Source organism: Pararhizobium sp. (assembly GCF_965279435.1).
In the GTDB taxonomy this organism is placed as follows: domain Bacteria; phylum Pseudomonadota; class Alphaproteobacteria; order Rhizobiales; family Rhizobiaceae; genus Pararhizobium.
In genome coordinates this window covers 4120345-4178015 of the sequence record NZ_CBDIHY010000003.1, presented here as the reverse complement: position 1 = coordinate 4178015, position 57671 = coordinate 4120345, and the positions used below count along the sequence as shown (strand labels likewise).

At 60.5% G+C, this 57671-nt stretch carries 49 protein-coding genes and 1 riboswitch (2 of these 50 only partly in view); of the genes, 18 read left to right on the top strand and 31 right to left on the bottom strand.

Annotated features, from left to right (window positions below; all coding sequences use genetic code 11):
- The 10 genes from ACQY8Q_RS25980 to lepB all read right to left on the bottom strand — a co-directional run.
- A protein-coding gene (locus ACQY8Q_RS25980) for an ABC transporter substrate-binding protein (protein WP_428429390.1) crosses the window boundary here: on the bottom strand, nt 1-942 show its 5' portion. 165 nt of this gene lie to the left of the window's left edge; 942 of the gene's 1107 nt are visible here — the first part of the coding sequence; its start codon is at nt 940-942; its stop codon lies off the left edge, out of view.
- Nucleotides 939-1613: a siderophore-iron reductase FhuF gene (gene fhuF, locus ACQY8Q_RS25975; protein ID WP_428429389.1), complete on the bottom strand. Its 675-nt coding sequence runs from the start codon at nt 1611-1613 to the stop codon at nt 939-941. Before fhuF ends, ACQY8Q_RS25980 begins: the two co-directional genes overlap by 4 nt.
- A 100-nt stretch (nt 1614-1713) precedes the next feature.
- Nucleotides 1714-3900: a TonB-dependent siderophore receptor gene (locus ACQY8Q_RS25970; RefSeq protein WP_428429387.1), complete on the bottom strand. Its 2187-nt coding sequence runs from the start codon at nt 3898-3900 to the stop codon at nt 1714-1716.
- 228 nt (nt 3901-4128) lie between these two features.
- A complete protein-coding gene (locus tag ACQY8Q_RS25965) occupies nt 4129-5556 on the bottom strand; it encodes a gamma-aminobutyraldehyde dehydrogenase (protein ID WP_428429386.1) in 1428 nt (475 codons plus the stop codon).
- A gap of 75 nt (nt 5557-5631) precedes the next feature.
- Nucleotides 5632-6447 (bottom strand): ABC transporter permease, encoded by an 816-nt coding sequence (locus ACQY8Q_RS25960; RefSeq protein WP_113313210.1) that lies wholly within the window; start codon nt 6445-6447, stop codon nt 5632-5634.
- The gene (locus ACQY8Q_RS25955; protein WP_428429385.1) at nt 6437-7390 is read right to left on the bottom strand and encodes an ABC transporter permease; all 954 of its coding nucleotides are present in this window, start codon (nt 7388-7390) and stop codon (nt 6437-6439) included. Before ACQY8Q_RS25955 ends, ACQY8Q_RS25960 begins: the two co-directional genes overlap by 11 nt.
- Entirely contained in the window at nt 7387-8385 is a 999-nt protein-coding gene (locus tag ACQY8Q_RS25950; RefSeq protein ID WP_428429384.1) for an ABC transporter ATP-binding protein, read from the bottom strand. The genes ACQY8Q_RS25955 and ACQY8Q_RS25950 overlap by 4 nt, the downstream gene beginning before the upstream one ends.
- 193 nt (nt 8386-8578) lie before the next feature.
- Nucleotides 8579-9739, bottom strand: a complete 1161-nt coding sequence (locus ACQY8Q_RS25945; protein WP_428429382.1) for an ABC transporter substrate-binding protein — start codon at nt 9737-9739, stop codon at nt 8579-8581.
- Between the two features lie 129 nt (nt 9740-9868).
- The gene (locus ACQY8Q_RS25940; RefSeq protein ID WP_428429381.1) at nt 9869-10780 is read right to left on the bottom strand and encodes a LysR family transcriptional regulator; all 912 of its coding nucleotides are present in this window, start codon (nt 10778-10780) and stop codon (nt 9869-9871) included.
- Between the two features lie 59 nt (nt 10781-10839).
- Nucleotides 10840-11538 carry a signal peptidase I gene (gene lepB, locus ACQY8Q_RS25935; protein ID WP_428429881.1) on the bottom strand — a complete coding sequence of 233 codons (699 nt, stop codon included), beginning with the start codon at nt 11536-11538 and terminating at the stop codon, nt 10840-10842.
- An 84-nt stretch (nt 11539-11622) separates the two neighbouring features.
- Here lepB and ACQY8Q_RS25930 point away from each other — a divergent pair, with 84 nt between their 5' ends.
- A complete protein-coding gene (locus ACQY8Q_RS25930) occupies nt 11623-12534 on the top strand; it encodes an alpha/beta hydrolase (RefSeq protein ID WP_428429380.1) in 912 nt (303 codons plus the stop codon).
- Here ACQY8Q_RS25930 and msrA read toward each other — a convergent pair whose 3' ends face one another.
- Entirely contained in the window at nt 12535-13179 is a 645-nt protein-coding gene (gene msrA, locus ACQY8Q_RS25925) for a peptide-methionine (S)-S-oxide reductase MsrA (protein ID WP_428429880.1), read from the bottom strand.
- A gap of 296 nt (nt 13180-13475) precedes the next feature.
- Here msrA and ACQY8Q_RS25920 point away from each other — a divergent pair, with 296 nt between their 5' ends.
- On the top strand, nt 13476-13880 hold the full coding sequence (locus ACQY8Q_RS25920; protein ID WP_428429379.1) for an ACT domain-containing protein: 405 nt from the start codon (nt 13476-13478) through the stop codon (nt 13878-13880).
- Here the strand turns inward: ACQY8Q_RS25920 and ACQY8Q_RS25915 are convergent.
- Nucleotides 13873-15876, bottom strand: a complete 2004-nt coding sequence (locus tag ACQY8Q_RS25915) for a CocE/NonD family hydrolase (RefSeq protein ID WP_428429879.1) — start codon at nt 15874-15876, stop codon at nt 13873-13875. The genes ACQY8Q_RS25920 and ACQY8Q_RS25915 overlap by 8 nt on opposite strands.
- 23 nt (nt 15877-15899) lie before the next feature.
- Nucleotides 15900-17489, bottom strand: coding sequence for an ABC transporter substrate-binding protein (locus tag ACQY8Q_RS25910; protein ID WP_428429378.1), 1590 nt, complete (start codon nt 17487-17489; stop codon nt 15900-15902).
- A 125-nt stretch (nt 17490-17614) separates the two neighbouring features.
- Here ACQY8Q_RS25910 and ACQY8Q_RS25905 point away from each other — a divergent pair, with 125 nt between their 5' ends.
- Nucleotides 17615-18409, top strand: a complete 795-nt coding sequence (locus tag ACQY8Q_RS25905; RefSeq protein ID WP_428429377.1) for a helix-turn-helix domain-containing protein — start codon at nt 17615-17617, stop codon at nt 18407-18409.
- A gap of 66 nt (nt 18410-18475) precedes the next feature.
- Nucleotides 18476-18817 (top strand): hypothetical protein, encoded by a 342-nt coding sequence (locus tag ACQY8Q_RS25900; protein ID WP_428429376.1) that lies wholly within the window; start codon nt 18476-18478, stop codon nt 18815-18817.
- 60 nt (nt 18818-18877) lie between these two features.
- Here the strand turns inward: ACQY8Q_RS25900 and ACQY8Q_RS25895 are convergent, their stop codons facing one another.
- The 9 genes from ACQY8Q_RS25895 to ACQY8Q_RS25855 all read right to left on the bottom strand — a co-directional run bounded on the left by ACQY8Q_RS25895 (nt 18878) and on the right by ACQY8Q_RS25855 (nt 31100).
- A complete protein-coding gene (locus ACQY8Q_RS25895; protein ID WP_428429375.1) occupies nt 18878-20527 on the bottom strand; it encodes an ABC transporter ATP-binding protein in 1650 nt (549 codons plus the stop codon).
- Nucleotides 20520-21347 carry an ABC transporter permease gene (locus ACQY8Q_RS25890; protein WP_113549704.1) on the bottom strand — a complete coding sequence of 276 codons (828 nt, stop codon included), beginning with the start codon at nt 21345-21347 and terminating at the stop codon, nt 20520-20522. Before ACQY8Q_RS25890 ends, ACQY8Q_RS25895 begins: the two co-directional genes overlap by 8 nt.
- Nucleotides 21344-22357 carry an ABC transporter permease gene (locus tag ACQY8Q_RS25885; RefSeq protein ID WP_428429878.1) on the bottom strand — a complete coding sequence of 338 codons (1014 nt, stop codon included), beginning with the start codon at nt 22355-22357 and terminating at the stop codon, nt 21344-21346. Before ACQY8Q_RS25885 ends, ACQY8Q_RS25890 begins: the two co-directional genes overlap by 4 nt.
- A gap of 92 nt (nt 22358-22449) precedes the next feature.
- Nucleotides 22450-24039 carry an ABC transporter substrate-binding protein gene (locus ACQY8Q_RS25880; protein WP_428429374.1) on the bottom strand — a complete coding sequence of 530 codons (1590 nt, stop codon included), beginning with the start codon at nt 24037-24039 and terminating at the stop codon, nt 22450-22452.
- Between the two features lie 306 nt (nt 24040-24345).
- Entirely contained in the window at nt 24346-25128 is a 783-nt protein-coding gene (locus ACQY8Q_RS25875; RefSeq protein WP_428429373.1) for a carnitinyl-CoA dehydratase, read from the bottom strand.
- 4 nt (nt 25129-25132) lie between these two features.
- Nucleotides 25133-27187: an acetate--CoA ligase family protein gene (locus ACQY8Q_RS25870; protein ID WP_428429372.1), complete on the bottom strand. Its 2055-nt coding sequence runs from the start codon at nt 27185-27187 to the stop codon at nt 25133-25135.
- A 2-nt stretch (nt 27188-27189) separates the two neighbouring features.
- Nucleotides 27190-28350, bottom strand: a complete 1161-nt coding sequence (locus ACQY8Q_RS25865; RefSeq protein WP_428429371.1) for an acyl-CoA dehydrogenase family protein — start codon at nt 28348-28350, stop codon at nt 27190-27192.
- 150 nt (nt 28351-28500) lie between these two features.
- Nucleotides 28501-29991 carry a carnitine 3-dehydrogenase gene (locus ACQY8Q_RS25860; RefSeq protein WP_428429369.1) on the bottom strand — a complete coding sequence of 497 codons (1491 nt, stop codon included), beginning with the start codon at nt 29989-29991 and terminating at the stop codon, nt 28501-28503.
- 206 nt (nt 29992-30197) lie between these two features.
- Entirely contained in the window at nt 30198-31100 is a 903-nt protein-coding gene (locus ACQY8Q_RS25855) for a 3-keto-5-aminohexanoate cleavage protein (RefSeq protein ID WP_428429368.1), read from the bottom strand.
- A 112-nt stretch (nt 31101-31212) separates the two neighbouring features.
- On the opposite strand from ACQY8Q_RS25855, the gene ACQY8Q_RS25850 reads away from it, so the two are divergent.
- Nucleotides 31213-32184 carry a GlxA family transcriptional regulator gene (locus ACQY8Q_RS25850; protein ID WP_428429367.1) on the top strand — a complete coding sequence of 324 codons (972 nt, stop codon included), beginning with the start codon at nt 31213-31215 and terminating at the stop codon, nt 32182-32184.
- Nucleotides 32185-32268: 84 nt separating this feature from the next.
- Here ACQY8Q_RS25850 and ACQY8Q_RS25845 read toward each other — a convergent pair whose 3' ends face one another.
- Nucleotides 32269-33654 (bottom strand): LysR family transcriptional regulator, encoded by a 1386-nt coding sequence (locus tag ACQY8Q_RS25845; RefSeq protein WP_428429366.1) that lies wholly within the window; start codon nt 33652-33654, stop codon nt 32269-32271.
- Between the two features lie 149 nt (nt 33655-33803).
- Between ACQY8Q_RS25845 and ACQY8Q_RS25840 the strand changes: the two genes are divergently transcribed.
- The 7 genes from ACQY8Q_RS25840 to ACQY8Q_RS25810 all read left to right on the top strand — a co-directional run bounded on the left by ACQY8Q_RS25840 (nt 33804) and on the right by ACQY8Q_RS25810 (nt 41708).
- Nucleotides 33804-35342: an aromatic amino acid lyase gene (locus tag ACQY8Q_RS25840; RefSeq protein ID WP_428429365.1), complete on the top strand. Its 1539-nt coding sequence runs from the start codon at nt 33804-33806 to the stop codon at nt 35340-35342.
- An 11-nt stretch (nt 35343-35353) separates the two neighbouring features.
- Nucleotides 35354-36718, top strand: a complete 1365-nt coding sequence (locus ACQY8Q_RS25835) for a dihydroorotase (RefSeq protein ID WP_428429363.1) — start codon at nt 35354-35356, stop codon at nt 36716-36718.
- An 8-nt stretch (nt 36719-36726) separates the two neighbouring features.
- Nucleotides 36727-37986: a Zn-dependent hydrolase gene (locus tag ACQY8Q_RS25830; RefSeq protein ID WP_428429877.1), complete on the top strand. Its 1260-nt coding sequence runs from the start codon at nt 36727-36729 to the stop codon at nt 37984-37986.
- On the top strand, nt 37986-39083 hold the full coding sequence (locus ACQY8Q_RS25825) for a DUF917 domain-containing protein (RefSeq protein WP_428429362.1): 1098 nt from the start codon (nt 37986-37988) through the stop codon (nt 39081-39083). The genes ACQY8Q_RS25830 and ACQY8Q_RS25825 overlap by 1 nt, the downstream gene beginning before the upstream one ends.
- A gap of 12 nt (nt 39084-39095) precedes the next feature.
- The gene (locus ACQY8Q_RS25820) at nt 39096-39425 is read left to right on the top strand and encodes a TfoX/Sxy family protein (protein WP_428429360.1); all 330 of its coding nucleotides are present in this window, start codon (nt 39096-39098) and stop codon (nt 39423-39425) included.
- A 101-nt stretch (nt 39426-39526) separates the two neighbouring features.
- Nucleotides 39527-41188, top strand: coding sequence for a urocanate hydratase (locus tag ACQY8Q_RS25815; RefSeq protein ID WP_428429359.1), 1662 nt, complete (start codon nt 39527-39529; stop codon nt 41186-41188).
- Nucleotides 41189-41324: 136 nt separating this feature from the next.
- Nucleotides 41325-41708, top strand: a complete 384-nt coding sequence (locus ACQY8Q_RS25810; protein WP_428429358.1) for a hypothetical protein — start codon at nt 41325-41327, stop codon at nt 41706-41708.
- A 41-nt stretch (nt 41709-41749) separates the two neighbouring features.
- Here the strand turns inward: ACQY8Q_RS25810 and ACQY8Q_RS25805 are convergent, their stop codons facing one another.
- The 6 genes from ACQY8Q_RS25805 to ACQY8Q_RS25780 all read right to left on the bottom strand — a co-directional run bounded on the left by ACQY8Q_RS25805 (nt 41750) and on the right by ACQY8Q_RS25780 (nt 47601).
- On the bottom strand, nt 41750-42223 hold the full coding sequence (locus ACQY8Q_RS25805; RefSeq protein WP_428429876.1) for a 6,7-dimethyl-8-ribityllumazine synthase: 474 nt from the start codon (nt 42221-42223) through the stop codon (nt 41750-41752).
- A gap of 95 nt (nt 42224-42318) precedes the next feature.
- Nucleotides 42319-42483: riboswitch (FMN riboswitch) on the bottom strand.
- Nucleotides 42484-42605: 122 nt separating this feature from the next.
- Complete coding sequence (locus ACQY8Q_RS25800) at nt 42606-43670, bottom strand: ABC transporter ATP-binding protein (protein ID WP_428429356.1); 1065 nt, start codon at nt 43668-43670, stop codon at nt 42606-42608.
- A 14-nt stretch (nt 43671-43684) separates the two neighbouring features.
- A complete protein-coding gene (locus ACQY8Q_RS25795) occupies nt 43685-44473 on the bottom strand; it encodes an ABC transporter permease (protein ID WP_428429355.1) in 789 nt (262 codons plus the stop codon).
- A complete protein-coding gene (locus ACQY8Q_RS25790; RefSeq protein ID WP_428429354.1) occupies nt 44470-45342 on the bottom strand; it encodes an ABC transporter permease in 873 nt (290 codons plus the stop codon). The genes ACQY8Q_RS25795 and ACQY8Q_RS25790 overlap by 4 nt, the downstream gene beginning before the upstream one ends.
- Before the next feature lie 72 nt (nt 45343-45414).
- Entirely contained in the window at nt 45415-46518 is a 1104-nt protein-coding gene (locus tag ACQY8Q_RS25785; protein ID WP_428429353.1) for an ABC transporter substrate-binding protein, read from the bottom strand.
- 225 nt (nt 46519-46743) lie between these two features.
- Nucleotides 46744-47601, bottom strand: coding sequence for a MurR/RpiR family transcriptional regulator (locus ACQY8Q_RS25780; protein WP_428429875.1), 858 nt, complete (start codon nt 47599-47601; stop codon nt 46744-46746).
- Between the two features lie 290 nt (nt 47602-47891).
- On the opposite strand from ACQY8Q_RS25780, the gene ACQY8Q_RS25775 reads away from it, so the two are divergent.
- From ACQY8Q_RS25775 to ACQY8Q_RS25750, 6 genes are all read left to right on the top strand, one after another.
- Nucleotides 47892-48659 (top strand): N-formylglutamate amidohydrolase, encoded by a 768-nt coding sequence (locus ACQY8Q_RS25775; RefSeq protein ID WP_428429352.1) that lies wholly within the window; start codon nt 47892-47894, stop codon nt 48657-48659.
- 113 nt (nt 48660-48772) lie between these two features.
- On the top strand, nt 48773-50320 hold the full coding sequence (locus ACQY8Q_RS25770) for an amino acid permease (RefSeq protein ID WP_428429350.1): 1548 nt from the start codon (nt 48773-48775) through the stop codon (nt 50318-50320).
- A 104-nt stretch (nt 50321-50424) separates the two neighbouring features.
- On the top strand, nt 50425-51795 hold the full coding sequence (locus ACQY8Q_RS25765) for a glutamine synthetase family protein (protein WP_428429348.1): 1371 nt from the start codon (nt 50425-50427) through the stop codon (nt 51793-51795).
- A gap of 102 nt (nt 51796-51897) precedes the next feature.
- A complete protein-coding gene (locus ACQY8Q_RS25760; protein WP_428429346.1) occupies nt 51898-53277 on the top strand; it encodes an aldehyde dehydrogenase family protein in 1380 nt (459 codons plus the stop codon).
- A 3-nt stretch (nt 53278-53280) separates the two neighbouring features.
- Nucleotides 53281-54426 carry an iron-containing alcohol dehydrogenase gene (locus tag ACQY8Q_RS25755; RefSeq protein WP_428429344.1) on the top strand — a complete coding sequence of 382 codons (1146 nt, stop codon included), beginning with the start codon at nt 53281-53283 and terminating at the stop codon, nt 54424-54426.
- Nucleotides 54427-54652: 226 nt separating this feature from the next.
- A complete protein-coding gene (locus tag ACQY8Q_RS25750; RefSeq protein WP_428429342.1) occupies nt 54653-55345 on the top strand; it encodes an AAA family ATPase in 693 nt (230 codons plus the stop codon).
- A 66-nt stretch (nt 55346-55411) separates the two neighbouring features.
- Here ACQY8Q_RS25750 and ACQY8Q_RS25745 read toward each other — a convergent pair whose 3' ends face one another.
- Both ACQY8Q_RS25745 and ACQY8Q_RS25740 read right to left on the bottom strand, forming a co-directional pair.
- Nucleotides 55412-56701, bottom strand: a complete 1290-nt coding sequence (locus ACQY8Q_RS25745; protein ID WP_428429341.1) for an NAD(P)/FAD-dependent oxidoreductase — start codon at nt 56699-56701, stop codon at nt 55412-55414.
- A gap of 360 nt (nt 56702-57061) precedes the next feature.
- On the bottom strand, nt 57062-57671 hold the end of the coding sequence (locus ACQY8Q_RS25740) for a L,D-transpeptidase family protein (RefSeq protein WP_428429340.1). Its footprint extends 767 nt past the window's final position; only the last 610 of its 1377 coding nucleotides appear in the window; the start codon falls outside the window, past its right edge; it ends in the stop codon at nt 57062-57064.

Sequence of the window (57671 nt, the reverse complement as noted above, 5' to 3'; positions counted from 1 at the left end):
ATTCCACACTCCATGCACACGCCCGTTCTGGACGCCCGACAGGTTGGCCAGAACCGGATTTTTCACGGCTTCTCCAAGCGTCCTGCGGGCCTCGTCGGCGGAAACGCCGGGGCCGACGGAAAAGACGCTGTAGGTGCCGCCCGGCGAAGCGGTGGCGATATAGACCTCCGGGTCAGCCTCGATCAGATACTCGCTGCTGACGATGCCGCCCTGGCGCGGCAGGTTCTTGTTGGCAATGTTGCGGCTGCCGGTAATGCCGATGAATTCGCCGAGGCCACCAGTGCCATAGGCATAGCAGCATCGGTCCGGATTGGGGAAGGCGTCCATCAGCACGGTCGGGCCGGGTTCGGGATTGGCGACGACCCGGTCGGTGATGCGTTTCAGGTGTTCCTCATAGAAATCTGCAAAGGCGTTTGCCTGCTCTTCGCGCTCAAGAATCTTGCCGAGCAGGCGCATGTTGCCGGGCGTGTTCTTCAAAGGATCGCTGTTGAAATCGACGACGAAGACGGGAACACCGGTGCTTTCGAGATAGTCGATTGCCCGCTTGCCGAGGTCGGTATCGGCCTGCCAGTTGGCCATGATGGCAAGATCGGCTTTGAGCGACAGGATCGTCTCGAAAGACAGGCCGTCGCCGGTGCCATTGCCGATGATCGGAACATCCGCAAGCGCCGGAAATTTTTCAACGAAATCCTTGTAGATTTCCGGGTTGTCGCCCTTCAGGTCTCCCGACCATCCGGCCAGCAAGCTGACGGGATCGGGATGGATGAGCGATAGTGCCACCAGGTTGAAGCCGCTGCCAAGCAGGATGGCCTTGGGTTTTTCCTTGATCGTCACCTGCCGGCCTACCGCGTCGGTTAGCGTCATCGGCCAGCGTTCCTGAGCATGCGCCAAGGGCATGACGGCCAGAAACAGGCTCAGGGTGAAAAGGAGGATACGTGTCACATCGATCTCTTTCTTTGGGCGGGCAGGGCGCAGAGTTCGCCGCAGCTCGGAATGCCCGGCAAGAGATAACGCAGGCAACAGATCTTGCGGCGGCAGACGGTTTCTTCCCCATTGGCTTCATGGCGCAGGCAACCGAGAAACGGGTTGGCGCTGCCGTCCGGCAGGTGTGGTTGCGAAAACAGCGATCGTGAAGCCCAGGCATCGCCATCGGCCGGGCGCTCCCGCTCGGTGGCGTTGAAGGCATAGTCGATATAGACGGCCGCATTGTTCCAGGCGAGTTTTGGCGCGATGCCACCGAGTGCTTTCAGCTGCATGATGATCTCGGCCAGATGCTGGCTGACCAGAGGTATGACGAAGGATAAAAGATCGGCGTCTTTTCCTTCGTTCCAGTCCCCTTCGCGGGCGAGACCCAGTGCGCGTGGCAACCCGTCTTCGGCAAGCGCGATGGTCATCTCGCCGGGCATGACTGGCAAGACATGCTCGGCCCGGCGTGCAACGATATAGGGGATCGTCAGCATCGAGAAATAATAGAGCGACCACATCGAGGCGACCGCGCGCCGGTCGGTGCCGCCATGGGCGCCCGCATAGGTATCCAAGGCTGCGGAAAAACCACCGGCGCCGAAAAACTCGGAAAGCGGAATGCCACCCTCCAGCTCCGACGACAGCATCATCTTCTCACCGCACCAGGCGTGCTCCCCGGCAAACACCTCCTTCAGGCCGGAGGGCCTGAAGGAGGTGTTTGTGTCGTGAGTGGCGGAGAGGCTCAATGGATCACCAGCTGTATTTCAGGGAGCCGATGACGGCGCGGCCCTGATCACGGTAGCAGAATCCCGCCGAGCAAACCGTATCGCGCCGGTCGAAGACGTTGGTGGCGTTGACCTGCAGGCGCAGGCCTTCGTACTTCTTGTCGATGGCTGCGAAATCATAGTGGGCGGCGGCATCGAAGAGGACGCGGGCCGAATTGCGCGTCGTATTCTGGTCGTTGCCAAAGCTCGAGCCTAAGAAGCGGGCACCAGCGCCGAAGCCGAGGCCAGCCGCTGGGCCATCCTCCGGCATCGTATAGTCTGCCCAGAGCGACGCCATGTGGCGCGGTACGGAGGAGACATAGTTGCCGACCGTATCGGCCGGACCTTCGGTGATCTTGATGTCGGTATAGGTATAGGACGCGATCAGCGACAGGCCGTTATCGAGGCTGGTATTGGCTTCCAGTTCTAAGCCGCGCGAACGCACTTTGCCGCGCTGAACCTGAATGTTTTCCGGGCCTGTCGGCAGGTTCACGACCTCATAATAGAGGCTGTTCTTCTGATCGATGTTGAAGAGACCCGCCGTGATCATCGTATTGCTGTTGGGCAGCAGATACTTGACGCCGATTTCTTCCTGCTGGCTTTCGGTCGGCTTGAACGGCTGTTCCGTCTCCTTGTTCCAGCCGGCATTGGGCGAGAAGGCGGTGGAGTAGCTGATATAGGGCGCAAGGCCGAAATCGGTCTCGTAGGTCAGGCCGACCCGGCCGGAAAATGCCTTGTCCTTCTGCTGTACCTGGTCCGTCAAACCGCTGGTCAGATCGGTATTGTCCGTGTCGGTCGATACCCAGTCGTAGCGGGCGCCGGCTGTCAGCGTCCAGGCATTGTAGCGAATCTGGTCCTGAATATAGGTGCCGAGCTGCCACTGATCCTGGACGATGCGCTCACTGAAATCGATCGGGTCTGTCGGGCGGCCTTGGGTCGGGTTCTTGGTGTCGAGCGGCGGGGTGAAGCCGGTTCCGGCGAGGGACTTGAACCGCAATTTCGTGTAATCGACGCCTGCAAGCAATGTGTGATCGAGCGCGCCGGTATCGAACTTCGCCTCCATTTGATTGTCTATCACCAGGGAACTGAGGCGCTCGTCGAAGGTGCCGGCGCTGCTGTCCAGCAAAGTCGGGTCAATGGCATTGGGCGCGTAGGCAAAGGCCCAGTCGGCATCGACGTTCAGCGTCGAGACGCGCACGTTCTGGCGGAAGGTGAAGACGTCGTTCAGACGATGCTCGAATTCGTAGCCGAGGCGTGCCTGTGTCTGCACCGAATCGTTGAAGTCCGGATTGCCGGCGAAGATGTCGGTGACGTTGCCGAAGGGATCGTTGTAATAGGCCGCAGAACCGCCAGTCTTGGTGCGGGAATATTCGCCAAGGATGGTCAGCTTGGTGTCTTCGTCCGGCTTCCACGTAAAGGCGGGCGCGAAATAGGCACGGTCATCGGGAACGCTGACTTGCTCGGTATCGGCGCTGCGCAGCAGACCGGTCATGCGGTAGTAGAGCGGATCGGTGTCGTTGATCGGGCCGGAGAAATCGAACTGGCCCTGGTAGCGGTTGTTGGTGCCGTATTGCAGTTGCAGTTCGCGCAGCGGTTCCTCTGTGGGCCGTTTGGTGATCAGGTTGAACAGGCCACCGGCACCGGATGCGCCATAGAGCGCCGACGATGGGCCGCGCAGGATCGAGACGCCTTCAAGCCCATAAGGCTCATTCTTGAACAGCGACGAGCTGGCACCGGGCTGACGCAGGTTGTCGCGGAACATACCGGTATAGGTGACGTCGAAGCCGCGCACGGTGAACGAATCAAAGCGCGGATCAAAACCGTATCCGCCGACGCGCGAGCCCGGCGTATAGGCAAACGTATCGAGAAGCGTCTGCGGGTTGCGATCCTTCAACTGCTGCTCGGTTACGGACGAGATCGATTGTGGTATTTGCAGGAAGGGTGTGTCGACCTTGGCGCCGGTGGCGCTGCTGGTGCCGACATAGCCATCGGCGGTGATGACGCCGCCGCTGCCGCCGGTGACGGTCAACGTCTCAAGTTCGGTTGCTCCATCAGCGCCTGTCGTGGATTGCGCCGCGTCCTGTGCAAACGCTGTTAGCGAGAGGGCGAACAGCGAGGTACCGGCAAGAGCGAAACGGACAGTGGACCGGGAGGCACGGCGAAGTTGGGGCATGTCGGGCACTTTCTGGATAGGCGAGCGATAAGATGACTCGTTCTATCAAGATTATCCTCGCAGAAAAGCGGAATCTATGACTTAATTACTCATGTTTTAAATATTGTGGGATTTGTGCAACATTTTCAGGGGAGCGTTGAATGTTTTCCGTTGGTTAGCGCATAAATTGTAGAAGGCCGCGCTGGTTGCGCGGCCTGGGCTTATGGTCCGAATACGCGGGGTGAGTGCTTATCCGTGGTTGATCATCACATGCCTGACAGCGGTGTAGTCCTCCAGCGCATAGATCGACATGTCCTTGCCGTAGCCGGATTGCTTGACGCCGCCATGGGGCATTTCATTGGTCAGCATGAAGTGGGTGTTGATCCAGGTGCAGCCATATTGCAGGCGCGATGCCGCTTTCATCGCCTTGGAGATGTCCTTGGTCCAGACGGATGAGGCGAGGCCGTAATCGCTATCGTTGGCCCACTTCACGGCCTGGTCGTTTTCGGTGAAGCGGGTGACCGAGACGACAGGCCCAAACACTTCGCGGCGGACGATCTCGTCCTCCTGCGTGGCACCTGCAACAACGGTCGGCTGGAAGAAGAAACCGTCCTTGCTGCCGAGATTGCCGCCGGTGGTGATCTCTATGTGCTTCTGCTCGGTGGCGCGCTCGACGAAGCTGGCCACGCGGTCGCGCTGGCGTTTTGAGATCAGCGGGCCGATTTCGTTTTCGGTGTCGTCGGCGAGATTGTACTTGATCGTCGAGACGGCAGAGGTGAGGTCGGCGACCAGCTTTTCGTAGATGCCATCCTGTGCATAGATGCGGCAGGCGGCGGTGCAATCCTGACCGGCATTGTAATAACCGAAGGTCCGGATGCCGTTGACCACGGCTTCGAGGTCTGCGTCGTCATAGACGATCACAGGTGCCTTGCCGCCGAGTTCGAGATGGGTGCGCTTGACGGTTTTGGCGGCCGCCTGCAGCACTTTCTTGCCGGTGGCGATATCGCCGGTGATCGACACCATGCCGGTCTTCGGATGGTTGATCAGCGTATTGCCGACCGTGTCGCCGCGGCCGAGAATGACGTTAACGACGCCTTCCGGCAGAATGTCAGCCAGCAGGCGTGCCATCTTCAGTGCCGTTAGCGGCGTCTGTTCCGATGGCTTGAAGACGACAGTGTTGCCGCCGGCAATCGCAGGCGCCAGTTTCCACGCCATCATCATCAGCGGATAGTTCCACGGCGCGATCGAGCCGATGATGCCAACGGGATCGCGGCGGATCATCGAGGTGTGGCCGGGCAGATATTCGCCGCCAACAGGCGCATGCAGCGTGCGGATGGCGCCGGCGAAAAAGCGCCAGCAATCGACGATGGCAGGCAGTTCGTCATTGCGCACGGCATTGATCGGCTTGCCGCAGTTCAAGGCTTCAAGAGCTGCAAAGGCGTCGGCATCCTTTTCGATCGCATCGGCGATCTTCAGGAGGTAGCCGGAGCGCTCGCCCGGTGTCGTCATCGACCAGGTGTCGAAGGCCTTTTCGGCGGCCGCGACGGCGCGCTCGATCTGCGATTGTGAGGCTTCGGCCAGGTCGATGATCTTGCCGCCGGTGCGCGGATTGAGGATCAGTTCTTCAGCCTCGGTTCCGGCTTCGAATGCCGATCCGATCAGCAATTGCGTGTCCATGTCTATTCTCCCTTGTTTGCTGGCGTCTGTTCTTGCCGGAAAACCGGTGTCCACTTTTCAGGAACAGACGCGGGATTATTTGCCGGCGCCGGCGATCTGGTCGCCGTCGCGGGTCAGGTAATAGGCGGCCAGGATCGGCAGGAAGGTGACTAGCATCACCACCATGGCGACAACGTTGGTGACCGGCCGCTGGCGCGGGCGGATGAGTTCTTCAAGCATCCAGATCGGCAGCGTTGATTGCTGGCCGCCGGTAAACGTGGTGACGATCACCTCGTCGAAGGACAAGGCGAAGGCGAGCATGCCGCCGGCCAGAAGTGCGGTGCCGATATTCGGCAGGATGATGTGGCGGAAGGTCTGGAACCCGTCGGCGCCGAGATCCATCGAGGCTTCGATCAGCGAGCCGGACACCCGGCGGAAGCGGGCAACGGCATTGTTGTAGACGACGACGATGCAGAAGGTCGCGTGGCCGAGCACGATGGTCCAGAACGAGAAGGGGATATCGGCAAACGAGAAGGCCGAGCGCAACGCGATGCCGGTGATGATGCCGGGAAGCGCAATCGGCAGGATGACCAGCAGCGAGATGGTTTCGCGGCCGAAGAAACGTGTCTGGCTGACGGCGGCGGCGCAGAGCGTGCCGAGCACCAATGCGATGGCCGTGGCAATGGTCGCGACCTTAACCGACAGTGTGAGCGCTGCCCAGACGTCCGGCCGGTTCCAGGTGACCGCGAACCATTGCAGCGTCAGCCCGGGTGGCGGGAACTGGTAGCTCTTTTCTTCTGTGGTGAAGGCATAGAGGAAGATCAACAGGATCGGGATATGCAGGAAGGCGAGGCCACCGATGGCGGCGATCTTCAGGCCGAGCGGAGCGGAGGCGGAGCGGTCAGAGCGCATCGAAGGCTCCCAAACGTTTGGCCATCCAGAGATAGAGGCCCATGATGACGATCGGCACGACGGTGAAGGCGGCGGCGAGCGGGATATTGCCGGCGGTGCCCTGCTGCGCATAGACGGCCTGGCCGATGAACAGCCGCGACGAGCCGACGATCTGGGGGATGATGTAATCGCCGAGCGTTAGCGAAAACGTGAAGATCGAGCCAGCGACGATGCCGGGCAGCGCCAGCGGAAACAACACGTGGCGAAACGTCTGCTGCGGCGTGCCGCCGAGATCGGACGAGGCCTCGATGAGGTTGCCGGGCACGCGCTCCAGCGCTGCCTGGATCGGCAGGATCATGAAGGGCATCCAGACATAGACGAAGACGAGGAAGGTGCCGGTATAGCTGACCGAGAGCGAATTGCCGCCGATGACCGGAAGCGACAGCCAGGCGTCGAGCAGCCAGAGCAGGTGAAGCTTGGTGAAGGCCCAGGTGAGGATGCCTTCCTTGGCAAGGATCAGCTTCCAGGCATAGATCTTGACGAGGTAGCTCGACCAGAGCGGCAGCATGATGCCGAGATAGAACACGGCCTTCCATTTTCCCTTGGCATAGCGCGCCGCGTAATAAGCGATCGGGAAGGCGATCAGCGCCGAGAAGATCGTCACCACGGCTGCCATTGTCACGGTGCGGACGATGATGTCAAAATTGGCGTCCGAAAGCAGCTGCTTGTAGGTCGCAAACGTGAACTCGTAATTGATCAGGCCGGAGAAATCGTCGATCGAAAAGAAGCTCTGCAGCAGCAGCGCAAACAGCGAGCCGAGATAGATGATGCCGAGCCAGAGGACCGGCGGACCGAGCAGGATCACTAAGAGAACGTGCGGGTGTTTCCACAGGAAGTCCGACAGCCGTCCTGTCAGGCTTGGCCTGTTCGGCAGGATTGTCGCGGGAGTGACGAGCGCGCTCATGCTTCCTCCATCAGATGAAGGTCGTTGCGCGAAAACGCCAGCTGCACCTCGGCACCGATATCGGGCACCGGCATGGCGGCGGGGCTGGCAACGATGATCTTCTCGCCGCTGCAATCGACGCTGACGCGGTTGGTCGCGCCCAAGAAGCTGCGGGCGGTGACGGTGCCGGGAAGGCTCAGCTGTTCAGCCCAAGAGGTGCCGATGGCAATGGCTTCCGGGCGCAGGCTGGCGGCTTTTGCCGGAACGCCGAGCCGGGCGCAAATGGCGCTGGAAAGCACATTCGAGGAGCCGACGAAATCGGCGACAAAGCGGGTCTGCGGCCGCTTGTAGATATCTTCCGGCGTGCCGAGTTGCTGGATCTTGCCATCGTTGAAGACGGCGATCCGGTCGGCCATCGACAGGGCCTCGCCCTGGTCGTGGGTGACGAAGACGAAGGTGATGCCGAGTGATTTCTGCAGGGTTTTCAGTTCCTCCTGCATCTGTTCGCGCAATTTCAAGTCCAGCGCACCGAGTGGCTCGTCAAGCAAAAGCACCTTGGGCTTGTTGACGAGGGCGCGGGCGAGCGCCACGCGCTGGCGCTGGCCGCCGGACAGCTGGCCCGGGCGGCGCTGGCCGTAGCCGGGCAGCTTGACCATGGCGAGCGCGTCTTCGGCAGCCTTGCGGCGTTCCTCCTTGCCGACGCCTTTGACCATCAGGCCATAGGCGACATTGTCGAGGATGGAGAGATGCGGGAAGAGGGCATAGTCCTGAAACACCGTGTTGACGCTGCGGCGATAGGGCGGAACGCCCTCGGCTGTCTCGCCAAAGATCTCGATATGGCCGCCGGTCGGCTGCTCGAAGCCGGCCATCAGGCGCAGGCAGGTGGTCTTGCCGGAACCGGACGGGCCGAGCATGGCAAAGAACTCGCCCGCTGCGATTTCAAGGTCGACCGCATCGACGGCTTTGACGGCACCGAAATGGCGCGAGACGTTTTCGAACAGGACAGCGGCGGTCATGGGGTACTCCGTGGGCAAGCGTCATCGTTCCTTTCGTGAAGGAGCGAAGGAGGTTGTTATAATCTCCCCCCCTTGTGGGGGAGATGTCCCGGAGGGACAGAGGGGGGTAATTCCGAGGCTGGGGTTGGCTACCCCCCTCTGTCAGCTTTGCTGACATCTCCCCCACAAGGGGGGAGATCAGATCCGCGCGCCGTTACCGCCCGCCGATGACGCCGATATAGTCGGAGACCCAGCGGTGATAGGGGACGCACTCAGTTTCGCTGGCGCATTTCGAGGTCGGTGTCTTCCAGAACTTCACCTTGGCGAAATCGTCATAACCATTGGCCTTGCAACCGCCGTCGGTCAGAAGTTCATTGCCCTTGCAGGCCGCCCCGACAGACGGGTTGGCACCGAACCAGGCGGAGACATCGCCTTGCACCTTGGGCGACAGCGAATGTTCCATCCACATGTAGGCGCAATTCGGATGGGCGCTTTCGGCGTGCAGCATGGTCGTGTCGGCCCAGCCGGTGACGCCTTCTTCCGGAATGGTCGAGGCGATCGGCTGCTTTTCGGACTGCAGCAGGTTGACCTGGAACGGCCAGGAGCCGGATGCAACGACGCCTTCGTTCTTGAAGTCGTCGATCTGGATCATCGCGTCATGCCAGTAGCGGCTGGCCAGCGTGCGCTGGACGCGCAAAACGTCGAGCGCTGCCTTGTACTGGTCTTCGTTGAGCTCGTAGGGGTCCTTGATGCCGAGTTCCTTGTTGTGAAACATCAGGTAGTTGGCGGCATCGGCCACATGGATCGGGCCGTCATAGGCCTGGACGCGGCCCTTGTTGGACTTGCCATCCGGCAGGGTCATTTCCTTGAAAACGACATCCCAGCTCTTTGGCGCCTCACCCTTGAAGGCTTCGGTATTGTACATCAGGACGTTCGGGCCCCAGACATAGGGAACGCCGTAATGTACGCCGTTGACGGTGTACCAGGGCGACGACTGCATGCGCTCGTCGACGGTCTTGAAGCTCGGGATCAGGTCGGTGTTGATTGGCTGGACGCGCTTGCCGGCCACCAGCCGCAACGAGGCGTCGCCGGACGCAGTGACGAGGTCGAAACCGCCTTCGTTCATCAGGGCGACCATTTCGTCGGAGGTTGCAGCCGTCTTGACGCTGACCTTGCAGCCGGTCTGTTTTTCGAAGCCGGTGACCCAGTCATAGGCCTTGTCGGTCTCGCCCCGCTCGATATAGCCGGCCCAGGCGACGATCGACAATTCCCCTTCGCCCTTGCCGAGCTCCTTCAAGGGCTCAGTGGCGAAAGCATGGGTGGCGAAGCTAAGCGAAAGGGTGAGCGCGGTGCAGGATTTCAGAATCTGCTTCATCTTCATTCTCCCGTTTTGGTGTCCGAATTTTCGGTCTTGTTCCCAAAATGAAAGGTGCCTCCATTTCGCCGCTTTCGCAAATTCATTAATCAGAATGGCGCTATCGGTTTTTCCGATATAGGTCGATTTTTATCGCGGGCGCCCACTCCTCAGCGCCTCGGCCACGCCGATAAAATCCCTGGCTGATTGCGGCAGGCCGGAGCCTTTGCGCCAGACCATTCCAACCTGGACGACGGGCAGGGCGCCCGAGACATCGCGGCTTTCGATGCGGTCGCCTTCCAGAGACCAGGGGCGGTAGACGAGATCGGGCAGCAGCGCAATGCCGGCGCCGGTGGCGACGAGGCTGCGCACAGCTTCTACAGAGCGTGTGCGAAACGCCACATGCGGGCGGGCGCCGAGCGCCGTCAAAAGCTTGCCGGTATTTTCTTCGATTTCATCCACCGTCAGCATGATCAGCGGCTCCTTGGCGATATCGGCAACCGAGATAATATCGGCCGAGACCAGCGGATGGCCGAGCGGCAGCCAGAGCCGGTAGGGCGAGGTCTCGATGATTTCCGCCTGCAGCGCCATGCGGTCACGCAGGTTGGAGATGACCATGACGGCAACATCGAGTTCACCACCGACCAGAAGATGTTCGAGATAGGAGCCGTTATCCTCGATGGCGCTGACCTCGACGCCGGGGCAGGCGCGGCGGTAGCGGGCGAGCAGATCGGATAGCACGTAACCGGCGACCAGCGAGGTGACGCCGAGATTGAGCTTGCCGCCGGTGCGCTCTTCCCGCTCTTGCGAAAACGACCGACGGGCATCGGAAACGCCGGCCAGAATCTTGGTGGCATGACGCAGGAACTGGTGGCCGTTATGGGTGATATGCAGCCCGCGGGGATGGCGCTCGAACAGCTCGACGCCAAGATCGTTTTCCAGCTCCTTGACGGCTTCGGTGATCGAGGACTGCGAAATCGACAGGTTCTGCGCCGCCCGGGTAACGGAACCCTGCTCGGCAACGGCGATAAAATACTGGAGCTGACGGAGCGTGAAGGCCATGCAGCATGGTTAGACGGAGAATCTGTCGGCAGCAACTGGCTCCACTGCGCTAGACTTGTTCATTCGATCCATTGTCGGCGCGTCAGAGCATGCCTGTTGAAAAGCACGAGGCTGGCCTTACCGATGATATAATCCTCGGGCACAAAACCGAGATCGAACCGGCTGTCATTGCTGTTGTCACGGTTGTCGCCCATCAGGAAATAGCTTTCCTGGGGTACGACTACTTCTTCCATATTGTCTCCTCTCCCATCATCGGAAACCTCGAGAATTCCGTGGGTGAGGCCGCTGGGAAGCGTTTCGATGTAGGCTGGGAACTGTCCGGCAAACTCGTCGTGCGTCTGAAATGGCTCCTGGGCGGTACGCGGTACGATCTCACCATTCAGATAAAGCCGTCCGCTTGTCATGCGCACACGATCACCGGGCATGCCTATGATGCGGCTGGTCATGATGAAATTGTCATTGGGGTGAAGAAGCACGACTACATCCCCCTGTAGAGGCTTTATTTGCAGTTGCGCCCTCCCGTCACTTCCGGCTGAGAAGGGGCTTCTGTCCCCATATGCGGAATTGTCGGAAATCATGTAATCTCCAACCCACAGGGTTGGATACATCGCGCCGGTTGGCAATGAGAACCCCTGAAAACCAAACGGGCGCGCTAGATACGAAATGCCCCCGGTGACCGCTATCGTACCGAGCAGAAGAGGAAGAATGACCAGAACAGCGGTAAGAGAAAGTGCAATTTTGCGCCACTGCTTCCACATTTTTTTCACAGATAACCCCTTGCATACAAACGTGAAGCCGGCGCTTATCTGTTGACCGACAGTTTGCCATTTATGGTGGTTATCGTGACACGTGCAATCCCCGCCGAACCCGGGATTCTCGCCTTCCACAAGCGCTGTCAGGATTTCTATCCTGCAGATGCCGTCGATGCCTCCATCCAGCAACAGCGCGCATGGTATGACGCGCTGTGCGCAGAATTCGACGCACCGTCGCCGGAAGGGCTGACGCGGCGCGATGAGATTGTTGGCGGACGGGTTTCCGTTCGCCGGTATCAGCCAGCAGAAGTCGCGACGCAAACGCGGATTTTCTACATTCACGGCGGTGGTTTTGTCGTCGGTTCGCTTGATAGCCATGATGCCATCTGCGCCGAGATTGCGCATGCGGCAAAGGCCGAGCTGGTGTCCATCGATTACCGGCTGGCACCGGAACATGTCTGGCCGGCAGCGTTTGATGATTGTTTCGAGGTGCTGCAATGGCTGCTTACCGATGGGCGGCCGCTGGTTGTTGCGGGTGACAGCGCTGGCGGTAATCTGGCGGCGGGAATGGTGCTGAAGGCCAAGGCAGAAGCAATTGACGGTATTGTTGGGCAGGTGCTGATCTATCCGGGGCTGGGCGGCGATCTTGTCTCGGGCTCTTATGCTGAGATGGCCGAGGCGCCGGGCCTGACGACTGCCGATGTCGCCTACTACCGGGATGTCCTGAAAGCACCGGCAGACAATATGTTTGCCCACCCCTTGAAGACAGTCGATTTTTCCGATCTGCCGCCCGCCTACGTCACCGCCGCGCATTTCGACCCGCTGCGCGATGATGCCGCTCTCTATGCTCAGCGGCTGATCGCTGCGGGTGTTAATGTCACTTATCGCGACGAGCCGCAGATGATCCATGCGTGGCTGCGCGCCCGTCACATGAGCGAGGGCGCGCGTGATGGTTTTGCGCGGCTATGCCGGGGTGTCAGCGATCTGGTTGAAACGCTCTGATCAGCCCTTGGCTTTCAGGACGAGTACCGGCGTGGCGCTGAACTCCGTCGGGAACAACGCCTTGAGGTTTTCGATCTTCGGCATGTCGTTGTAGACGATGTAGGGGTAGGTCGGGTTGAGCGTCAGGAAATCCTGGTGGTATTCCTCAGCCGGATAGAAGGTGGTGACGTCGGACACCTTGGTGACGACCGGATCGCCATAGATTTTTGCCTTGTCGAGCTGGGCGATATAGCTTTGCGCGATCTTCTTTTGCTCGCCGTTGGTCGTGAAGATTTCCGAGCGATATTGCGTGCCGTGATCCGGCCCCTGATAGTTCAGCTGGGTCGGGTTGTGCGCCACCGAGAAATAGATCTGCAGCAACTGGCCGTAGGTGACCATCTTCGGGTTATAGGTGACTTCGACGGCCTCGGCATGGCCCGTATCGCCGCCGCTGACGGTTTCGTAGATGGCGGTATCCTTGGCGCCGCCGGAATAGCCGGAGACGGCGTTCTTGACGCCCTTCACATGCTGGAAGACACCCTGCACACCCCAGAAGCAGCCGCCGGCGAATACGGCTTTCTCCGTGGTTGTGGTTGCTGCCTCATCGATGGCCGGCGGCGGAATGACCACGGCCTCTTCGGCGGCGTTGCTGAAGGTCGAGGACATTGAAAACACCGCAGCGGCAATGGCCGTCACACCGGCAAGCCCGAAAATGAGCGGGCGTTTGGTTGCGTTCGAAATCCTGTCTTTTCCGAGCTGCGGCATGGTAATCCTCCTTCGATGGCTTTGGTACAGGCACCCGCTACCGATTGCAGCGACATGCGCCCTTGCTTTATGAGCAAACAGTGGCCAACAGAGGCAGGCTGGTCAAATCGCAAATGCGTGCGTAACGCCAAAGTGACAAGCCTCCGAGCCGGATACACGTCGGTGTGATCCAGCAGGATTAAGGCAGGGGGAGAGAAATGAGCGGCATTACCGATCTCAAAACGCTGTTGCGCGAGATGCGGCCGGACTTGCGGCCGGGCGACTATGTCTATTGCAGCGTTCCGGCAGATGCGGATGAATGGCTTTCGCTGAAGCCGCTGGGCTTCTTTCGCGAGGACGAGGGGCTGACCCTGATTGTCGAAAAGGCCGATGCCGACAAGGCCGGACTAACCTATGGTCCGGTAATGCGCTGCATCACGCTGACGGTGCATTCCGCGCTTGAGGCTGTCGGGCTGACGGCGGCGGTTGCGGTGGCGTTGACGCGGCATGGCATCAGCGCCAATGTGGTCGCGGCCTATCACCACGACCACATTTTCGTGCCTGCAGACGATGCGGAACGGGCACTTGTGGCCCTGGCAGAGGCCACCCCCGTTCTCACATGAAGTCGCGGGGCACGCGCGTTTCGTCGAAGGTTTTTTCGAAGATCTGCCTCTCCCCTTCGAAAGCGGTCACCGAGGCCGAGGTCAGCCATTGGGTTGCCGTGCAGGCGATCCGCGAAACGGAAACGGTCTTGACCGACCAGTTTTCGCGGCTGGCGATGCAGGTCCACGTCGAAACACCGGTCATCGACAAGGGGTCGTCCATGGCGATCGTCCAGGTTTCGTCGCGGATATCCTGGGTGGCGAGGCCACTGTCCGGATGCTCGGTCAGCCCGCCATCCTCATATATATGGTAGTGCGTCTGGCCCGTCGTCAGATCGCGCTCCACCCGGCGGCTGGTACTGCCGGCCGTGCGCTCGATATACGTCGGCAGTGGATCGGGATTGGCAGGCTCCGGCATGGTGATGAGCTGATGTTCGCCGAGCTTTGGCAAAGCCAGCCCCAGCGAGGCGAGATCCAGCGTCAGGCCGGGATCGGACGGGGCGGGCAGTACCAACGGCCAATAGGCGGTTGAGAGCGACAGCCGGATACGGTGGCCCACGCCAAAACGATAGCCGCAGGCGTCGAGCACCAGCGCTACCCTGGTTTTCTTGCCGTGTTCCATCGGTTTCGGTTCAGCGTTGCCATCGCGGTGGGCAAGGTTCAGCACGCCGAAGGTGACGCGGGTGGCGCTGCCGTCGGGATGGATATCGACGACGCGGGCAATGAGATTGGCCAAATCGGCATCGCAGGAAAGCTCGACCGTTAGCACTGGTTGGCCGAGATAATCGACGGCCTCAGTCAACGGCGCCGTTTCGAAAGTCAGCGAACCGGCATCATCGATGCGCTGGTCGCCGGCCATTTCGGCGTCGGGTTTCAGGGTGAACCATTCGCCGGAGGCCGTGCCGGTGTCGAGCGGCGATTTCAGATAGGCGTTGTGATCATGGGCGCCGGCAATCGGCATACCGTCATTAAGGCTACCGAACTGATCGATATAGAAGGTCTGCATTTCCGGGGAACGCCATTCGTCCTTGGCCACCCAGAAACCGGGCTCGACATTGCGGCGCAGTGCGGGTTTCGGGCCGTCGAGGATGAAGGCGCGCATCTGCGGCAGTGTCTCGACGCCGGTTTCCTCGTCGCGTAGCCAGTGGTTCCACCAGGCGATCGCCTCGCCATGGAAATCGGCGCGTGGTTTCGGCCAGGCAAAATGCGGATATTTGTGTACCCAGGGACCGATCAGGGCTTTCACCTTGTCGCCCAGACCTTCAGCTGCCTTCATCGGCGTGTTGCGGTAGCCGTCGGCCCAGCCGGCAATGACCATGGCCGGCACCGGGAAACCATCGAAATCCTCGCAGATCGAGCCGTGCTCCCAGAAGGCGTCCCGGCGCTGGTGCTGGAGCCATTCCTCCATGAAATAGGGCTCGTTCTCCAGCCGCTCCAGCCACATGTCCTTCCACTTGTCGCCGACCAGCGCCGGATCGGGCGAACGTGACTGGTAGGCCAGCATGGTCGCCGCCCAGGAGAGTTGTGCCGAAAGGTGCGTGCCGTTCTTGTAGTGGATGTCATCGTTGTAGCGATCGACGGTGGAGGCGATCGAGATCACGGCTTTCAGCGCCGGCGGCTTCAGGGCCGCGACCTGCAGGCAGTTGAATCCACCCCAGGAAATGCCCATCATGCCGACATTGCCGTTCGACCAGGGTTGGGCGGCGATCCAGGCGATTAGCTCACAGCCGTCGCTGAGTTCGCGCGGGGTGTACTCGCCATCGATGACGCCGTCGCTTTCGCCGGAGCCGCGGATATCGACGCGCACACCGGCAATGCCGGCTACCGCAAAGACCGGATAGGTGGACTCGTCACGGGCGTTGGTACCGCCGCGCTTGCGATAGGGCAGGTATTCGAGCACCGCCGGAACGGGGCTGGCATCGGCGCCATCCGGCATCCAGATGCGGGCGGAGAGCCGGGTGCCGTCGGCGAGAATGATCCACTCGTTCTCGATCAGGGTAAAGCTGCGTTTGGACATGCTATCCATCTGTGTCATTCCACTCAATTGTCGAACCAGACGCGGCTTGCCACGTAGCCGTTCGAAAGGTCATTGCCGATATCGTGGATAAAGCCCTTCAGCGATGTCGAAGCGGCGTTCACATAGTCGTTGAAGACCGGCAGGATGAGGCCGCCTTCGTCCCGAACCGTCAGCGCCATGGTGCGATAGAGGTCCTTGCGCTTGGTTTCGTCGAGCTCGGAGCGTGCCTGGAGCAGGATCTTGTCGAAATCGTCGCGCTTGAAGCGGGTATCGTTCCATTCAGCCGTCGACAGATAGGATGTCGAATAGCGTGAATCCTGCGTCGGGCGGCCGCCCCAGTAGGAGGCGCAGAACGGCTGGACGTTCCAGACGTTGGTCCAGTAGCCGTCTTCGGGCTCGCGCTGGACCTCGATCTGAATGCCGGCCTTGGCAGCGCTTTCCTGAAACAGCACGGCTGCATCGACGGCGCCGGCAAAGGCAGCGTCGGAAGTGCGCAACGGGATCGGCCGGTCGTGGCCGGATTTCTTGTAGTGAAAGGCTGCCTTGTCCGGGTCATAGGCGCGCTGTTCAATACCTTCGGGCGCAAGCGCATAGTTCTCGTTGACTGGATAGTCGTTGCCGATCTTGCCGTAGCCGCCGAGGATGCGGTCGAGAATGGCCTGGCGGTCGATGGCGTATTTCAGCGCCAGCCGGAGGTCGTTATTGTCGAAGGGCGCAGTGTCGCAGTGCATCAGGAAGCTGTAGAAACCCTTGCCTGCAGTTTTCAGGATCTCGACTTTTGGCGCGCGCTTCAGCATCGGGACCGTCTTCGGATCGATATTGTTGATGAAATGCACCTGGCCGGAAGCGAGTGCCGCGACCCGTGCCGTGTTGTCGTTCATCACGATGATCTCGACACTATCGACGAAACCGCGATCCGAGCGCCAGTCGGCGGTGTTCTTCTCAAAAGTGGAGCGCAGGCCGGCTTCATAGCTTGCAAGCTTGTAGGGGCCGGTGCCGATCGTCGAGGTGGGATTGCTGACGCCGCCGCCCGGCTGGATGATCAGGTGGTAGTCGGTCAGGATCAGCGGCAGGTCGGCATTGCCTTCGGTCAACGTCAGGACGAGCTCGCCGCCCTTGTCCTCGATCGTCTTGATCGAGCGCATCAGGCCGAGCGCGCCGGACTTGGAGCCTTCGTCGGCATGGCGCTTCAGGGTAGCGATGACGTCGGCCATGGTCAGCGGGCTGCCATCGTGGAACGTCACGCCGCTGCGCAGCTTGAATGTCCAGACCGAGGCATCCGGCGATGGGGTCCAGGATTCGGCAAGCGAAGGCACGGCTGCGCCCGTCGCCGGATCGGACTCGACCAGCGTGTCGCCCCAGAGATGGCCGATGGTGAAGAGCACGGAACCGCTATAGGTGGCCGGATCGAGTGAGTCGGTCGTGGCGCCGCCCTTGAGGCCAAGCTTGAGATGGCCGCCGCGCTTGGGTTCTTCCGCGCGGGCCTTGCCGGCGATCAATGTGCCGGAGAAACCGGCTGCCAGCCCGAGCGCTACCGTCCCGCCGAGGAAGGTTCGTCGATTGACGTCGCTGCTGGCAATCAGGCTGTCGGGCTTCTGGGTGAAATCGCGCATTCGCTGTTCCCTTTATCGCTATTTTTCATCAGGAAACGTAGCGGTAAAAGCGATGGGCACAATTTCGCGACTTGACGCTGATTGACGCTACTTTACGCTATGGAAAATTGCGAAGGAAACTGTCCGTGTCCGACAATCAGACTTTTACGGAAAATCTGCGCTTTGCCTGCGCCACGCGGCCATCGATTTCGCAGATTTGCCGGGACATCGGCATCAATCGTCAGCAATTCAACCGCTATATTTCCGGCGAAGCCCGGCCGTCGGCGCACAACCTTGGCCGCATCGCCGCGTTTTTCGGGGTTGGTTCCCATGACTTTTCCCTTGCTCCGTCCGTATTTCAAACACGCATGACGCGCCCGGATCAGCGCAGGGTCGATGGCGGACTGCTTCTGGAAGGGCTGCCGGGCGATCTGCTGTCGCTTCGCCGGCATCTGGGCTATTATCAGACCTACCATCTCTCGCCGTCGTGGCCTGGGCTTATCGTCTGTTCCTGTGCCCGGCTTCTGGAGGAAAACGGCTCCGTTCATGTCAAGTCGATCGAACGTATCCGCGATGCGGCCCATGAAATCCGGCAGTACTCGAAATATGTCGGGCTTGCAGCTTTCCTGCGAAACCGCATTTTCATCACCGAGCGCAGCGTCAGCCGCCAGCCGATGATGTCGCAGACGATCCTGATCCCGTTCGAGGTGCACCAGCGGGTCTATCTGCGCGGCGTCACCATGGGCGTCTCCTGGCGCAAGGAAAATCTGCCCTATGCCTCGCGCGTCATCTGGCGGCATCTCGGCACCGATCCGGACAAGCGTCAGGTTCTGTCGCGCTGCGGCGTGCTGCCGGAAAATTCGCGGCAATTGCCGGCAACCGTGCGCAGCTATCTTGATGCACCATCATCCGGCATCCTGTCCGTTCCGGAAAATTTTTGAGCAGTCGTCGCGCCGCTGTCCGCTTTGTCATAGGATTGGAGCGGCACAAGCCGGGAGGATGTTGTGATGTTGAAGGTTATCGTTGCTGGATTGATGCTGATCGGCGTTTCCGCCCCGCCGGTTTTCGCCGATGACGCTGCGTCTTCACCGCTGGCCGGTTGCGCGCTGTCCGGCGCGTCGAGCGTCTTCATTGGCGGTGCGCCGGCACTCAGGCTGTCGGATGTCGTCAATTGCCCGGCCGATCTCTATGAAATCGTTCCGGGTATCATGATCGAAGGGCAGCCGCTGGTTCGGGTGCGTTCGGGATCTTCGGAAAAGGCCGATTGCGCCACCAAGGGCGAAACGACGGTCACCGCAAACGACCAGCCCATGCAGCGGCTGGGCGATGTCAACTGCACCACCAAATAGTTAGCTGGCGGCATTCCTTCCCTTCAGTAGATGCGTGAAGGGAAGGCCGTTTTCCTATCGTCAGTTACCGGCGCTTTCCATTCGCCGGGTGGTCAGAACTTTTTCCAGCCAGCCGATTTCCATCTCCGGAACCGATTTCAGCAGCAAATCGGTATAGTCGTCGAACGGTGGTGTGAGCACTTTCGATTTTGGTCCGAAACGCACCAGCTTGCCGCGATGCATGACGGCGACCGAGTCGGCGATGGCGCGGACGATGGCGATGTCGTGGGTGATAAAGACATAGGAAACAGCGGTTTCCTCCTGAAGTCTCAGAAGCAGATTCAGGATGCCTTCGGCCACCAGCGGGTCGAGCGCGGAGGTCGGCTCATCGCAAAGGATCAGTTCGGGCTTTGCCGCCAGCGCCCGTGCAATCGCCACACGTTGCTTCTGGCCGCCCGACAATTCGGCCGGATAACGGTCGAGAAAGCGGTCGCCCATCTCGATCTGGTCGAGCAACTGCTTGACCCGCTCCGTCTTCTTCGCCCCATGCAGGCCGTAGTAGAAGGAGATTGGACGGCCGATGATATCGCGCACTGTCTGGCGCGGGTTCATCGCCGTATCGGCCATCTGATAGATCATCTGCACGCGGCGCAGCTCTTCCTTGCTTCGTCCGCTCAGCGCCTTCGGCAGCACCTTGCCGTCAAAGGTGATCGTGCCTTCCGAGGGCGGCAGGAGCCCGGTGATGACACGGGCGAGCGTCGATTTTCCGGAACCGCTTTCGCCGACGATCGCCAGCGTCTGGCCCTTTGGCAGATGCATGGAGACGTCGTGCAGCACTTTAAAGCCATTGGCGTAACCGGCGCTGATATGGTCGATTTTAAGCAGCGTGTTGCTCTGGTCTTTGGCTTCTTCGCGCCGCGCCTGGCGAACGCTGACCAGCGCTCGCGTATAGTCCTCGTTCGGCGCTTCGATGATCTGCTTGGTCGTGCCGTATTCGACGGTCTTGCCATGGCGCAGCACCATGATGTCGTCGGAAATCTGGGCAACGACGGCAAGGTCGTGGGTGATGTAGAGGGCCGCGGTATGCGTCTCCTCGATCGCATGCTTGATCGCCGCCAGCACGTCAATCTGCGTGGTGACGTCGAGCGCAGTCGTCGGCTCATCGAAGACGATCAGTTCCGGATTGGGGCAGAGCGCCATGGCGGTCATGGCGCGTTGCAGCTGGCCGCCGGAGACCTGGTGCGGATAGCGGTCGCCAAACGTTTCCGGATTGGGCAGGCCGAGCACCTGAAACAGATACAAAGCCCGTTTTTCCGCTTCCGGCCGGGTCATGATCTTGTGGCGCAGCGCCGCTTCGATCACCTGTTCGCCAAGCTTGTGGGCCGGATTGAAGGCGGCCGCCGCCGACTGGGCGACATAGCAGACCTTGCAGCCGCGGATGGTGCGGACACCGTCGCGGCCAAGCGTCAGGATATCCTTGCCTTTGAGCAGGACCTGACCGCCGGTGATCGCAGCGCCGCCGCGGCCATAGGCGAGGGCAGAGAGGCCAATCGTTGATTTGCCTGCACCGCTTTCGCCGATCAGGCCGAGCACCTTGCCCTTCTGGACGTCGAAGGAAACGTTTTCCACCAGGGTGACCGTTTTGGGCGGCTCACCCGGTGGGTAGCTCGTCGCTTCGATCTTCAGATTTCTGACAGACAGAAGACTGTTGTTCGGCATAGATTCAGGCATCGCCGCGCCCTCCCTTGAGGCTCGAGGTACGCTTCATCAGCCAGTCGACGACGAGGTTGACGCAGATGGCAAGGCCGGCAATGGCACCGCCCGGCACAAGGGCCGCCGAGATGCCGAAGATGATGCCGTCCTTGTTGTCCTTGACCATGCCGCCCCAGTCTGCGGCCGGCGGCTGGATGCCGAGACCGAGGAAGGAGAGGGTGGACAGGAACAGGATCGAGAAGGCGAAACGCAGGCCGAATTCGGCCAGAAGCGGCGACAGTGTGTTCGGCAGGATTTCCCGAAAGATGATCCAGCGGGTGCCTTCGCCGCGCAGACGTGCTGCCTCGACAAACTCCATGACCGCCACATCCAGCGCCACGGCACGACCGATGCGGAAGACGCGGGTACTGTCGAGGATGGCCATGACCAGAATGAGGATCCACAGCTGCTGCGGCAGCACGGCCAGCACGACCAGCGCAAAGATCAGCGTCGGGATCGCCATCATCAGATCGTTGAAACGCGAGAACAGCTGATCGATCAGGCCGCCGGTGACGGCCGCCGTGAACGACAGAAGCATGCCGAGCGAGAAGGAGATGACGGTTGCGGCAAGGGCAACGAAGATCGTAGTTCTCGCCCCGAAGATCAGGCGGGACAGAAGGTCCCGGCCAAGATTGTCGGTGCCGAGCAGGAAGTCGCCGCCCATGGGAAGCCAGATATCACCGACGACATCGCGTTCGCCGAACGGCGCGATCCACGGCGCAAAGATGGCGCAGAACAGGGCGAGGGCGATGCCGATGAGACCGACCCAGGCGCTGAGGGGAATGGAGCTTAGTCTCATCGTGGATGCCTCAATCTCGGATTGGCGAGGATGGCGAGAATATCCGCAGCCATGTTGAGGAAAATGTAGAAGGCGGCAAATATCAGGCCGCAGGCCTGCACTACCGGCATGTCGCGCACCGTGACCGCATCGACCATGTACTGGCCCATGCCCGGATAGACGAACACCACTTCCACGACGACGACGCCGACCACGAGATAGGCGAGGTTGAGCGCGATGACATTGATGACCGGGGCAACGGCGTTGGGAGCGGCGTGCCGGGCAATAATACGGAAAGCGCTGAGCCCTTTGAGTTCCGCAGTCTCGACATAGGCAGATGCCATGACGTTGAGGATGGCGGCGCGGGTCATGCGCATCATATGGGCGAGAACAACCAGGACCAGCGTTGCAACCGGCAGCGCGATGGCCGACAGCCGTTCGCCAAAACTCATGCCGTCATAGACGGTGGCCGGGAAGGTCGCGACCCCCATCTGAACGGCAAAGAACAGGATCAGCAGATAGCCGACGAAGAATTCGGGCAGCGAGATGGCCGCCAGAGAGACGACGTTGATGATCTTGTCCGGCAACCGGTTTCGATATTGCACGGCAAGCATGCCAAGCCCGACCGCCAGCGGAACCGAGATGATCGCCGCGAAGAAGGCGAGGAACAGCGAGTTCCCAAGCCGCTTGCCGATTTGCTCGCTGACGGAATTCCGGCTCGCCCAGGATTTTCCGAAATCACCCTGCAACGCGTTGCCAAGCCAGCTGACATAACGCTCCGTCACCGGGCGGTCGAGGCCGAGGTCCTTGCGGATGTTTTCGACCGCTTGCGGCGTTGCCGACTGACCGAGATAGGTGGTGGCGAAGTCGCCGGGCAGCGCTTCGACGCCGCCGAAGATCATCAGCGATACGGCAAAAAGGAGACCAACGCTGAGAGCCAGCCGCTGGACGATGAGCGCCGCCAAGGGGCGGCGAAGGGTGAAACGGCGCCAGAACGTGCCGGTAACGACCCCAGTGGGGGGCGTCACCATCGTTCCGGAAACGGGTGCCGGTTGCGAGAGGCTTTCGCCTCCCACAACAGGACCTGTTGTCTGCGCCGGACCCTTGACCGGTCCGCCCGCCATCAGGCGTCGAGCCAGACGCGGGTTGCGACGAAGCCGTTCGACATGTCGTTGCCGACATCCTTGACGTAGCCCTTCACCTGCTTGGTGCTGGCGTTCACGAAGTCGTTGAACATCGGCAGGATGACGCCGCCTTCGTCGCGGACCATCGTCGCCATTGCCGTGTAGAGTTCCTTGCGCTTGCCGTCGTCCAACTCGGAGCGGGCTTCGAGCAGCACCTTGTCGAAATCAGGACGCTTGAACCGGGTATCGTTCCAGTCCGCCGTCGACAGATAGGCGGTGGAATACATCAGGTCCTGTGTCGGACGGCCACCCCAGTAGGAGGTCGAGAACGGCTGTACGTTCCAGACGTTGGTCCAGTAGCCATCACCTGGCTCGCGCTTGACCTCGATGTTGATGCCGGCCTTCTTAGCGCTTTCCTGGTAGAGGACGGCAGCATCGACGGCACCCGGGAAGGCGACGTCCGATGTGCGCAAGAGAACCGTGCCGTCATGGCCGGATTTCTTGTAGTGGAAGGCCGCCTTGTCGGGATCATAGGCGCGCTGTTCGATGCTGTCCGGGAAGAGGGCGTAGGTGGAGTTGATCGGGAAGTCGTTGCCGACCTTGCCGTAGCCGCCGAGGATCTTGTCGACCATCGTTTCGCGGTCCATCGCGTATTTCAACGCCAGGCGCAGATCGTTGTTATCGAACGGCGCAGTGTTGCAATGCATGATGAAGACGTAATGGCCACGGCCCGAGGTCGAGAGGATTTCGACATTCGGTGCGCGCTTCAGCATGCCGACCGTCTTCGGGTCGACGCGGTTGATGAAGTGCACCTGGCCGGACGACAGGGCTGCCATACGGGCGGTTGCGTCGTTCATGACGATGATTTCGACGGAATCGACGAAACCGCGATCGGTACGCCAATATTCCGGGAATTTTTCGAAGGTCGCCCGGACGCCCGGCTCCCAGCTGGTCATCTTGTAAGGGCCGGTGCCGATGGCGGCTTCCGGATCGTCGATACCGCCGTTTGGCTGGATGACCAGGTGATAGGCGCTGAGCAGCAACGGCATGTCGGCGTTGCCTTCGTTCAGGGTCACCACCAGATTGCCGCCGTCGGCCTTGATTTCCTTGATCGACTTCATGACGCCAAGAGCGCCGGATTCTGATTTTTCGTCGGAATGCCGCTTCAGCGTCGCGACCACGTCATCGACAGTCAGATCCTTGCCGTTGTGGAACTTGACGCCGCTGCGGATCTTGAAGGTCCAGGTGACGGCATCCTTCGATGGTTCCCAGGATTCGGCAAGCGACGGTACGGGCGCGCCAGTGAAGGGGTCGGATTCGACGAGAAGGTCGCCCCAGTTATGGCTGGTCACGAAGGTGACCTGCGATAGGTTCTTGCCCGGGTCCTTGCTGTCGGTGGCTGCGCCGCCTTCGAGGCCAAGCTTCAGATGGCCGCCACGCTTGGGCTCCTGTGCCTCAGCGCTGGAGGCAAACAAGGTGCTGGCGCTGGACAGCGCAACACCCGCAGCCACGGTGCGGCCGATAAATTCGCGGCGGTTCATCTTGCCCAGCATGACCTGATTGGCGAGATAGGTCTTATAATCACTCATTCCCCTGTTCCTTTTTGTTGTATGGCTTTTCGCCGTTTTATTGTTCTTTTGGATTGTTACCGATCGTGTGTTCCTAGAATGCATGCCCGGGGGCAGGTAGGCCAGTCACTTTTGCGGTTGGTTTGCCGCGATCGAGCCTTTCGTGAAATGGGGGTTTCGATGTCGAAAATCCCGTTAAAATTAATGGTATCTTCTGAGAGATGCTCTGTATTCACATAAATATTTGGCAGTTATCATAAGCCAGGCTTATGATTGTGGGGCACAGGAAATCCTATCACCCCTTTAGTCCTATACGCGGCCCGGCAGTTATTTTCCCTTCCACACCGGATCGCGTTTTTCCGAAAAGGCCCGTGCGCCTTCCAGCTGGTCGTCGCTCGAATAGAGGATGTCGACCGTCTTGAACTGGCGCTTGGTGATCTTGTTCATCGTCGTCTGGAAATCCTCACCTTCGGCAGCGCGGACCACTTCCTTGATGGCCGCGTAAACCAGCGGCGGACCGCTTTCGAGCAGGCGGGCGAGCTCCCAGGCACGCTCCATCAGTTTATCGGCGGGCAGGATTTCGTTGACGAAACCCCAACGGTGCGCCTCGGTCACATCCAGCCAGCGGCCGGTGAACAGCATGTCCATGGCGATATGATAGGGGATGCGCTTGGGCAGCTTGATCGAAGCGGCATCGGCGACGGTCCCGGAGCGGATTTCCGGTAGCGCGAAGGTCGCGTGTTCGGCGGCAAGGATCATGTCGGTCGACAGGGCTATTTCCAAACCACCGCCGCAGCAGATGCCGTTGACTGCGGCAATGATCGGCTTGTTGAGGTCACGCAATTCCTGCATGCCGCCAAAGCCGCCGATGCCGTAGTCGCCATCGACGGCATCGCCACCGGCTGCCGCTTTCAGATCCCATCCAGGACAGAAGAATTTTTCACCGGCACCGGTGATGATCGCAACGCGCAACGTATCGTCATCGCGAAATCCGGCAAAGATTTCGCCCATGATGCGGCTGGTCACCAGATCGATCGCGTTGGCCTTCGGCCGATCGATGGTGACTTCGAGAATGCCGCCTTCGCGGCGCGTTCTGATAGGTCCGGTCATAGGGTCATTTCCTTCGACGGATCAGGGCATCGGCTGCAACGGTTCCAGACCCTTGTGGCAACACCATGATAGGATTGATATCGAGTTCTTCCAGTATTGTAGCGTTTGCTGCGACATAGGATGCGACGGCAGCGACAGCGGTTACAAGCGCTGCAATGTCGCCCTTCGGACCGCCACGATAACCGTCGAGCAGTTTCTTGATTTTGAGGCCGGAAATGGCTTCGTTAATCGCTTCAGGCGTGGTTGGAAGGGTCAAAATCGCCGAATCCTCGAGCAATTCCACCAGAATGCCGCCTGCGCCGATCGTGAGCACCAGACCGGCGACGGGATCGCGGAGCGCGCCGACAATGATTTCGGCGACGGGTTTTGCGATCATTTTTTCGACAAGATAACCCGAGGCGACGCTTTTCATGGCGTCTGCCGCGTCGAGAACCGACTGGCGGTCGGCTAGATTGAGTTTGACGGCGCCCGCTTCGGTCTTGTGGGCGACGCCGAGGCCTTTGAGCACCACCGGAAAACCGAGGGTTTCAGCGGCATCTGCGGCTCCATCTGCCGTGGAGGCTGCTTTGCCCATCGGCACCACGAGGCCGAATTTTGCCAGTTCGGCCTTAGCCTCGTTTTCGCTGATGGTGATGATCTCGCCGTCTTCCGCGTGCCCGGACAGGAGCGGTGCCGGGACCGGTTTCCCCCAGATGGCACCGATGCCGGCCGAAATTTCGGCTGCGGCCAGTGCCTCGTCGATGCCGGAAAAGGCAACGACGCCCGACGCCATCAGCGATAGTGCCGTGTCTTCCGGCATGTTTTCGCCAAGGCTGGCGACGATGCCGGCAACGGCCCCTGTCGCCTTTGCCGAGGCGATGACGGCTTCGCAGGTGGTGTTCCAATCGGCGGCGTCGCAACGATCCTGGCGGGGGAAATCGAGTACGATGAGGTTCAGCGCGTAATCGCCTTTCATCATCGCAGTAAAGGCTGTCGTCTGCTTTTCGAGGTTGCCCCAGACGAAGGTGTGGTAGTCGAGCGGATTGGCGATGGTGACCATTTCGCCGAGGCTTTCGCGCAAGCGGAAGCGCTGCTCGTCCTTCAGCGCCCGAAACACGGTCTTCCGCTTGACCCCGGCGTCCGCCATCAACGACGCCTCGCCACCGGAGCAGCTCATCGAGGAGACGTCGTAGCTTTTCAGCGGTGGATGCAAGTGCAGTAGTTTCAAGGTTTCCAGCAGTTCCGGCAGTGTATCGACCCGGCCGATGCCGAGACGTTCAAGCACTGCGCCGGAAACGGCGTCGTTGCCCGCCAGCGATGCGGTATGCGAGACCGTTGCCAGCTGGGCGGCTTCGGATTTTCCGACCTTGAGGGTGACGACCGGTTTTTTCAGTTCTCTCGCGCGGGTCGCAAGCCGCTGCAGCGCTTCGATGCTGTCAAAACCTTCGATATGCAAGCCGACGGCGGTAACGCGCGGATCTTCGAGCGCTGCGATCGCAAGTTCCGACAGGCCTGTTTGTGCCTGGTTTCCCGCCGTCATGATATAAGCGAGCGGCAGGCCGCGCATCTGCATCGATATGTTGCAGGCGATGTTTGACGACTGGGTGAGAACGGCGACGCCGCGATCGACGCGCTGCATGCCGTGCTGGTCCGGCCAGAGCAGGGCGCCGTCCAGCGCATTGATGAAGCCGTAGCAATTGGGGCCGACGATCGGCATGTCACCGGCAGCTGCGACCAGCGCATCCTGCAGGTCGTTGCCATCGGCAAGTTCGCTCACAGCCTCACGGAAACCGGATGCATAGCAGATGGCGCCGCCAGCACCGCGGGCGGATAGATCGCGGATGATGTCGATGGTGAGCTGGCGGTTGACGCCGACAAAGGAGGCGTCGGGGGCTGCCGGCAGCTCGGACACCGAGCGATAGCAGCGGCGGCCGAGGATTTCGTCCTGTTTGGGATGCACCGGCCAGATATCGCCCGTGAAACCCATCTTGTCGCATTGTTCGATGACCCGGCGCGCTTCCTTGCCGCCGAAGACGGCGATGGATTGGGGCCGGATCAGGCGGTCAAGGGATAGCGTCATCCTCATGCTCCCAGTGGGCGCAGGAGGTCGCGGCTGATGATATGCCGCTGGATTTCCGAGGTGCCGTCCCAGATGCGCTCGACACGGGCATCGCGCCAGAAACGGGCAAGCGGCAGGTCGTCCATCAGGCCCATGCCGCCATAGATCTGGATCGCTTCGTCAGTGACGCGCGACAGCATTTCCGAGGCATAGAGTTTGGCAGAAGCAATCTCGCGGTTGGCCGGAAGCTTCTGGTCGAGCCGCCAGGCGGCCGCCAGCGTCAAATAGTCGGCAGCATCGATCTCGGTGATCATGTCGGCGAGCTTGAACGAAACCCCCTGGTTGGCACCGATCGGCTTGCCGAACTGTTTTCGCTCGGCGGCATAGGGCAGGGCATAGTCAAACACCCGGCGGGCGCGGCCGACGCAGGTGGCAGCAACGGTAATACGGGTCGCGTAGAGCCAGTCATTGGCGATGTCGAAACCCTTGTGGACTTCGCCGAGAATGGCGGACGAGGGCAGGCGGCAATCGTCGAACGACAGGATGCAGTTCTTGTAGCCGCGATGCGAGACCGAATCGTAGCCGTTGCGGATTTCAAAGCCCGGTGTGCCACGATCGACGAGGAAACAGGTGATCTTCTTCTTCGGGCCGCGCGGGGTTTCCTCCTCGCCGGTGGCGATGAAGACGATGACGAAATCGGCGATATTGGCATGCGAAATGAAATGCTTGGTGCCGTTGACGATCCAGTCGTCGCCATCGGGCTTGGCAAAACATTTCATGCCGCGCACGTCGGAACCGGCATCCGGCTCGGTCATGGCAAGCGCATCGAATTTCTCGCCCTTAACGGCCGGGATCAGGTATTTTTCGCGCTGCTCGTCATTGCATGCCATGAGGATGCCGGAGGGGCGGCCGAAGAACACGGTGAGGCCCATCGAGCCACGGCCAAGCTCGCGCTCGACCAGCGTAAACGTCTGGTGATCAAGGCCGGCACCGCCGACTTCTTCCGGCATGTTGCAGGCAAAGAAGCCGAGATCCTTGCATTTCTGCGCAATCTCCTGGCCCAACTCCTTCGGCACGATACCGGTGCGCTCCACCTCGTTCTCATGCGGATAAATCTCGGTCTCGACGAAGCCGCGCACGGTATCGACGATCATCTGCTGTTCTTCGGTCAGTGCGAAATTCATATCAATCCCTCCTTTTTTATCTGCCTTCGGCGCGCTGTGCTCCGAGGCGCTCCCTCCCCCTTGTGGGGAGGGTTGGGGAGGGGGTTTTCTTGAAAAAGAGCCCCTCCCGACCCTTCGGGCCACCCTCCCCACAAGGGGGAGGGAAAAACACTACCGCTTCTGCCCAACGGCGCGTCCGACACCATCCGGTTTCGGCAATCCCGCATGCGCCTGCGCAATCGCCTTCACCCGGTCGAGCACGGCAGCTGGTGCGGGGACCGCCTTGCTCTCCTTAGAGGCGACGTGGAGCATCATCTGCTCGGCGGTGGCGACCGCTTGATTGGTGGCGGCGTTGTAGATGGTCGAGAAGATGTGCAGCCGCTTCTCGTCATAGGAGAGGATCTGGCAGGTCGAGTAGAGGGCGTCGCCGAGCTTGGCTTCGCCGAGATTGCGGATATGGGTCTCGACCGTATAGTAGCTGTGGCCGTTCTTGACGTAGTCCAGATCGACGCCGATCAGGCGCAGGATGCCGTCGGACGTGTCGCCGAACACCTGCAGGTATCGGTGCTCGGTCATGTGGCCGTTGTAATCGACCCAGGCGGCATTGACCTTGGTGTCGAGGATGCGGATCGCCTTAGCTTGGCCGAGATCGGTCTGTGGCTTTTCGGCATTTGCCCAGAGGTTGTCTTCGAAATCGGCGAGCAGTTTTCCCGCCCCCCAGCCCTTGCCGCCGTCGCCGCTCTTCAGGGCGTGCATGATGCCGACGAGGTTTTCGTCGCGGATGCGCTCGAGATCACGGATGCCGCGGGCGCCGGATTGCGCATCGGACTGACCGGCGATCTTGTCGACGAGTTCATCATCGAGATCGACCACGTCCATCAACTTGGTCCAGGGCCAGGACAGGCAGGGGCCGAACTGGGCAAGGAAGTGGCGCATGCCGGCTTCGCCGCCAGCGATGCGGTAGGTCTCAAACATGCCCATCTGCGCCCAGCGCATGCCGAACGAATAGCGGATGACGTCATCGAGCGTTTCGGTGTCGCAGATATCGTCCTTGATCAGCCACAGGCCTTCGCGCCAGACGGCTTCGAGAAGACGGTCACCGACGAAGGCCTCGATCTCCTTGTTGATGATCACGCCCTTCATGCCGATCGGCGCCAGCTTTGCCTTGGCATCCTGAAGCGTGGCTTTGCTGGTCTTTTCGCCGCCGACGAGTTCGGCGAGCGGCAACAGGTAGACCGGATTGTAGGGATGGGCGACGAACATGCGTTCGGGATGCTTCATGTCGCGCTGCAGGTCCGTCGGCATGATGCCCGACGTGGACGAGCCGATCAGGGCTGTCGGCGAAGCGGCGGCGTCGATCTGGGTGATGACGTTGCGCTTCAGGTCGATCCGTTCGGGAACGCTTTCCTGAATCCAGTCAGCGCCTTGCACGGCTTCCTCAACGCTCTTGACGAAGGTGAGCTTTCCTTTCGGTGGCAGCGGCGCCATGGTCAGCATGGCATAGGCGCGCTCGGCATTGGCCAGCACTTCGCCGACGATGCGCTCTGCTTCCGGATGCGGATCGAACATGTTGACGTCGATGCCGGCCAGGATAAAGCGCGCCGCCCAGGCCCCGCCGATAACGCCGCCGCCGATGCAGGCCGCCTTGGTGATTTTGGTCATTTTTTGTTCCCTCTCACGTGTCGCGCTCTGCGGCCCCCTCATCCGGCTCTTTGAGCCACCTTCTCCCCGCTGGGGAGAAGAGGGTATGCGCGGCGTCTTCTCAGTTCAGTTTTGGCCTTGGCGATTGCGGCAGTTTCCCCTTCTCCCCAGCGGGGAGAAGGTGCCCGAAGGGCGGATGAGGGGGATCCCCGACTCCGCCGTTCGCTTCAGCGCTTCGTCAGCTTCAGCTTCTCACGCACTTCGGCCGGGCCGATGATCCGGGCGCCCATGCCTTCGATGACACCGACGGCCTTTTCGACGAGCTGCGCATTGGTGGCGAGCTGGCCCTTGCCTGCATAGAGATTGTCTTCCAGACCGACGCGGACATTGCCACCGGCGAGAACGGCTGCGGCGGGATAGGCGAGCGCATTGCGGCCGATCGAGAAGGCCGAGAAGGTCCAGCTCGCGGGCACGTTGTTGACCATCGCCATGAAAGTGTTGAGGTCGTCGGGCGCACCCCACGGAATACCCATGCAGAGCTGGATAAGGACCGGGTCCTCGATCAGGCCTTCTTCGACGAGCTGCTTGGCAAACCACAGATGACCGGTGTCGAACGCCTCGATTTCCGGGCGTACGCCCAGATCGGTCATCATCTTGGCCATGGCGCGCAGCATCGACGGCGTGTTGGTCATGACGTAATCGCCGAGCGAAAAGTTCATCGTGCCGCAATCGAGCGTGCAGATTTCTGGCAGGCATTCGGCAACGTGGGACACGCGCTCAGTGGCTCCGGCCATGTCGGTGCCGTTGGGGTTGAGCGGCAGCGGGCTTTCGATATTGCCGAAAATCATGTCGCCGCCCATGCCGGCCGTCAGGTTGAGGACCACATCGACATCGGCGGAGCGAATGAGGTCGGTCACTTCCTTGTAGAGGTCGTTGCGGCGGCTCGGTGCGCCGGTCTCGGGATCGCGCACGTGACAATGCACGATGGCGGCGCCCGCCTTGGCGGCATCAATGGCCGAAGCGGCAATCTGTTTGGGTGATCTTGGCACATGCGGCGACTTGCCGGCGGTATCGCCGGAGCCGGTGACTGCACAGGTAATGAAAACGTCGCGGTTCATGCTCAATGGCATAAAAGGCCTCCCCTTGTTCTTGGCATGCATTACGAGCCAAGAATGAAGGGTCTGCTTTCCATTTGTGGATGTATGTTATACATTTTCGGAATTAGAAGTCGGACACACACGAATGCTTGTTCCAAGCGATGGAACCCAGCACCTCGACTTGCTGGTGTTGCCGGAGACCAATCTGATCCTCGTTGCATCGGTGATCGAGCCGCTTCGCGCCGCCAACCGCATTGCCGGAAAGGTGTTGTACGACTGGTCGATTTTCAGCCCGGACGGTCAGGCGATCGAAACCAGGAGCGGTATTCCGATCCCGGTTGCCGGGCCTTTCCGGCCACAGAATGAGACGGCGCCGCTGTTCGTGCTCTCAAGCTATAACTGGCGGGCCTATGCGACGACGCAGCTGAAGATGCTTTTGTCGCGAACGGCCCGGCATCGCGAGATTGTTGCCGGGATCGAGGCCGGCACCTGGTTTCTGGCCGAGACCAGCTTGCTCGATAATTTTTCAGCCACCAATCATTGGGAGGATTTCGAGGATTTCACTGCGGCCTATCCGCAGATCAACATGGTGCGCGAGCGCTTCGTCATCGATGGCAAGCGGATTACCACCGGCGGCTCGCTGCCGACGCTCGACCTGATGCTGGAGCTGATCCGCCGCCAGCACAGCTATTCGCTGGCGCTCGAGGTCTCACGCCTGTTCATCTACGAACAGGAGCGCACGCGCGGCGACCTGCTGCAGATGCCCGCCATCGGCAATATGCGGATCGTCGATGCCCGTGTCGGGGCGGCCGTCAAGTTGATGGAGGAGACCGTCGATGCGCCCTTGACGCTCAGCCGTCTTGCGCGCCGCGCCGGGGTCAGCGCCCGCCATCTACAGGACCTCTTTCAGGAGACCATGGGGGTGGCACCGCATGCCCATTATCTGGCGCTCCGGCTGAATGCGGCGCGGCGCAATGTGATCGAGACCCGGGCCGATTTTGCCGATATTGCCGCTGCCACTGGCTTCAATTCTTCCTCGGCCTTTTCCCGCAGTTATCGCGCCCACTATCGCGAAAGCCCAAGCGAGACGCGCAGGCGGGTCAAACTGAAGAGCTGAGATGGCAAGTTCATGTATCGATTCAGCGGGCGGCGGATTTGTGAGACCGATCAGGTGCTTGGCGCCCGTCCTGCAGAAAGTGATTCAGTCACGAGCATTTGCAATATCGGACGTATGCTCTGCGAGCATCATGCCCAGCATGGCTTCCGCCACCTGCCGGGAAAGCGCGTTCTTCTGCCAGGCCAGCGACAGGCTTTGCATATAGCCGGGGCCGAGCCTCAGCATCGCCGGCGGATGTCGCACGCGGGCGGCGGAGCTTTCCGGCAGTACCGAAAGATAGCCGTGATCCATCACCAGATTGAGGATGACGGGGATCGAATCGACCTCGGTCAAGGTCAGCCGGTTGCGCTCCTGTTCGGTGAGCGTCGCCTCGATGAAATGGGCCGCCTGCTGGCGCAGCCCGCTCTTGAGGCTGGGCACTGCGATGGGATGGGATTGCAGCAATGCGGCGATATCGTCACCATGTTTGGCAAACAGCGAAGGGTGGCCCGCGAGCGCCAGCGGCGTCCGCGAGATCAGCCTGCCTTCGAACTCGGACGGGAAAGTTTCGAGGTCAAGCAGCACCACGTCGAAGCGGCGGTTCTTTAATCCCGCGATCAGTTCGTCGGCGGTGGTGCTGGACACGAACAGCGGCTGGCGCGGGCGGGCGCGATGCCACTTGGCCGTCAGCGCTGCCAACATGCGGGCTATCTCGCTTTCCGGCCCAAGCGGCATCACCGAGCCGAACCGCCATGTCGCCGCCGCCCGGCGGAACCGGTCGCCTGAAGCCCGCGAAAGCCTGCGCCAGATTTCCAGCAGGTTTTCGATGACCGGGACTGCTGCCAACCCTTCGACCGTGCAGGCGATGCCGGATGGTGAACGGATGAGCAGCGTGTAGCCGAGATCACGTTCCAGATCGTTCATCTGCCGTGTGAGTTGCGGCTGGCCGGTTGCCGATGCCTTGGCGGCTGCGCGAATGCTACCACTGTGGGCGACGGCGACGAAACGTTCCAGTGCGGTCAGGCTGATTGAGGGTATCGGCCGAACGGATGTTGAATATGGCGCATTGGCGATGGTCTCCCCCTTCTCGCCGGCGGGGAGAAGTGCCAAGCGGACGTGAGGCGAAGAGAGGACTCTTTCCGAGATTTTGGAGCTTGCCGTCCCCCTCATCCGGCCCTGCGGGCCACCTTCTCCCCGCTGGGGAGAAGAGGGAGCTTGCTGAAAGACCTCATGCGATAGCTGAGTTGTGGGTTGCAACAGCAATTGGATTGCCGCGTTTGCCGCCGCAAGATCCACCATCCGGCTCTGCGCCTCAAGCGTCGGCACCAGATTGCCGCGTTCGCGCCGGACAAGCGGCACGGCGATGGCGGCTTCGAAGCGTTTCAGGGCTGCGCTGACGCTTGCGGGCGGCCTGCCGCTTGCCTTTGCTGCCCGGCGGATTCCGCGTTCTTCAAGGATCGCGTGAACAAGAGCAAGCGTGGCGGTATCCATCGGCGGTTTTGATCCCCTAAGGTCAAATTACAAATCAGTGCCGATCAATGCCGACCCGTACGGGTATCGGCATCTCATGTTTCATCTTTGGGATATAACACAAACCGGGATATTGGGCATAGCATGGCGCCAACAAGGTGAGTCAAAGCATGCATGCATCGGTGAAAACCATTTTTCTCAGTGGCAATCCGCTGGACTTCTCCGCTCTGGAGAAAATCGGCTCCGGTCTGTTCGTGCCCGTTGTTGCCGATCAATCGTTCGAACGGGTCGAAGCCGCGCACAAAGTTATCGCTGATCGTATCGCCATGGGCCTGCCGGTCTATGGCGCCAATACCGGTGTCGGCTCGATGAAGGATCGGCTGTGGACGGTCGATGATCTCGTGGAGTTCAACACGGCACTGGTCAAGGCTCATCATTTCGGCACCGGTCCGCTGTTTTCCAAGGCCATCGTGCGCAAGGCCATCGCCATCCGCATCAATACGGCACTCGGGGGCCATACCGGCTGCAGCGTCGATCTGGTCAAGGCGTTCCTTGCACTCCTGGAACGTGGCGTCGTTCCCGCCGTTCATCGCCACGGCTCGATCGGTTGCGCCGATATCGGCCTGATGGGGCAGGTCGCCTCGGTGCTAACCGGCACTGGCGAGGCCTTCTTCGAGAATGAGTTGCTGGATGCAGGCGAAGCTTTGCGCCGCGCCGGGCTCCAACCCTTCGTCATGCTGCCCCGCGATGCGCTGGCTGCCCTCAGCGTCAACGCCACAGCCTTTGCGGCCGCCGCCGATGTTCTGCGCGAAGCCGCCTCGGCGGTGCGCGTGCTGATGACTACCGGGCTGATGTCGTCGCTGGCGCTTGGCGCCTCGGCTGACCCATGGCGGGTGGCGGCGACATTGGGGACGCGCGGCGAAGCGCTTGTGGGGTCATGGCTTTATGGCCAGTCCGATTGCGTCGACTGGCCGCTGCCGACGGCGATCCACGATCCCTTGAGCCTGCGTATGACCGCGCAGGTGTTTGGCGCCGCGGTCGATACTCTTTTGGTCGCGGCCGAACGGCTGGTCGATGCGACCTACCTGTCGGACGATAATCCGGTGGTGCTGGGCGGGCAGGTGCATGCCTCCGGTGCCTCTCTGCCGCTAACAACAACGCTTTACATCGAGACGGCGCAGATTGCCTTTTCGCATGTGGCACGCAACGTGCTGAACCGTTGCATTCTTCTCTCCAATGGCGTTCGGCGAAACCTGCCGATCAACCTGGTCGCACCGGGCGAAATCGCCAGCGGCCTTGGCCCAGTGATGAAGCTGGTGGTGGAACTCTATATGCGCGTCCAGTCTCTGGCGGTCCCCTTGTCGGCACAGTCGATCGTCGTTGCGGGCGGGCTGGAAGAGGAGGCAACCTTCCTACCGCTGATCGTCGAGCGCATGGAAACGCAGGTGCGCGATCTCCGGCAGATGGCGGCGATCGAGGCGATGCTGTCGGCCCAAGCCGTCGATCTCTTGGGCGATACGCCGCAGGGCGTCACCCAGATTGCCTACGAGAGGGTGCGGGCCGTCAGCCCGATCTACCTGAAGGACCGGCCGCTTTCCAAGGAGATCGAGCTTCTCCATCATGAATTTGCCTGCGGACGTCTGCTCGAGGCGATTGTCGCGGCAGCACCGATGCCTGAATTCGACGATTTCTTCGCGCTCGGACAGTAAGGGAGACACGGATGTCTGACTTCGATCTGGTTCTGAAAGGTACCGTGGTTTTTGCCGATCGTATCGTCGAAGGCGGATTTGTCGCCGTGCGCGATGGCAAGGTCGCTCTCGTCGGGCAGGGCGCCATGCCGGGAGCGCGCGAACGCCAAGATCTCGGCAACGCGCTGATCTTACCCGGCGCCATCGATGCGCAGGTGCATTCGCTCTCGCAGAAGGACCAGGAGGATTTTATCTGGTCGACGCGTTCGGCGGCAGCTGGCGGCGTCACCACCATCGTCGACATGCCCTATGACGAAGGCGATCTGGTCTGCTCGGCCGATGCGGTTCGACGCAAGATCGATCATGCCCGAAAACAGGCGCGCGTCGATTTCGCCCTCTACGGCACGATTGATCCGGAAGAAGGCCCGGCGCGGATCGGCGAAATGGTCGAGGCCGGCGTCGCGGCGTTCAAGTTCTCGACCTTCGGTACGGATCCGAAACGTTTTCCACGTATCCCCGCCGGCCTGCTGGAAGATTGTTTTGCCGCAATTGCGCCGACCGGCCTGACCGCAGGCGTCCATAACGAGGATGACGAAGCGGTCCGCGCCGCAATCGGCAAAGTCAAGGCGGCTGGTATCACCGATTACCGTGCTCATGGCCTGTCGCGTCCGCCGCTGACCGAACTGCTCGCCACCAACCAGATCTATGAAACGGGCGCTGCCACCGGCTGCCCGGCCCATGTCGTGCACTGCTCGGTCGGGCGCGGCTACGATATCGCGGCCGCCTATCGCGCGCAGGGTTTTCGCGCCACCATCGAATGCTGCATCCACTATCTCATCCTCGATGAGGAAAACGATGTGAGGCGGCTGGGGGGAAAAGCGAAAATCAATCCGCCGATCCGGCCGCGCGCCGAAGTGGAAAAGCTCTGGCGCGATGTGGCTGATGGCAAGGTGACGATGGTTTCGACCGATCACGTCAGCTGGTCGGAAAACCGCAAGACCAATCCGGACATGCTCGCCAATGCCTCGGGTGTACCGGGGCTGGAGGTGATGATCCCGCTGTTCGTCAATGGGCTGCTTGAGCGTGGCATCCCGTTGACGCGGGCCGCCGAACTGATGTCACTCAATCCCGCCCGCCATTTCCGGCTGGATCATCAGAAGGGCGCGCATGAGGTGGGCAAGGATGCGGATATTACCGTTCTGACACCGGAATCCTACAGCTACGATGCGGCGGCAAGCGGCAACAATGTCGTCGGCTGGTCGCCCTACAATGGCATTCGCCTGCCTTGGCGCGTGGCTGCGACCTATAATCGGGGCGCACAGGTTTTCGACGGCAAGACGGTGCTGGCAGCGCCGGGCTCCGGCCAGTTCGTCCGGCCGCTGCGCGAGGGCAACTGATGGCGGTGATCGATACCAATCTTCCCGTCAATGCTGGCCGCATCGCCGATGTCATCAAAGGGCTTGCCCGCATCACCGAGCCGGACAAGCCTTATACGCGCCGCGCCTTTACGCCACTGTTTCTGGATGGCCGCGCCTTTCTCGAGCAGCGCTTCAAGGCGGCGGGACTGGAAACCCGGATCGATGCCTCCGGAAACCTGATCGGTCGCCGCAAGGGTCGCAAGTCGGCGCTCGGGACGATCATGCTCGGTTCGCATTCCGATACGGTCCCGGAAGGCGGCCGCTTCGACGGCATTGCCGGCGTGGCGGCGGCGCTCGAAGTGGCGCAGGCGCTTGGTGATGCCGGTATCCGGCTCGATCACGATCTTGAGATTGTCGATTTCCTCGCCGAAGAGGTGTCGATCTTCGGCGTCTCATGCATCGGCAGCCGTGGTCTGGCGGGATTGATCCCGGACGGCTGGCTGAGCCGGACGCAAGGGGAACTTACTCTGCGGCAAGGCATGATCGATGCCGGCGGCGACCCGTCGCGGCTCGCCAGACAGAAGCGGTCGGATATCAAGGCCTTTCTGGAACTGCATATCGAGCAGGGGCCGGTGCTCGAAACCGAGCGCTGCGATATCGGCATCGTCACGGCGATCTCGGGCATTACCCGCATCGAAATCTTGTTTGATGGACAGGCGGATCACGCAGGCACCACGCCGATGGGACACAGGCGCGATGCGCTTGTGGCGGCTGCGCGGATGGTCGGCGACGTCGAACGGCTTGGTCTCGAGTTTTCGACAGGCGAAGGGCATTTCACCGCAACCGTTGGCGAGTTCTCGGTCGAGCCGAATGCCGCCAACGTGGTGCCCTCGCGTGCCCGTATCCTGATCGATGCTCGGGCGGAACTGCGGCCGGACATGGAGCGGTTCATTGCCGAAATCGATCAAATCGCCGTCGATATCCAGCGCGAGACCGGCGTCTCGATCGCTTCGCCAAAGCTGATCTCCGATAATTTTCCGACGCCTGCCGATCCGCTTGTCATGGCCAATCTCGAACAGGCCTGTGACCGTGTCGGGGCAAAGCGCCGCCGCATGGCGTCCGGTGCCGGTCACGACACCGCCTGGATGGCGCGGATTTCCAAGGCCGCGATGATCTTCATCGCCTGCCGCGAGGGCCGCTCGCATACGCCCGACGAATGGGCCGAAAATGACGATGTGGCGCTTGGCACGGCGGTGCTGTTCGAGGCTGTGCGCAAACTCGACAGCGATTTACAGGGAGAACAGTGATGGGCCGGATACTCACGGAAAAGGACGTCGAGGCGGCCGTCAAGGGCGGCTCGGTCTATGCGGCGGGCGGCGGCGGCTGGGCCGATCATGGCCGCATGCTCGGCTACGCTGCCGTGTCGATCGGCAAGCCGGAACTGGTGTCGATCGACGAGCTCGACGCGAATGACTGGGTGGCGACGGCCGCTGCCATCGGCGCGCCGGCCTCGACCACGCCCTGGGAAATGCGCGGCGTCGACTACGTCAAGGCAGTCGAGCTGCTGCAGGAGGCGCTTGGCGAGAAGGTTGCGGCCCTGATGGTCGGGCAGAACGGCAAGTCCTCGACGCTGAACGGCTGGCTGCCATCCGCCATCCTCGGCACCAAGGTGCTTGATGCTGTCGGCGACATGCGGGCGCATCCGACCGGCGACATGGGATCGATCGGCATGGCGGGTTCGCCGGAGCAGATGATCCAGACGGCGGTCGGCGGTAATCGCGACGAGAACCGCTATATCGAGCTGGTCGTGCGTGGCGCAACCGCGAAAGTCTCGCCGATCCTGCGTACCGCATCCGACATGTCCGGCGGCTTCATTGCTTCCTGCCGCAATCCGCTGCGGGCATCCTATGTCCGCAAGAATGCAGCCCTTGGCGGCATTTCGCTGGCCTTGACTCTGGGTGAGGCGATCATCGCGGCGGAAGGCAAGCGCGGCAGCGCCATCATCGATACCATCGCCAAGACCACCAACGGCACGATCCTTGCGGAAGGCGTCATCACCGACAAATCCGTCGTCTACACCAAGGAAGCCTTCGACATCGGCACGGTGACGCTCGGGAAGGGCGATGACTCAACGGTACTCCACGTCATGAATGAATACATGGCCGTCGAGAATGCCGGCGGCGCGCGGCTCGCGACCTTCCCCGACGTCATCACCACGCTGTCGCCGGAAGGCGAGCCGCTGAGCGTCGGGCAGTTGCAGGTCGGCATGAGGATTTTTGTTCTGCATGTGCCGAAGACTGTCATTCCGCTTGCGTCCAGCGTGCTTGATCCGAGCGTCTATCCTTCGGTCGAGAAGGCGATGGGTATTAATATTGCGCGTTACGCCTTGTCCGGACAGTCATAGGGGGAATGTGCTGTGTCGCGCGATGCCGGTCTTGAGGAACTGATCAGACAGGAGCTTGGCGAAAGATCGGGGCTTTCCGAGAAGCCGATGTTCGGCGGCCTTGCCTTCCTCCTCGACGGCCATCTGCTGTGCGGCGCGCGCAACGACGGCATGCTGGTGCGCCTCGGCAAGGACAATGATGGCTGGGCACTGGCGATCGATGGCATCGAGCTCATGGTGATGGGCGACCGTCAGATGAATGGTTGGGTACGCGCTGGCGCGAAGGCCTATGGCGACGATGCCCTGCGCAAGCGCTTGCTCGATGCGGCACTCGCCTACGTTCTCTCGCTGCCGCCGAAGTGAACGACAAACGGTGCTGTGCTTCCTCCTTGCGCGAACGCTCCACGAGAGCGGCGTGCAGGAAGCAAGGATGCGATTGCAGATAAGAAAAAGGAAAGACCAAGATGCCGAAGGCCAATCCCCGTCACCCGAACTTTCCCATCCCCGGTGGTCCGGAACTGCGTGCCAAGGGCTGGCGGCAGGAGGCTTTGCTGCGGCTTCTGGAAAACGTGCTGTCGGTCGGCGAGGATCCGGACAATTTGATCGTCTATGCGGCGCTCGGCAAGGCGGCGCGCAACTGGGCGTCCCACAGGGCAATCGTCAAGACGCTTCTGGAGATGGATGAGGACCAGACATTGATCATCCAGTCGGGCAAGCCGGTGGGACTGCTCAAGACCCATGCCAAGGCGCCGCTGGTGATCATGGCCAATTGCAACATTGTCGGCCAGTGGGCAAAGGCCGAGGTGTTCTACGAACTGGAGAAGCAGGGGCTGATCTGCTGGGGCGGGCTGACGGCCGGCGCCTGGCAATATATCGGCAGCCAGGGCGTCATCCAGGGCACCTATGAAATCTTCATGCGCATCGCTGAAAACCGCTTTGGCGGTGATCTTGCCGGGCGCTTTATCCTGACTGCCGGTCTGGGTGGCATGGGCGGCGCACAACCGTTGGCGGGCCGGATGGCGGGGGCGGCGATCCTCTGCATCGACATCGACCCGGTGCGGGCCGAGAAGCGCAAGGCGATCGGCTATCTTGAACATGTGGCGCCGGACCTCGACACGGCGCTGGCGATGATCGATCAGGCCGTCAAGGAAAAACGCGCCACCTCGATTGGCCTTGTCGGCAATGCGGCTGCCCTCTATTCGGAAATCGCCAAACGCGGCATTGTGCCAGATATCGTCACGGACCAGACCTCGGCACACGACCTCGTCTACGGCTACGTGCCGAAGGGCATGAGCATCGAGGAGGTCAAGCGGCTGCGCGTTGACGGGCAAGGGCAGCTGATGGCCGCCAGCCGCGCTTCGATCGTCGATCACGTCAGGGCGATGCTCGAATTCCAGTCTAAGGGGTCCGAAGTCTTCGACAATGGCAACCTGATCCGCACACAGGCGCGCGAGGGTGGCGTCGCCAATGCCTTCGACATCCGCATTTTTACCGAGGCGTATCTCCGGCCGTTGTTTGCCCGCGCCATCGGGCCGTTCCGCTGGATGGCGCTGTCGGGCGAGGAAAGCGATATCGCCCGTATCGACGATCTGTTGCTGGAGATGTTTCCGGGCAACAAGATCGTCACCAACTGGATCCGGCTGGCTCGGGAAAACGTACCGTTCGAGGGACTACCGGCCCGCATCGCCTGGCTCGGCCATGGCGAGCGGACGGAGCTGGCGGTCGCAGTCAATGCGCTGGTTGCATCCGGTGACCTTAAAGGCCCGATTGCCTTTTCGCGCGATCATCTCGACGCCGGTGCCATGGCGCATCCGAACATCATGACCGAACGGATGAAGGACGGTTCCGACGCCATCGCCGACTGGCCGCTGCTCGACGCGATGCTGCTCTGCTCGTCGATGGCCGATCTCGTCGTCGTCCATTCTGGCGGCGGCGGTTATGCCGGTTACATGACCAGCTGCGGTGTCACGGTGATTGCCGATGGCACGGAGGCCGGCGCCGAACGGCTCAGCCACGCGCTGACCAACGACACGTCGCTCGGCGTCATTCGTTATGCCGATGCGGGTTATGAAGAATCTCTCGAGGAGATCGGCAAGAAGGGGATTGGGTACATCGCGCTCGACTAGCGGGTCCACCTTCGGGGGAGTGTATATTTCTCTTCTCTAAAATAAGAGTCTTGTACTCTGCCCTCCGCGTGTCATCCTGTTCTCGGTCAGAAGGGCGGAGGTGACGGGCTGGCTTGAGGCTGCGAGGAAGGTTGCCGTGAAAACGACATTGGGGGGATGCGTCGCGCTTGATTTGGTTTTCTCGAGCGTTCCGCCGAGTTCGCCGGGCGACGAGCTGTCTCCTGACAAAGTGATCTCCGAGGATGACGCACGGATTATCAGCGCGCGGCTCTACTCGATCATTCTGATGAAAGCCTGCCGGAGTGGATGGCGATATCCCCTCAGCCATGTGAAAAGCGGCTTCAAGCGCAATTTCGACGAATTCAAGCTGCAGCTTGTCAATAATGGATACACCATCGTTCCAGGCCGCGCCGTCAAGGGCGGCCGCAAGCAACATCAGGCATCGACTGCCATTGCCAATGATCGCGTTGCGAGCCGGTTTGGGTGTGCTCGGCAATATTGGCTGGATGAGCGGCGATAGTGAGAAGGGCAGGTTAACCTGCCCTTCCGAAGCAGTTGGTATCAGGCGTTGACCAACGCCAGCTGCGCGCGTGCTGCCAGAATCTGCGAGCAGGCATTGGCGGCTTCGACGCCCTTGACGACGAAATGGTCGCGGAAGAAGCGGATATGCTGTTCGGATTCCTGGAAGTGATGGGGGGTCAGGACGGTCGAGAGCACCGGCACTCCGGTGTCGAGCTGGACGCGCATCATGCCGTCGAGCACCGTTCCGGCAACGAAATCGTGGCGGTAGATACCGCCATCGACGACGAAGGCGGAGCCGATGATGGCCGAGAAGCGGCCGGTTCTGGCGAGCGTCTGGGCATGCAGCGGGATTTCCAGCGCACCGGGGACGTCGAAGATTTCGACATCGGATGCGTTGCCGCCGAGCTTTTGCCATTGGGCAATAAAGGAATTGACGCATTGATCGACGATATCGGCGTGCCAGCGCGCGCGGATGATGGCGATTTTCTGGGTGGGGTGGGAAGCGATTGTCATGTCAGTCTGGCCTTTCAAGGTTGCCATTTTTCAATGATCCCCTTGGGCGAACACGCAGGCACAGCGACCCCTTGTCATAAGGTGCCACTTAGTCTGCTTGCTCTCTTTCATCCGGACTTTAACCGTCGGCTCCGGAATTCAACCGGATCTGCTGACCTTCATACCTCTATGCGAACATAGGAACATGAAGCGCTCGCGGGCTCCGGGAATTGCTTCCCGTTACCGCCGGTGGGGAGTTTCACCCCGCCCTGAGAACGTGCGAGACCAACTATAAGGATTGGGCAGCGGGCGTCAAATGCGGCGAGCGACGCGTACAATGAAAAAGGCGACAGATTTTTCCTGAAAATCCGTCGCCTGAAACATATTTTTGCCGGTGTTGCCGTTATTCGCGGATGATGAGCAGGTCGCTTGCCGTAAAGCGCAGCGTGGCGATCTCGCTGACTGCTGGTGGCAACAGGCCCGGCGCGTTGAACATGTCGAACGAGATGACGGCGTCGCCGACTTTCATGCGGGTGCGGATGACCGAGCCGAGGAAGTTCGAGGACACGACTGCGCCGGTGAGCGCGGTATCGCCCTTGGCGCCTTCGGCGATCGATCCCGCTTCCGGGCGCAGTGCCAGCGAAACCTTGTCGCCAGCCTTAGCAATCGAGCCGAGCGGCTCGCGCAGCGTGATCTCCTGATCACCGATGACGATCCGGTTGGTGGCGGGATCGACGACCTTGGCTTCGATCAGGTTTAGCGTTCCGACGAAGGAGGCGACGAAGCGGGTGGCCGGTTTGTTGTAGATGTCGAACGGCGTGCCGATCTGGTCGGCGCGTCCGCCGTTCATGACGACGATGCGGTCGGAAATCGACAGGGCTTCTTCCTGATCATGGGTCACGAAAACCGTGGTGATGCCAAGCTGCTGCTGGATCGCACGGATTTCTTCGCGCAGCGACACGCGGATCTTGGCGTCGAGCGCCGATAGCGGCTCGTCGAGCAACAGCACCTGCGGCTTGGGTGCCAAGGCGCGGGCAAGCGCCACACGCTGCTGTTGGCCGCCGGACATCTGGTAGGGATAACGATCGGCCAGATGGTCGAGATGGATCAGGCCCAGCATTTCCTTGACGCGGGCATCGACGGCTGATTTTTCCATGCCGGCAATTTTCAGACCGAAGGCGACATTGTCGTGTACGGTCATGTTCGGAAACAACGCATAGGCCTGAAAGACCATTCCGATATTGCGCTGGTTCGGTTTCAGCTCATTCTGGTTGCGGCCGTTGATGATGACCGTTCCAGCCGTCGGCGTCTCGAAGCCGGCGATCATGCGCAGAATTGTCGTCTTGCCACAGCCTGACGGTCCGAGAAAGGAGACGAATTCTCCCTTTTCGATGGTCATGTCGAAATCCTTGACCACCTGTACGGGGCCAAAGCTCTTCTGAATGCCGGCGAGTTCGAGAAAGGACATGGACGATCAATACCTTATGGCTTGGAAGGAGCCGATTTGCTGAAACGGGAAACGAGCTGCAGTAGAAACATGCATCCCCAGGTGATGGCAAACGCAATGACTGCGAGTGCCGGCGGCTCATAGGCGCGGTTGGCGCCGATCAGCTGCAGGTAGGGACCAAAGGCCGGCCGGTTGAGCAGCGACGGCATGGTGAACTCGCCGATGACAATGGCAAAGGTGATGAAGGCGCCGGACAGAACGCCGCTCATGACATTGGGGAAAATACATTTGAACATGATGGTCGGCCAGGAGGCGCCCAGGCTTTGGGCCGCCTCGGTCAACGTGCCGACGTCGATGGTGCGCATGGCGGTATCGACGGAGCGGTACATATAGGGCAGCGACAGCGTCATGAACGAGAACATCAAAAGCGCGTCTGTGCCGCGCGCCGATCCGGTGAACGGGATGTACGAAGACGAGTTGTAGATCCGCAGATAGCCGAAGACGATGACGATGGCCGGGATGACCAGCGGCATCAGCGTGATGAACTCGACCACCGGCCGCATCTGCGGCAGACGCAGGCGAACCCAATAGGCGGTCGGTACGACCAGAAGCACCCCGAAGATGATCGTCAGGATCGCCATGACGATCGAGTAGCTGAAGGATTCGCGGAACTGGACGTCCGAAAAGACGGAGCGATAGGCATCGAAGGAATATTCGCCGCGGCGCATGCGCAGTGAGAATTCGAACGTGGCGATCAGCGGCACGATGAAATAGGACGCACCGAAGAAAATCGCGAGCCAGGCGCCGATTTTTTGTGTCTTCATTTCTGCCACCGTTCGGCACGCATGCGTAGCCAGATGTAGATGAGGTTGGAAATGCCAGTGATGACGATCATGCCGAGCGCCAGGGCGTAACCGAGATTGGGATTGTGCAGAACGTCGCCGCGGATCTGGGCGTAGAGCTGGATCGGCACAATGTTGAACGTCGACCCGGTCAGCGAGTAGGCCGTCGCAATCGCGCCAAAGGCGTTGGCGAACAGAAGCAGCGTCGTGCCGAGGATGCTCGGGAACAGGATCGGCATGGCGACCTTGGTCCAGTACTGCGTATTGGTCGCGCCGAGGATTTCCGCAGCTTCGCGCCATTCCTTCTTCAGACCGTCAAGCGCCGGCGTGATGATCAGCACCATCAATGGAATCTGGAAGTACATGTAGGTCAGCGTCAGGCCAACGAAGCTCAGAAGATTGAAGCCGGAGGCATAAAGATTGATGCCGAACCAGTCGCGCAGGATCATCGTGACGAGACCGGTGCGGCCAAGTGTTGCCAGAAAGGCGAAGGCAAGCGGCACGCCGGCAAAATTGGATGCGACGCCGGAGAACGTAAGCAGCGAAGAGCGAATCCAGGTAGGCAGGCCGCCGAGCACCACGGCCCATGCGAGCCAGAAGCCGATCAAAGCACCACCGATCGAGGAGGCCAGGCTGATCTTGATGGAGATCCAGTAGGAGGCGAGAATCTTGTCGGTAAAGAGCCCGCCAATATTTTCGAAGGTGAACTCTCCTGCCGGATTGAGGAAGGCACCGGTGACGAGATAGAGCGTCGGGGCAATCAGGAACATCACGGCAAACAACAGGAACGGCGTGATGCCGAGCCAGTCGATGGCCTTCTTCTTCAAATCAATGGCCCTGTTGGCGCTCATCGCGAAACCGTCTTGTGAAAATTGAAAAATAGCCTTCCCGCGCGGTCGCGGGAAGGCCTTGTTGCGACAGTCTTACTGTACGTTGGCGCCAACGACTGTATCCCAGCCCTTGGTGATGACTTCCTTGTAGGCTTCCTGTTCGGCGAGCGTCGGGAACACGGCCTTTTCATAGGCAGCGGCCGGCGGCAGCTTGTCGAGAAGTTCCTTCGGGATCTTGTTGTTCTTGGCAAGATCATTGAAGCGGATCGGATGGCAATAGCCCTTCAGCCAGCCAAGCTGACCTTCATCGGAATACAGGTATTCCATCCACAGCTTTGCAGCGTTCGGATGCGGAGCATAGGCCGAAATCGCCTGGACGTAGACGCCGGCAACAACGCCCGAAGCCGGGATGATGACGTCGACCGGCGGGTTGCCGGCAAGCGTGTCACGGTCGGACAGTGCATTGTAGTCCCAACGCAGGATGATCGGGGTCGTGCCCTGAGCGAGCGGAGCAGACTTGCCGATGACCGGAACGAAATTGCCCTTGGCATTCAATTCCTTGAAGAAAGCAAGGCCAGCTTCACCGGACTTGGCAACGTCACCACCGGCTCCCGAAAGGCCGGCTGCGAAAACGCCGGAGATGGCCTGGTTTGCGGTGCGCGGGTCACCAGCGAGAGCCACCATGTTGGCGTATTCCGGCTTCAACAGGTCGGCCCAATCCTTCGGGCTTTCCTTGACGAGGTCCTTGTTCACTTCGAAGGCCATGACGCCGTAGTAATCGCCGTACCAGTAGCCGTCAGCGTCCTTGGCTGTGTCCGGGATCGAATCCCAGGTTGCAACCTTGTACGGCTGGATCAGGCCTTCGGCCTTGGCGGACGGGCCGAACGAAAGGCCGACGTCGATCACGTCAGGAGCCTGATCGCCCTTGTTGTTCTTGTTGGCCTTGATGGCTTCGATTTCGTCGCCCGAACCGGCGTCCGGGTTCAGTTCGTTGACGGTCAGGCCGTACTTGGCCTTGAAGCCTTCGATGACGCCACCATAGCCGCACCAGTCGTGGGGCAGGGCGATGGTCGTCAGGGTGCCTTCTGCCTTGGCAGCGGCGATCAGTTCGGCGCTTGGCTCAGCAGCGGCGATGGCAGTCGATGCCATGACCATGGCGGTCGAAAGCGAAAGCAGGCGGCGCATGTGTGAAATCACTGGTCTTCTCCTTGTGGTTTATCAGTCAACTTCGATGAAGCTGATACTGGGGTCCTATGAAGCTTATGTGACAGGTGTTGTCTCCTTTGCGACCAGACGTTCGCAGGCGGAACACCTTCATTTCATTTTCAAATTTATGTCCGGCCGGGTGCCGACGTCGTCTGTTGCATTCCCAAATCACGGAGCATGGCATCCCCACGCCATGCTCCGTACCACTGGCTCCTCCTAAAGCGGCTTTCGAAAAAGCCTCGTTGAATCGAACAGGCCTTCGAGCGTTTTCATGCGGTCATGCGTCTCGTCCCAGATGGAACTCTGCACGGCCTCGATCAGCGCTTCGACGGCAAACAAGGTGACGACCGAACTGTCCCAGGCCGAAGGTGCCTCAATCTGGATGCGGAAGACGCGCCGCGCCGACTTGGCGATGGGCGAACTCCACTGGTCGGTGAACAGGATGATTTCGACGCCGCGTTCGCGGGCGATGCGCGACAGCGTTTCCATCTCCTGTTCGTAGCGTCGGATATCGAACATGATCAGGACGTCGCCCTTTTTCATGTCGAGCACGTAATGCGGCCAGGAGCTGGAATTGGAGGCGATCTGGGTGACGCCGGAGCGGATAACCTGGAGATGGGTGAAGAAATAATCGGCAAGGGCGCGGGTGATGCGCCCGCCGACGAGATAGATATTGCGCTTGCGGTCGGCGATCATCGCAGCGGCGCCGTCGAACTCGGCAGTCTCCAGTTGCGCCAAGGTCGCGCGCAAATTGTTCATCGTCGCATCGGCGAAACGATTGAGGATATGCGTGCCCGGCGCATTGGCCGCCCAGCGGTCGTGTTTGCTGATCGGGTTGGAAATGGTCGCTTCGAGTTCCTGGTGAAGCCGCGACTGGAAATCCGGGAAGCCGCGAAAGCCGATCTTCTGCACCATGCGGGCGACCGTCGGCGTCGACACGCCGGCATTCTCGGCCACAGTCGTGATGCTGCCGAGTCCGGAAACCGGATAGTTGTCGAGAAGCGTCGCTGCCAATTGTTTCTCCGCGCGGGTAAGCACGGCAAAATGGGCGTTGATCACATCCGACACCGTCATGGTGCCTGCGGTATTGGTCAAAATTCATCCCCTAAACTGGTCTTTGCCAGCTTTGTGACAGAGTAAACATCGCTGTCACAATTCGAGTCAATTGATTTTTTGAAGAGATCGTTTCAGATTCCGGTTGACACCGGTCAAAACGTGAAGAATTCTTTTCAGTATTGGCAGCCAAGCGTGCGTTGGGGAAAACCACCGGCTGCCCGTGACTTGCTTCCACGTATGATTTCAGGGGCTTCCAGCCTGCCGGGGATACGCGTGGTGCCGAACAGGCAACCGGAAGGGGACCGGAGTTGACGGGACTTTTGACAGAGGCGGATGGATCGCCCGTAGCAGTGGAAAACCCGGAGGCGCTGAGCCCGGTGCTGTTGGTCTGCGAACACGCCTCGCGCCGCCTTCCGGAAAAGATGGGTTCGTTTGGGCTTTCCGAAGACGCACTCAAAAGCCATATCGCCTGGGATCCAGGCGCGCTCGCCGTCTCGCAGCTTTTGGTCAAAAGCCTCGATGCGGCCCTGATTTATCAGCGCTTTTCACGGTTGGTTTATGATTGCAACCGGCCGCCGGAAGCAGATGCGGCGATGCCAGCCGTCAGTGAAGTCTTTGAAATACCCGGAAATGCGTCCATTTCCGCTGCCGAGCGTTTGGCACGGACGGATGCGCTTTATGTGCCGTTCCGTGATCAGCTGTCGACTTTCATCACCACACGCAAGGCCGCCGGACGTCCGCCGGTCCTGATCACAATGCACACGTTCACACCGGTTTATCACGGCAAGCAGCGCGACGTCGAAATCGGTATCCTGCATGACGAGGATAGCCGTCTGGCCGATGCGATGCTGGCTGCTGCCGGGAAAACAGCACCCTATGCGGTGCGCCGCAACGAGCCCTATGGACCGGCAGACGGTGTGACGCATACTCTGATCCAGCATGGCTTGAACAATGGCCTGCTCAACGTAATGATCGAGATCCGCAATGATCTCGTTTCAAATGAAATCGGCCAAAAGGTCATGGCCGATTATCTGACAGGCATTCTGGGCGAAAGCCTTAATGCACTGTCGCAATAAAAAGACCTGGGGAGCGGCATGTCCGCGGAGACTGGTCCATGGGCTTCCATGGACACACTGGCATTTCGGCATCTGGCAATACCGCCGGAGGCTGGCTGATACAGGGGAAAAACATGTCAGACTATTCAGATAATGATAAACATGAGGACATGAAGGTCCTCCATTCGATGGGCTATGCGCAAGAACTCGAACGGCGCATGAGCTCTTTCTCGAATTTCGCCGTTTCCTTCTCGATCATCTGCATTCTCTCCGGCGGCATCAACTCGCTCGCCCAGGCAACGTCGGGTGCGGGCGGCGCCGCGATCGGTATCGGCTGGCCGCTCGGCTGCTTCGTTTCTCTCGTCTTTGCCGTTGCCATGGCACAGATCAGCTCCGCCTATCCGACGGCAGGCGGCCTCTATCACTGGGGTTCCATCCTCGGCAATCGGTTCACCGGCTGGGTCACCGCCTGGTTCAACCTGCTCGGCCTCGTCACGGTTCTCGGCGCCATCAATGTCGGCACCTATTACTTCTTCATGGGGTCTTTCGGCACACCGTATTTCGGTCTGGAAGACACCACGACCATCCGTATCCTGTTCCTGGTGGTCATCACCGGCGCGCAGGCGATCGTCAACCACATGGGCATCGGCCTGACGGCCAAGCTGACGGACTTTTCCGGTTATCTGATCTTTGCCACAGCGATTGCGCTTTCGGTCGTGTGCCTGGCGGCGGCAGATACCTACGAGTTCAGCCGCCTGTTCACCTTCTCCAACTATTCGGGCGAAGCTGGCGGCAATGTCTGGCCGGCAACCTCGGGCATCTGGGTCTTCCTGCTCGGCCTGCTCCTGCCGATCTATACAATCACCGGTTATGACGCTTCGGCCCATACGTCGGAAGAAACCGTCAAGGCGGCAACCTCGGTTCCACGCGGCATGGTCTCGTCGGTTCTGTGGTCGGCTCTGTTCGGCTACATCATGCTGTGCAGCTTCGTTTTGCTGCTCCCCAGCATGGATGAGGCTGCCAAGCAGGGCTGGAACGTGTTCTTCTGGGCAATGGACACGCAGGTCAATTCGACCATCAAGGATATCCTCTACCTCGCCATCCTGGTCAGCCAATGGCTTTGCGGCCTGGCGACGGTGACATCGGTATCGCGCATGATCTTCGCCTTCTCGCGTGATGGCGGCCTGCCGGCTTCCAAGGCTCTGGCCAAGGTCAGCCCGACCTACCGTACACCGGTTGCTGCCATCTGGACCGGCTCGATCCTTGCGGTGCTGTTCGTCTGGGGCTCGTCGCTTGTGACGATCGGCGAGACGCCGGTTTACACCATCGTCGTCTCCTGCACGGTCATCTTCCTGTTCTTCTCCTTCGCGATCCCGATCACGCTGGGCCTGTTTGCCTGGGGTACGTCGAAGTGGGACAAGATGGGCCCGTGGAATCTCGGCGAAGGCGTCTTCAAGCTGTTTGCCGTACTGACGATCCTGGCCATGATCCTGATCTTCGTGCTCGGCGTCCAGCCTCCGAACACTCCGGCTCTTTACGTAACTGTCGGCTTCCTGGTTCTGACCGGTATTGTCTGGTTCGGCTTTGAACGCCGCCGTTTCAAGGGCCCGCCGATCGGCGACGAAGTTGCGCGTCGCTCCGCTGAAATCGCGGCTGCCGAAAAGGCGGTTGGACAGAAGTGATCCAATGAAGACAAGGCAGAAGCCGCGCTCATGTGGCTTCTGCCAGACGTCCAGCAGACGTTGCCGCAAAAGGCAGCGTTATGATCAAGCACGGGATTTTTGCAATGAGCGCGAGCTATTCGTTAGAAGAGTTGAGGAAGGATGTTGCCGAAGGCCGCATCGATACGGTTCTGGCATGCCAGGTCGACATGCAGGGACGCCTGATGGGCAAGCGCTTTCATGCGCAGTTCTTCGTCGATGGCGCCTGGGAAGAGACCCATAGCTGCAACTATCTCCTGGCCACCGACCTCGAGATGGAGACAGTCAACGGCTACAAGTCGACGAGCTGGGAGACCGGCTACGGCGATTACACGATGAAGCCCGACCTTTCGACGCTTCGCCGCATTCCATGGCTTGAAGGCACGGCGCTGGTTCTCTGCGACATGCTCGACCATCACACCCACAAGGAAGTGCCGCATTCGCCGCGCGCCATCCTGAAAAAGCAGGTCGCACGGCTGGAGGCCATGGGCCTGAAGGCCTTCATGGCGACAGAGCTCGAATTCTTCCTGTTCGATCAATCCTATGACAATGCCCGCGAAAGCGGCTACCGCGACCTGAAACTGGTCAGCGGCTATAACGAGGATTACCACATCTTCCAGACCACCAAGGAAGAGGACGTCATGCGGGCGATCCGCAATGGCCTTCAGGGGGCTGGTATTCCCGTCGAGAACACCAAGGGTGAGGCGTCAGCCGGTCAGGAAGAGGTCAACGTCCGCTACGCCGATGCGCTGACCATGGCCGACCGGCACGTGATCATCAAGAATGGCTGCAAGGAAATTGCCTGGAGCAAGGGCAAGGCGATCACCTTCTTGGCGAAGTGGAACTACAACGCCGCCGGTTCGTCGTCGCACATTCACCAGTCGCTCTGGAGCGTTGACGGCAAAAACTCGAAATTCTTCGACAAGGACGCCAAATACGGCATGTCGGAGATGATGCGGCACTACGTGGCCGGGCTCTTGAACCATGCCGGCGAAATTACCTATTTCCTTGCGCCGTACATCAACTCCTACAAGCGCTTCGTGGCCGGTACGTTCGCTCCGACCAAGGCCGTCTGGAGCAAGGACAACCGTACTGCCGGTTATCGCCTCTGCGGTGAGGGCACCAAGGCAATCCGCATCGAATGCCGCGTCGGTGGCTCCGATCTCAATCCCTATCTGGCAATGGCCGCCCTGATTGCTGCCGGGATCGCCGGGATCGAGAACAAGATGGAACTGGAAGCACCGTTCGTCGGCGACGCATACGGTGGCAAGAACATCCGCGAAATTCCCCGCACATTGCGCGATGCTACTGAGGTCATGCGTGGCTCCAAGATGCTGATCAATGCCTTTGGCGAAGACGTCATCGAACACTATACCCGCGCTGCCGAATGGGAGCAGGAAGAATACGATCGCCGCATTACGGATTGGGAAGTGGCGAGAGGGTTTGAGCGGGCGTAACGCCTTATTTCGGGTGCAGTCGCACTCTATCTGCCACGGGCAGGCCATCGGCCGGTGCGTGGCATCCAGTATTTTTCAAAGCCTAAAAACAGGAAGATGATCATGACCATGATCCAATGCATTTCCCCGGTGAACGGGGAGGTTTACGCGGAACGGCCAGCGGTTGACGCCGTTGTCGCTTCGGCTGCCGTTGCGCGGGCACGTGTGGCGCAGAAAAGCTGGGCCAAGCGGCCGATCGAGGACCGCGTCAAGCTGGTGCTTGCCGGTGTTGCACGCCTCAACGAGATGGTCGACGAGGTCGTGCCGGAGCTTGCCTGGCAGATGGGCCGCCCGATCCGTTATGGCGGCGAGTTTCGCGGTTTCAACGAGCGCTCCAACTATGTGGCGACGATTGCCGCTGATGCACTGGCGCCGATCATTGTCGAGGACAGCGCCAGCTTCGAGCGCCGGATCGAGCGGGTCGCGCATGGCGTCGTCTTTGTCATCGCGCCCTGGAATTATCCATACATGACCGCGATCAACACGGTGGCACCGGCCTTGATGGCGGGCAACACCGTGATTATCAAGCATGCCAGCCAGACCATCCTGGTCGGTGAGCGCATGGTGCGCGCCTTTGTCGAGGCCGGCGTTCCAGAAGACGTATTCCAGAATATCTTCCTCGATCATGCGACCACGTCGCAGTTGATTGCGGCCAAGAGCTTCGATTTCGTCAACTTCACCGGTTCGGTCGAAGGCGGCCGATCGATCGAGCGGGCAGCGGCAGGGACCTTCACCGGGCTTGGCCTCGAATTGGGCGGCAAGGATCCGGGTTACGTCATGGAAGACGCCGATCTCGATGCGGCCGTCGATACACTGATGGACGGCGCGATGTTCAATTCCGGACAGTGCTGCTGCGGCATCGAGCGCATCTATGTCAACGAAAACCTCTATGACGATTTCGTCGAGAAGGCCGTCGCCTTTGCCTCGGCCTATAAGCTCGGCAATCCACTGGAGCAGGAAACCTCGCTCGGGCCGATGGCGCACAAGCGTTTTGCCGCCGAAGTGCGGGCGCAAACTGCTGAAGCTCTTGCCAAGGGCGCCAAGGCGCTGGTCGATCCAAAATTGTTTCCGCAGGATGATGGCGGCGCTTATCTCGCCCCGCAGGTTCTGGTCGATGTCGATCACTCGATGAAGGTGATGACCGAGGAAAGCTTTGGCCCGGTCGTCGGCATCATGAAGGTGAAGAACGACGCGGAAGCGCTCGCCTTGATGAACGATTGCAAATACGGCCTCACCACCTCGCTGTGGACCAAGGACCCGGAACGTGCTGCCCGGATCGGCAACGATCTCGAGACCGGTACGGTGTTCATGAACCGCGCCGACTATCTCGATCCGGCGCTGTGCTGGACCGGCGTCAAGGAAACCGGCCGTGGCGGCTCGCTGTCGGTCATCGGTTTCCAGAACCTGACCCGCCCGAAATCCTACCATCTGAAGAAAGCCTGAACGATGACCATTACAGCCAACTGGAGCTACCCGACATCCATCAAGTTCGGCGCCGGCCGGATCAAGGAGCTTGCCGATCATTGCAAGGCGCTCGGCATCAAAAAGCCGCTTCTGGTCACTGACCGTGGCCTGGCGCCGATGCCGATCACCCAGAACGCGCTCGATATCCTTGAGGCTGCCGGTCTTGGCCGCGCGCTGTTTGCCGATGTCGACAGCAATCCGACCGACGTCAATCTCGATGCCGGCGTCAAGGCCTTCAAGGCCGGCGGTCATGACGGCGTCATCGCCTTCGGCGGAGGTTCGGGCCTTGATCTCGGCAAATGCGTCGCCTTCATGGCTGGGCAAAGCCGCCCGGTCTGGGATTTCGAGGATGTCGGTGACTGGTGGACCCGCGCCAGCGTCGAGGGCATCGCGCCGATCATCGCTGTGCCGACCACGGCTGGCACCGGTTCGGAAGTCGGCCGCGCTTCGGTCATCACCAATTCGCAGACCCATACGAAGAAGGTGATTTTCCATCCGAAGTTCTTACCCGCAATCACCATTTGCGACCCGGAACTGACGGTCGGCATGCCAAAGATCATCACGGCTGGTACCGGCATGGATGCCTTTGCCCATTGCCTGGAAGCCTATTCCTCGCCGTTCTACCATCCGATGTCGGCCGGTATCGCGCTGGAAGGCCTGCGCCTCGTCAAGGAATACCTGCCGCGCGCCTACAAGGACGGCACGGATATCGAGGCCCGCGCCAACATGATGTCGGCAGCTGCAATGGGCGCGGTCGCCTTCCAGAAGGGGCTCGGCGCCATCCATTCGCTGTCGCATCCGGTCGGCGCGATCTACAACACCCATCACGGCATGACCAATGCCGTCGTCATGCCGCCGGTGCTGCGCTTCAACCGACCGGCCATCGAAGACAAAATTGATTTGGCTGCCGCCTATCTCGGAATTTCCGGCGGTTTCGATGGCTTCTACGATTATGTACTGAAGCTACGCGAAGACCTCGGCGTGCCGGACAAGCTGTCGGCACTCGGTGTCGGCACGGACCGCATCGACGAGATGGCGGCAATGGCGATCGTTGATCCGACAGCGGGCGGCAATCCGGTCGAACTGACGTTCGATGCTGCCAAGCAGCTCTTCCGCGACTGCATTTAACTTTCTAGTTTGATCGCGTTGAAATTGAGGAGCCCGGAAAACCAAGGTTTTCCGGGCTTTTTTTATGCCCGGGAAGCCCTGCCCATCCTCGACTAGTTAATTCTCGGGAGGAGCATGTTCAGTGTTTATTAACCACGATCTGAAAGGTTTGGTTAATCGAAGCGCGATGGGATTTGCGCTCACTGGGAGCCATGCAGGGGCTCTGACTTTTCAGACAGGAACGGACATGCCAGTCATTACATTCGCAAACACCAAGGGCGGCGCCGGCAAGACGACTGCCGCGCTGATCCTGGCGACCGAACTGGCGCGCACCGGCGCCCGTATCACCATTCTCGATGCCGACCCGCAGCACTGGATTTCCCATTGGCACGATATTTCGGGGAGGGTTCCGAATATCGAGGTGATTTCCTATGTGACGATGGCGTCGATCCAGACACATATCAACGACAACCGGGCAAAGACGGACTATTTCATCATCGATCTCGCTGGCGCCCGCAACACGCTGATGGCAACCGCCATCGGGCTTTCTGATCACGTAATGATCCCGATCCAGGGCTGTGCCATGGATGCCAAGGGCGGCGCCCAGGTGCTGGAATTGCTCGGTTACCTCGAAGAAAAGGCCGGTATCCGCATCAATCACTCCGTCGTTCTGACGCGCGTCAATTCGCTGGTAACGACACGGGCGTTGCAGGTGGTCAAGCAACTGTTGTCCGAGCGTTCGGTGCCGGTGCTCGATACGCCGATCATAGAGCGTGCGGCCTTCCGTGATATTTTCGACTGTGGCGGCACGCTGCAGACGATGGACCCGGCCCGGGTCAGCAATCTCGACAAGGCCTGTCTGAACGCCCGCGCCTTCGGTGACGAAGTGCGCAGGCTCGTTCCGCTCCGGCTGACCCGCAGCATGCGCCGCGCCGCTTAAGATTTGCGGCCATCAGATGTTTCAAACGCCGCGTGCTTTCACGCGGCGTTTTGCGTTTGTAGAGGTTTAAAATCGGCGGTCGATGAAATGTTTGGCCTGTGCGCCTGCATGGTAGAAAGCCGATTTGACGCTGCGCAATGGATCGGGCGTGACGGGCGTTTCGGCAAGCGGAAGCGCGTTCGGCTCTCCCGTCACATGGTTTGCAAGAGCGCGGCCAAAGACGGTGCCGGGCGCGATGCCTCGGCCGTTGTAACCGCTGACGGAAAAGACGTTCGGGGCCATCACGTGCATCTGCGGGAGGTTGTTGGTGGTCATACCGATGCGGCCGTCCCACCAGTATTCGAAGCGGAAGTTGCCGAGCGCCGGAAACAGCTTGCGCAGCGAACGCTCGGCGAAGGCGCGATGGGTGCCTTCAGCCAGGGCATCCAGACGGCCGACGCTGCCGAAGATCAGGCGGTTCTGCTGGTCCATCCGGAACGAGGTCATCACCAGCCCGGTGTCCCAGCAGCCCTGGCGTTCAGGCAGGATGGTGCGGGCTATATTGTCGGAAAGCGGATTGGTGGCGAACTGGAAGTAGGGCAGGATCGTCAGTTCCTGCGTATAGGACGTCCAGGGCGTTTGAGCGAGCAAGTCGCCATAGGCGTTGGTGGCGACGATGACGGACTTGGCGGTGATGGTGCCGCCTCCGACGGTCAGCGTCCAGAGGTCACCCTTGCGTTGCGCGGAGCGCAGCGGCGTTTCGGTATAGATTTGCGCTCCGGCAGCAAGGGCAGCACGGGCAAGGCCCCGGGCATAGGCCAGCGGCTGGATTGTTCCGGCCCGGCGGTCGAGCAGGGCACCGGAAAAACCGGGCGCGCCGGTTAGCGTTTGGGCACGGTCCGCATCGACGACCTCCACGGGTGCGCCAAAGGTCTTCCACTGGCGTTCACGGTCGCGGATGTCCTTCAGCCCCTCAGCGCCGACGGCCAGATGCAGCGTGCCGTTGCGCACGACTTCGCAGGCGATGTCATGTTTTTCGACGAGTTGATAGACCAGCGACGGGCCATCGCCGAGTTCGGTCAGAAGCCGCGTACCCACCTGCGTTCCGAGTGTTGCAATCAGATCCTCGGGCTTGGTCCACATGCCGGCATTGACGAGACCGACATTGCGGCCGGAGCCGCCAAAGCCGATCATCTTCGCCTCGGCAATGGCAACGCTGACGCCTTTTTCGGCGAGATGCAGAGCCGCCGACAACCCGGTAAAGCCGCCGCCGATCACCGCGACATCGACCGTGATATCGGTTGCAAGCGGTCCTGTGTGCGGAGCCGGCGGTGCCGTGGCATGCCAGAGGTTCGGAAGAGTACGTTCGGCGGCCATCACGGCATTCCTTGTCTGTCGGAATTGGTGTTTCAGTTCTCCGACAGATAAAGCATCGCGGCAATGTCTTTTAATGACAATATCTGATGAGGTCATGAGACCTTGGGATATCGGCCTTGGTGCATCAGTAGGGCATCAGGTGGGTGAGGTCGCGGCGCTACCAAGCTCAACGCCACGACCCCCGATCTCCGCCTCCGCGAAACTGTGCCCAATCATATCGCGTCCGTACCGGCAAGCCGGTGCGGCGACGGGGTATGCGCGTCAAGGATGCAGTTGATCGTAACCTTGACGCAACCATCTTTACCCATGCAAGCGGCCCGTCACCCCCCAAATAGGGGAGGTTTTCGCAAATACACGTCTTTAGTCGAGGAATTCCACAGTCGTGCCGACACTGACCATCTTGGCCAGTTCCGTCGCGTCCCAATTGGTCAGGCGGACGCAGCCATGGCTCTGGGTCTTGCCGATCTTGGACGGCTCCGGTGTGCCGTGAATGCCATAGGTCGGCTTCGACAGTGCGATCCAGACAGTGCCGACCGGACCGTTCGGACCTGGCTGCAAGGTCAGGACCTTGTCGTTTTCACCCTGCTTGAAGTTGATCTTCGGGTTGTAGGTGTAGCCGGGGTTCAGGGCGATGCGGTCGACCTGCACGGTTCCGGATGGAGATGGGGTGTCGGACGAGCCGATGGTTGCCGGGTAGGCGGCAATCAGTTTGCCCGTCTCATCATAGGCAAAGACCTGCTTGCGGTATTTGTCGGCGACGATGCGGGTGACCTTGGCTGTCTTGGCTTCCCCCGGATTGATCACCTTGATTATGGTGCCGGGGATAGTGAAGTCGATGCCGGGATTCAATTCGCGCAGATAGGCTTCGTCCATGTGGAACTTCTCGCCCAGCATTTCCGACGTCGATGTGAAGGAGAGGTGCGGCAGGACGGCCTTGTGGGCATAGTCTTCCGGAATGGAGGCAACGTAG

What these genes read in the sequence shown, in the direction of transcription:
- ACQY8Q_RS25950 (WP_428429384.1), bottom strand. Translation starts at nt 8,385, where the DNA reads ATGACCGCCGCTGTCCTGTTCGAAAACGTCTCGCGCCATTTCGGTGCC.
- ACQY8Q_RS25940 (WP_428429381.1), bottom strand. Translation starts at nt 10,780, where the DNA reads ATGGCCTTCACGCTCCGTCAGCTCCAGTATTTTATCGCCGTTGCCGAG.
- ACQY8Q_RS25895 (WP_428429375.1), bottom strand. Translation starts at nt 20,527, where the DNA reads ATGCCTGAATCTATGCCGAACAACAGTCTTCTGTCTGTCAGAAATCTG.
- ACQY8Q_RS25815 (WP_428429359.1), top strand. Translation starts at nt 39,527, where the DNA reads ATGCCGAAGGCCAATCCCCGTCACCCGAACTTTCCCATCCCCGGTGGT.
- ACQY8Q_RS25790 (WP_428429354.1), bottom strand. Translation starts at nt 45,342, where the DNA reads ATGAGCGCCAACAGGGCCATTGATTTGAAGAAGAAGGCCATCGACTGG.
- ACQY8Q_RS25900 (WP_428429376.1), top strand. Translation starts at nt 18,476, where the DNA reads ATGTTGAAGGTTATCGTTGCTGGATTGATGCTGATCGGCGTTTCCGCC.
- ACQY8Q_RS25880 (WP_428429374.1), bottom strand. Translation starts at nt 24,039, where the DNA reads ATGAGTGATTATAAGACCTATCTCGCCAATCAGGTCATGCTGGGCAAG.
- ACQY8Q_RS25765 (WP_428429348.1), top strand. Translation starts at nt 50,425, where the DNA reads ATGAGCGCGAGCTATTCGTTAGAAGAGTTGAGGAAGGATGTTGCCGAA.
- ACQY8Q_RS25745 (WP_428429341.1), bottom strand. Translation starts at nt 56,701, where the DNA reads ATGGCCGCCGAACGTACTCTTCCGAACCTCTGGCATGCCACGGCACCG.
- ACQY8Q_RS25805 (WP_428429876.1), bottom strand. Translation starts at nt 42,223, where the DNA reads ATGACAATCGCTTCCCACCCCACCCAGAAAATCGCCATCATCCGCGCG.
- ACQY8Q_RS25910 (WP_428429378.1), bottom strand. Translation starts at nt 17,489, where the DNA reads ATGCGCGATTTCACCCAGAAGCCCGACAGCCTGATTGCCAGCAGCGAC.
- ACQY8Q_RS25865 (WP_428429371.1), bottom strand. Translation starts at nt 28,350, where the DNA reads ATGAATTTCGCACTGACCGAAGAACAGCAGATGATCGTCGATACCGTG.
- ACQY8Q_RS25965 (WP_428429386.1), bottom strand. Translation starts at nt 5,556, where the DNA reads ATGGACACGCAATTGCTGATCGGATCGGCATTCGAAGCCGGAACCGAG.
- ACQY8Q_RS25845 (WP_428429366.1), bottom strand. Translation starts at nt 33,654, where the DNA reads ATGGATACCGCCACGCTTGCTCTTGTTCACGCGATCCTTGAAGAACGC.
- fhuF (WP_428429389.1), bottom strand. Translation starts at nt 1,613, where the DNA reads ATGATGCTGTCGTCGGAGCTGGAGGGTGGCATTCCGCTTTCCGAGTTT.
- msrA (WP_428429880.1), bottom strand. Translation starts at nt 13,179, where the DNA reads ATGTCCTCGACCTTCAGCAACGCCGCCGAAGAGGCCGTGGTCATTCCG.
- ACQY8Q_RS25885 (WP_428429878.1), bottom strand. Translation starts at nt 22,357, where the DNA reads ATGGTGACGCCCCCCACTGGGGTCGTTACCGGCACGTTCTGGCGCCGT.
- ACQY8Q_RS25920 (WP_428429379.1), top strand. Translation starts at nt 13,476, where the DNA reads ATGAGCGGCATTACCGATCTCAAAACGCTGTTGCGCGAGATGCGGCCG.
- ACQY8Q_RS25850 (WP_428429367.1), top strand. Translation starts at nt 31,213, where the DNA reads ATGCTTGTTCCAAGCGATGGAACCCAGCACCTCGACTTGCTGGTGTTG.
- ACQY8Q_RS25860 (WP_428429369.1), bottom strand. Translation starts at nt 29,991, where the DNA reads ATGACCAAAATCACCAAGGCGGCCTGCATCGGCGGCGGCGTTATCGGC.
- ACQY8Q_RS25890 (WP_113549704.1), bottom strand. Translation starts at nt 21,347, where the DNA reads ATGAGACTAAGCTCCATTCCCCTCAGCGCCTGGGTCGGTCTCATCGGC.
- ACQY8Q_RS25770 (WP_428429350.1), top strand. Translation starts at nt 48,773, where the DNA reads ATGTCAGACTATTCAGATAATGATAAACATGAGGACATGAAGGTCCTC.
- ACQY8Q_RS25955 (WP_428429385.1), bottom strand. Translation starts at nt 7,390, where the DNA reads ATGAGCGCGCTCGTCACTCCCGCGACAATCCTGCCGAACAGGCCAAGC.
- ACQY8Q_RS25970 (WP_428429387.1), bottom strand. Translation starts at nt 3,900, where the DNA reads ATGCCCCAACTTCGCCGTGCCTCCCGGTCCACTGTCCGTTTCGCTCTT.
- ACQY8Q_RS25915 (WP_428429879.1), bottom strand. Translation starts at nt 15,876, where the DNA reads ATGTCCAAACGCAGCTTTACCCTGATCGAGAACGAGTGGATCATTCTC.
- ACQY8Q_RS25855 (WP_428429368.1), bottom strand. Translation starts at nt 31,100, where the DNA reads ATGCCATTGAGCATGAACCGCGACGTTTTCATTACCTGTGCAGTCACC.
- ACQY8Q_RS25835 (WP_428429363.1), top strand. Translation starts at nt 35,354, where the DNA reads ATGTCTGACTTCGATCTGGTTCTGAAAGGTACCGTGGTTTTTGCCGAT.
- ACQY8Q_RS25945 (WP_428429382.1), bottom strand. Translation starts at nt 9,739, where the DNA reads ATGAAGCAGATTCTGAAATCCTGCACCGCGCTCACCCTTTCGCTTAGC.
- ACQY8Q_RS25780 (WP_428429875.1), bottom strand. Translation starts at nt 47,601, where the DNA reads ATGACGGTGTCGGATGTGATCAACGCCCATTTTGCCGTGCTTACCCGC.
- ACQY8Q_RS25750 (WP_428429342.1), top strand. Translation starts at nt 54,653, where the DNA reads ATGCCAGTCATTACATTCGCAAACACCAAGGGCGGCGCCGGCAAGACG.
- ACQY8Q_RS25760 (WP_428429346.1), top strand. Translation starts at nt 51,898, where the DNA reads ATGACCATGATCCAATGCATTTCCCCGGTGAACGGGGAGGTTTACGCG.
- ACQY8Q_RS25755 (WP_428429344.1), top strand. Translation starts at nt 53,281, where the DNA reads ATGACCATTACAGCCAACTGGAGCTACCCGACATCCATCAAGTTCGGC.
- ACQY8Q_RS25960 (WP_113313210.1), bottom strand. Translation starts at nt 6,447, where the DNA reads ATGCGCTCTGACCGCTCCGCCTCCGCTCCGCTCGGCCTGAAGATCGCC.
- ACQY8Q_RS25870 (WP_428429372.1), bottom strand. Translation starts at nt 27,187, where the DNA reads ATGACGCTATCCCTTGACCGCCTGATCCGGCCCCAATCCATCGCCGTC.
- lepB (WP_428429881.1), bottom strand. Translation starts at nt 11,538, where the DNA reads ATGTGGAAGCAGTGGCGCAAAATTGCACTTTCTCTTACCGCTGTTCTG.
- ACQY8Q_RS25875 (WP_428429373.1), bottom strand. Translation starts at nt 25,128, where the DNA reads ATGACCGGACCTATCAGAACGCGCCGCGAAGGCGGCATTCTCGAAGTC.
- ACQY8Q_RS25795 (WP_428429355.1), bottom strand. Translation starts at nt 44,473, where the DNA reads ATGAAGACACAAAAAATCGGCGCCTGGCTCGCGATTTTCTTCGGTGCG.
- ACQY8Q_RS25840 (WP_428429365.1), top strand. Translation starts at nt 33,804, where the DNA reads ATGCATGCATCGGTGAAAACCATTTTTCTCAGTGGCAATCCGCTGGAC.
- ACQY8Q_RS25825 (WP_428429362.1), top strand. Translation starts at nt 37,986, where the DNA reads ATGGGCCGGATACTCACGGAAAAGGACGTCGAGGCGGCCGTCAAGGGC.
- ACQY8Q_RS25800 (WP_428429356.1), bottom strand. Translation starts at nt 43,670, where the DNA reads ATGTCCTTTCTCGAACTCGCCGGCATTCAGAAGAGCTTTGGCCCCGTA.